We start from the raw sequence: 57,094 nt of genomic DNA on the forward strand, positions 1-57,094 counted from the left end.
CTCTCGTTATGACTGAGGGACCAACGGGGGGCAGGTCACCTCCCTCCCGATCATGCCATGAATATGCCCGCAAAACCGGCGGTTTGTCGCGCCGTTTATGATACGTGCTGCGCCGTCCGCGCGACGGATCGGACCCGCACGAAGCCGTCGAAGGCACCGATGAATCCGGGGTCTTGGGCGCCAGCGACGGCGAGCAGTCATCGATGCCCTTTGCAGGGCGCTGATAGGATTGATCTCAATTGGCCTGACCTCTGCGCGGCACAAAAGCCGTTGCTTCGGGATCTACTTGCACTTCGTGAACGTCCTGTTGCTGGGTCTTTTCTGCGTCCTCGTCCTGCACCGCCGCGAAGCTCGGCAAAACTGCCCACGCTCAAAGGCGAATGGTCGATCGCCGACGCGAGCGTTTTCGCAACCACAGCGAGTTCTACGAAAATTGGTACACTTCTGGGCCTAATAGCACCAACGCTCGCCGCTTTGCCGTGCATCCAACATCGGTCTAGCCCGCATTTCTCACGGTTCAATCGCCGCGGCGGACCTTCTGCTTGTCGGTGTCGGCCGTTCGACTCTTCGTCGTTTCTTCAGGATGTTCATATTTGTCGGCACGCAAGATGATGGCGTCCAGCACCTGGCTTTTCTTGACCTTCGCATTGATTTGCAGACGCACCGGAACCTTGTTCCATTCCGCGTCTTGAATGATCTGGCGGTCTTCGAGCGAAGACATCACCTCTTGGACGCTCGCTTGAAACGCCTCACCGCTGTCCATGTGCTCGACGTGCACCCGGAAACCATCCGGCACCGTCGTGTCGACTTTTCTGATGTAGTAAGCGCCATCCTTGCGTTCTTCTTCTGCGCTAGTGCGGGTTGAAGTCGTGATTGCCGAGGCCGCTCCCGCAGGCAAGTTAATGCCATTTACAACCGCATCGGTTTGCGAGGCATGACGAACCATCGATTGCTTGGCTCCGTCGGCTTCATCCTTCAATCCCTTCAATACAGGGGACTGTTGTATGGCACCCTGAATAAGAGCCTGCTTTTCTTTATCTCCTGCGGCGACGGTCTGGATCGTTTCGAGCGCCTGAATCATTGTCTTGTTGTTTGACTCGGCAAGCCGCTCTTCCTTTCTATTTTGGAGCCAAGAGCGCATGGTTGCTTGCCCGGCCCAAATGAGCGCCAATCCGACGATCACAATAGCAAGGGTTGTCGGGTCCATTTTGTCCACTGCTCCTGTCAGAACCTCGCCGATGACATCCATCAGTTGCGCTTCTTGATCGGAACTCCCGCTTTTGACTTTGACAATAAGTTCAAGTTCGTCCTTCTCGACGTCGGACAGAAGACGACCGTTCGCCTCACCATGCGCGACAAGCGCGTAGGAGCGATATATCGCAGCCTGCGCATCGATCCACCCGCGCATCATATAGGCGTTGAGAGCGGAATCGTATCGCTGATTGGGTATGTATAGCGTGGATTTTACCCAATCGCCGAGCTCGATGTCTTCAATACTGTCGATCTTGATGCGGCCGTGGACCAACCCATCCAGAACTTCCCAGGCCTCTTCCTCAGAGCGAATTTCAAATGCCATAAATACCACTGCGCCTTGTTTGTCGCGACGCTAGAGCAAAGGCACTGAATGATAAAGAGATTATGGCTACGCTTGATCGGTAGTAGAGCCGTCGACCCAGGTTTTTCCATTGGCCCTACGCCCCGACCGATCGCGCCGAGTCTTACCCAGCGCGCGGGAGAGTTGGATGAGTGCTGCCGACCAGCGACGCCAAGCCTGAGACCGTCCGAGCCCTACCGTACGACAGACCGTTCGCCAGCGATGACCATCCGCCCGCATCCAGACAATCCGCCGGTCTATGGCGGCGCGTCCCGGCTCGGGATGGTTGATCAGGCGCAACCAGTCGAGCGCCTCCTCCATGCGCTGGATCTCCGCCGCGTTGGGAACTACGCGCATCCGGGCTTCATGGTAGCCATAGGCGTGCTTTGCCTCCTGCACATAGGCCGGCCAGCTCGATCCGTAGCCAGATGGCCCGCTGCCTGGCGGGTTCGGCATCCGCTTCAGTGTCAGCGCAGCCTCTTCAAAGCGCTCCCCGATCTCCGTCGGTGTCAGGTTCCTGCTCGCCATGTTCGTTCCTTTCAGCCGGCTTTGCGTTCGGGCACGTGCCTCGCCTCGACGCCCAGCGCGTCGCGCACCATCCGCAGATAAAGCTGCCGCACCCGCATGATCGGCTCCGCCAGCTCGATGATGTGACCCGGTGTCGGCGCGAACGTGTTCGGCTCCCGGCGCCATTGCTGGCATGCCGCCAGGATGATGTCCGCCGGATACGACCGAAGATCCGTGATCCAATCCTCGAGAACTGCGGCGGCGGCATTCTCTGACAATGGCCGCGCTGGGTAGTGGTTGAGCAACCCGGTCACTGCCTGCCGCAGCTCACTCGTCGTCGCGGTTGACAACGAGGCGGACAGCGCGCGTTCGATCGCCACCATGTCGGCACGCTCCGCTGCCGGGATCGGATCGCGCACGCGCTCGTTCAGCGTCCTTCGCATCCACCCGCGCAACAGCTTCATCCCCGGCGCGTTCCCAGATCGAGGCAGCGGGTTTGCCGCCGTGGGCGGATCGTTGGCGTCGAACTGGTTCTCTTTCATTGCAAACTCCCTGCTGAGATCTATCGGCTCCTGAAGGGGGGTAAGGGGGGTAGGTTTCAGGAGTCGTATAAGAAGACGGTTCAAGGGGTGACTGGCAGTCACCGGGGTAGTGACCATCAGTCACCCTGGCGGTGTCTGGTGGGCACCCTGCGGCAGGGTGACAGGCTGTCACCCCGATAGTGGCCGCGTCCAGCAAACCCGCCAGATATTGCTCTTCGAGAACTGGATGCTCATCCGGTGTCCGAGGGCGACGACGGTCTTCGAACCCGACAAGCAGGAAAGCACTCGACTGCTGCGATCCGTTCGCGCGGCGCCGGTGCAGTTGTCGGACCAGACCACGTTGCTCGAGCAACTGCAGCCGCCGTATGACGCTGCGCTTGGAGCATCTGCAACGAGCTGCCAGCGTTGCCTGCTTGATCCACAGCACGCCGTATTCATCGGCATGGTTCGCCAACGTGACGAGGATGAACGCCTCGATGGGATCATCGAGATCTTCGACCGCATAGGCCCAGGTGATCGCCTGCACACTCATCATGGCGCTCCCGCAATACGGGTTCGGAAACCGTGCTTCGTGAGCGCGCCCAGCGCCTCATCGACGGATCGGACCATTGCCCAGGGCAGGCCCTGCGCCCGCACCATGTCGCGGAATGCGGCCTGCCGCTCCGACAGCAGTCCGGCTTTCGATTTCACCTCGAGGAACAGCACCTGTCCCTCCGAGATCACAAGCAGATCGGCAAAACCCGGATGAACGCCCATACCGACATTGATGGCCTGCGCGCGCTGGGCTTTCGGCCCACCGCGGATCTCATTGGCGCTATGGTGGACAATGGCCCCGCGTGGCAGGACTGTCCGCAGTGTCCGGACAATGAGGCGCTGGATGTCGGCCTCCGGATTTCCGCGCCGACCACCGATTGTGGAGGGAGCGCTCATCCCCGATCACCCCGCCGCCTCGACAAAGTGCCAGGTGGGAATCTGCGCCCGCATAACGGCCGAGCCACGCAACACGGTCGAGATCCGATTGTGGATGATCCGTTCGCCGGCCTCAACGCCGCGCCCGGCGATCAGGATGTTACAGGGAATGACCGTGTCCTCGGCCATGGCCTGAAGGAAGGCGGCGAAGTCCGAAAACTCCGTCTCGACTAGTTCATATTCGCGATCCGGTCGCGTTCGATACTCCGGACGTATCCAAGCCTGCACAGTAACCCCGTTCATTTGCAATACTCCCGCTGTGCCGCGTTCGGCGCGGCATTTTGTGTGGCATTTCGATGGACGAAGCGAAGCAGACGGTTGGAGATCACCATGTCGCGCGGGCCTCCGACTGCTCGATGATGGTCGGCAGCGCGATGCTCGTCCGCAGCGCCATATGCGCCAGCATCACGACCATGAGTGCCGCCGCCGCGGTTCCGGAAATAAATTTCACGCGGTTGTCCCATTGGGGGAGCAGTTTTCGACCGTCGCCATCCCTGGCGATCTCGTTCCGGAGCCGGATCATTTTCGCCCCTTCGCCTTCCTGTTCTCCTTGTCATGCAACCAGGCCCGCACGGACTCGACGCGGTAGAGAACCTTTCGTCCGGCTCGCACGCTGGGAGGGCCAATCCGACGCGTATCCCAGCGGCAAAGCGTATCCATCGAGACGGCAAGTTCGACCGCCAGTTCGGCGCGCGTGATCCAGCCGTCCAGGAGCCCGCGGTTTCCCGTTTCTGAGTTGCTGCCAGTTTCGTCTTCCTGCATCGCTTCAACCTCCAATTCAGATCTGAGGCTGAGAAAGACAGGTTGGCACGGGTGGCAGGGAGGCAAACGGCTCAAGAAACCGCGCCACCCTCAAAAACAACGGGGTTGGAGAGAGCGTTGCGGAGAAGCGCGCTCGTAACGGCAACCGGCAACGCCTCCGTCAACCTGTGCCACTCTGATCCGGTGGTTGCTAAACGTGTTGGTCGCGACTCGCACTGTTTTCCGATAGTTTCCGTTGGGTTATGTCTCCTGTCAGTTGCGGCCGTCAAAGCACGCACATAGATGAATTTGGGCATGCGATGGGGGCCGCACGTAGGGGCATGGACAAAAAATGGCATTACCACCTCGGGCCTTTTGGCCACTCCAAGATCTGGCAAACCGCTGGGATTGCCTCCGCTCGGACATCGTCCAATGGGCGCTCACGGATCATATTCAGATCAGCGCCGTCATCGATCCCACACTCTGCGACGGAGAAGCGCTGATCGGCCTCGTCAATATCTGTGCCGTCTGCCTGACACCGATGTTCCTCGCGAACCGCGAACGCTCAACACCCATCCGAGTCCGACGTATCGCACCACCCGGGTCTTGCGAGTGGAGGCACATAGTTGCGCCGCCGGAGGGCATTCTGTTGGATGCCCATGAGTTGATTGTGACGTCATCGGAGGTCGCTCGTTTCGAAGAAGAACATGAGGTTCTTCGGCGAGCGAACGGCACAAGTGGCTCCAGCACTCGATATGATTGGGAGGGCATGCTCGCCCATCTGGCTTTGCAGATCCATCGGCGAACGGTGCCGGAAACGCAGGGCGAGTTGGTCGCCGAGATGCAGCAGTGGTTCATCGACCGTTCGCCGAGTGCCGAAGCCCCGGACGAGCGGTCCATCCGCCGGCGGATCACGCCGCTCTGGCAGGCCATGCACGAGCGGGCGTGACGATTCTCCTTCGCTGATCTCGCGCAACGGCAGTTGTTGCAACTTGGGCCAATTTGGCCAACATTGCCGTTCGCATAGGGAAGGTCTCGCTATGAAAGTCTTGAGCGCAAAAGAAGCGAAGTATGGCTTCGGCCGGCTAGTCGACCTGGCCCGCGCTGAGCCAGTCATGGTCACCAAACATGGGAGGCCGGTTGTAGTGGTGATGGCGGTAGAAGAGTATGAGCGGTTGAAGAATTTCGAGATGGGCATGGTCGATGCTCGCCCAAGCGAGAGCGGGCGGAAGGAATGATGGACCAAGCATCTGCAAAGAACGTTGTCTCCTGCGTCAGCGACATGGAAGACAGCCTCGGCTCGCGTTCACATTTCGCGATGGGTGACCGTACCGACGTAGCACAACCCGAAACGTGTGAGGCCCCGCGATGGCGATGAACAAACCTGAACGCGATCTTGAAGAGGCCCTTCTCGCGAAGCTGCAAGACCTCAAGTATGAGTATCGCACGGACATCCGCGATCGAGCTGCGCTTGAAGCAAACTTCAGGGAAAAATTCGAAGCACTCAATCGCGTCACGCTCACCGACGGCGAGTTCAAACGGCTACTCGACGAGATCGTTACCCCGGATGTTTACGACGCCGCCCGGGCCCTTCGAAACCGGGAAGCGTTCATCCGAGACGACGGCACTCCACTCAATTACACCCTCGTCAACATTAAGGACTGGTGCAAAAACACCTTTGAAGTGATCAATCAGCTCCGGATAAATACTGATTATAGCCATCATCGCTATGATGTGATGCTCCTCATCAATGGCGTCCCTGTTGTGCAGATCGAGCTAAAGTCGCTTGGGATCAGCCCTCGGCGGGCAATGGAGCAAATCGTCGATTACAAGAACGATCCGGGGAACGGATACACCAAGACGCTCCTGTGCTTCGTACAGCTCTTTATCGTCAGCAACCGCACGGACACCTGGTACTTCGCCAACAACAATGTACGCCATTTCGCCTTCGATTCGGACGAGCGGTTCCTTCCGATCTACCAATTCGCGGATGACGACAACGCAAAGGTCACTCATCTCGACGACTTCGCTGACCGGTTCCTCGTCAAGTGCACGCTCGGCCACATGATCAGCAGGTACATGGTTCTGATCGCGAGCGAGCAGAAGCTAATGATGATGCGCCCCTACCAGATCTACGCCGTCAAGGCGATCGTTGACTGTATAGATCAGAACTGTGGCAACGGGTATATCTGGCACACGACCGGTTCCGGCAAGACGCTTACATCTTTCAAAGCATCGACGCTTCTGAAGACCAACGAGAGCATCCATAAATGCCTCTTCGTCGTTGACCGGAAGGACCTCGATCGCCAGACCCGTGAGGAGTTCAATCGGTTCCAAGAGAACTGCGTCGAGGAGAATACCAACACCGCAGCGCTTGTACGCCGCCTCCAATCAGACGATTACGCGGACAAAGTTATCGTCACTACGATCCAGAAGCTCGGATTGGCCCTCGACGAGAACAGCAAGCACAACAAGAAGAGCATCGCCCAAGGGCGGTCAACGTTCAAGCAGCGGCTCGAGCAGCTACGAGACAAACGGATGGTTTTCATCTTCGACGAGTGCCACCGGTCGCAGTTCGGCGAGAACCACAAAGCCATCAAGGAATTCTTTCCGAACTCACAGCTTTTTGGCTTCACCGGGACGCCGATTTTTCCGAAGAACGCGACCGTCAAGCAGATCGAGGGTGATGTCGCTACGCTTCGAACCACCGAGGACCTCTTTCAGAAAGAGTTGCACGCATACACTATCACGCACGCGATCGAAGATCGAAACGTCCTCCGCTTTCACGTCGATTACTACAAGCCAAAAGACGCCGCCGCCCTCAAGCCTGGTCAGACCTTTACGAAGCAAGCGGTCGCGCAGGCCATCCTCGACAAGCACGATGCCGCGACAGGAGGCCGACGCTTTAACGCGCTGCTGGCTACCGCATCGATTAACGACGCCATTGAGTACTACGAGGTCTTCAAGAAACTCCATTCCGAGAGCCAGGCCGCCGACCCCGAGTTCGTCCCCCTCAAGATTGCTGCCGTTTTTTCCCCACCTGCGGAAGGGAACAAAGACGTCAAGCAGATACAAGAGGATCTACCCCAGGAAAAAGAGGACAACCGACACGACCCTGAGGGCAAGAAGGCCGCGCTGAAGGCCATCATCGCCGACTACAACCAACGGTACGGCACGAACCACGACATAAACAAATTCGACCTCTACTATCAGGACGTTCAGCAGCGCATAAAGGATCAGCAGTTCCCCAACCGCGACCTGCCTCGCAAGGGCCAGGAAAAGATCGACATCACCATCGTCGTAGACATGCTTCTCACCGGATTCGACGCCAAGTTCCTCAACACGCTCTACGTCGACAAGAATCTCAAGCACCACAGCCTGATCCAGGCCTTCTCACGTACCAACCGCGTTCTTAACGCGACCAAGCCCTACGGCCACATCCTCGACTTCCGTGACCAGCAGAATAGCGTCGACGCTGCCATCGCGATGTTCTCCGGCGCTCAGGCTGACCGGGCCCGCGAGATTTGGCTGGTCGACAAGGCCCCCGTCGTCATCGACAACTACAAGCAAGCCGTCGCCGACCTCGGCGATTTCATGAAGTCACAGGGTCTCGAAGCCAAGCCAGATCAAGTGAATAACCTCATGGGCGACGACGCGCGTGCCCAGTTCATCAACCGTTTCAAGGAGGTCCAGCGCCTCCAGACGCAACTCGACCAGTACACCGACATCACGGACGAGCAGCGAGAGCAAATCGAACAGACCCTCCCCAAAGATGAGTTGCGCGCCTTCCGCGGCGTATATCTCGAAACCGCGCAGCGGCTGAAAGAGCAGCAGGGCAAGCCCGGTGGGGATGGCGAGCCCACCAACCCCGACGTCGACCAACTCGACTTTGAGTTCGTCCTCTTTGCCTCGGCTGTCATCGATTACGATTACATCATGAAGCTGATTGCGAAGTACTCGGGTCAGGACCCGAAAAAGGTCAAGATCAGCCGCGACCAGCTCATCGGCCTGATCCAGTCGGACGCCAAGTTTCTTGATGAACGGGAGGAAATCACCGAATACGTCCGCTCACTGACGGAAGGAGAAGCGCTTGATGAGGCTGCGATCCGCAATGGATACGAACAGTTTAAGGCCCGGAAGCAAAGGACAGAAATTGAGGAGCTTTCGCAGGCCCACGGCCTTACGACCGAGGCCCTCGCTGACTTCGTCGACAGGATCCTGCAGCGCATGATCTTCGACGGCGAACAGCTCACCGATCTGATGGCGCCGCTCGATCTGGGCTGGCGTGAACGGCGTGAGCGCGAACTGGCGTTGATGGCTGACTTGGTGCCGCTCCTGAATAAGCGAGCTCACGGACGGGACATCTCTGGTCTCGACGCATACGAGCACGGTGGCGCTTGATGACGGCGAAGAAAACACATCGGTTGGTTCCAAAGCTCCGGTTCCCAAGTTTCAGTGATGACGCCTTTTGGCTCGCAAAGCAACTGGATGAAATCTGCGATCGTGTGAATGAGACGGTAGGTGACACCCGCCTAACTCCAGTCAGTATTTCAGCGGGAAAGGGATTTGTACCGCAATCCGAAAAGTTTGGCAGAGACATCTCAGGTGCTCAGTATAGCAAATACATTCGGCTCCGCCGTGGTGACTTGGCGTATAATAGAGGTAATTCGAAGAGATTCCCTCAAGGCTGTGTCTATCAGTTGACGGAGCTCGACGAAGCGGCGGCGTCGAATGCATTCCACTGCTTTCGCTTGCATGACCATATCGAACCCAGCTTCGTGTTGGGTTTCTTTGAGGATAATGGTCATGGTCGCCAACTTATCCGACACATCACCAGCGGAGCCAGAAGCAATGGTCTTCTGAACATCAGCGCAGGGACTTTCTATGGAATTACGATCCCTCTTCCACCGACAGTGGCGGAACAGCAGAAGATTGCCGACTGCCTCGGTTCGTTGGACGATCTCATTGAGGCAGAGACCCGGAAACTCGATGCCCTGCGGCAGCACAAACAAGGGTTATTGCAGCAGCTTTTTCCCCAACCAGAAAAAAATCTGCCCGTTCTTCGCTTTCCTGAATTCCAGAACGAAAAAGAGTGGGAGGAGCTGAGCATCCAAGAGATGATGGACAAGAATCTAATTGTTGGCCATCTCGACGGGAACCATGGTGCGCTGTACCCAAGGGCCGAGGAGTTCACAGAGGACAAAGGCGGAGTACCCTACATTTCGGCGAACGACTTCATGAATGGCGAAGTCGATTTTTCAAAGTGCAGACGCCTTCCAATCGACAGAGCACGTCAGTTCAAGAAGGGGGTCGCCAAAGACGGGGACATTCTTTTCGCACACAACGCGACAGTTGGGCCGGTTGCAAAGTTGAGCATTGACCGTGATTTTGTAATCCTCAGCACAACTGCGACCTACTTTAGATGCAATGGCAAATTCCTGTCCAATGACTTCCTAAAATATGGCTTAGCGAGCCCGAACTTTGTCGCTCAATATTCAGGCGTTATGGCGCAGTCCACTCGGAACCAAGTGCCAATCACAGCACAGCGGAAGCTGAAATTGCAGCTTGCCGGTCTCCCTGAGCAGCAACGCATCGCCAAATGCCTCTCTGACCTAGACGCAGTACTTTCTGCACAAGTTCGTAGGCTTGACTCTCTTGTGAGCCATAAGAAGGGCCTTCTACAGCAGCTGTTTCCGTCCTTGGAGGGTCAGAAGCCGTGAGCAATACGCCGAAGGTCCATAAGTACAAGAATTTGAAAACCCTAGCGGGTAGGCTCCGCAGCGATCTCACGAACACCCAATGCGTTTTGCTTTACGCCTACAACCGAACCGGAAAAACGCGCTTATCTATGGAATTCAAGGACATCAGCAAGCGAAAGGCGAAAGGGATATCTGATACGCTCTACTTCAACGCGTTTACCGAGGATCTTTTCGTCTGGCACAATGACCTGGATGACGACACTGATCGGCACCTGAAAATTAACGAAAACTCCTCGTTCTTCGATGGCCTAAAGGACTTAGCGCTCGACGAGACCATCGCGGGCTACTTGTCACGTTATACAGATTTCGATTTTGATATTGATTATGAGAATTGGGTCGTGACCTTCCGAAAAGATGACGAAGAACGGATCAAGATTTCCCGTGGTGAAGAGAAGATCTTCATCTGGTGCATGTTTATGGCGATCTGTGAGAGGGCCATCGATGGACTGGCATCTTATGAGCGGGTCAAGCACCTCTACATCGATGATCCCATCTCCTCGCTGGACGATAATAATGCCATCGCCATCGCCTGTGACTTGGCCGCTCTCCTTCGCAAAGCTGCCTCTCGCAAAAACGCGCAGGGCGAGCCGGATCCGCTCCGCACTGTGTTCTCCTCGCATCACGCGCTTTTCTTCAATGTCATGTGCAACGAGATCGGGCGGACACGGGACGGTCAGGAAAAGGTCAGCACCAAGCGCTACTTTTTGCACCGGCCCGACTCCGACGGTACCTTCACTCTGCGAGCGACCAGCGATACACCGTACTTCCATCACGTCGCGACCCTCGCCGAGCTTCGAAAATGCGTTGAGTCCGGGACCCTGTATACCTATCATTTCAATGCGCTAAGAAGCATCCTCGAGAGAACGGCCAGTTTTCTCGGCCATGATGATCTGCGGATTTGCCTTGAGGGGCTGGAAGACGAAGTCCTTTACAACCGCGCTCTAAATCTTTTGAGCCACGGAAAATATGCCATCACAGAACCGGTTGAAATGGTTGAAGACAACAAAGACCTGTTCAAAAAAATTCTCACGGATGTTGTCGAGAAATTTGGTTTTGCAGTGCCCGACCTTGCTCCTGTAGCCCCCCAACCGAAAGCTAATCCATGACTGATCAGGACCAAAAACAGCTTGGCAAAACACTCTGGGCCATAGCCGATCAGTTGCGTGGTGCAATGAACGCGGATGACTTCCGTGACTACATGCTCGCCTTCCTCTTTCTGCGCTACCTCTCTGACAACTACGAGCAGGCGGCGAAGAAAGAACTCGGACGCGACTTCCCTGATCTTCCGGAAGACGTGCTGTTGAAGACGGGCGCCAACACGCAGCTTCAGGCATGGTATGAAGACAACCAGGAGGATGTCTCTGCCTTTGAAAAGCAGATGCGGCTCAAGGCGCATTATGTGATCCGCCCTGAGCATCTCTGGGCCAATATCGCCCACATGGCCCGCACTCAGGACAGCGAGCTGCTCAACACGCTCCAGACCGGCTTCAAATACATCGAGAATGAGTCCTTCCAGAGTACGTTCTCGGGCCTGTTCTCAGAGATCAATCTCGGCTCCGAGAAGCTCGGCAAGACCTACGCGGACCGGAACGCAAAGCTTTGCACAATCATTACGAAGATTGCCGAGGGCCTCGCGGAGTTCTCGACCGACAGCGACACTCTTGGCGACGCCTACGAGTACCTGATCGGCCAGTTCGCCGCAGGATCGGGCAAGAAGGCGGGGGAGTTTTACACACCGCAGCGGATTTCGGACATCCTCTCCGAGATCGTCACGCTCGACAGCCAGGAACCGAAGGCCGGCAAACGGAAACACCTCGCCAGCGTGATGGACTTTGCCTGCGGCTCGGGCTCCCTGCTGCTCAACGTGCGCAAGCGCATGGGGCCGCACGGAATCGGGAAGATCTACGGGCAGGAAAAGAACATCACCACCTACAACCTCTCGCGAATGAATATGCTACTGCACGGGGTGAAGGACTCTGAGTTCGAGATCTACCATGGCGACACGCTGACGAACGACTGGGACATGCTCCGCGAGACAAACCCAGCTAAGAAACCCTATTTTGACGCCGTGGTGGCCAACCCGCCGTTCAGCTACCGCTGGGACCCGACCGAAGCGTTGGGCGAGGACGTGCGCTTCAAGAACTACGGACTGGCTCCGAAATCGGCAGCTGACTTTGCGTTCCTGCTCCACGGGTTTCATTATTTGAAAGACGACGGTGTGATGGCGATCATCTTGCCGCACGGCGTGTTGTTTCGCGGCGGAGCTGAAGCGAAGATCCGCCGCAAGCTCCTGGATGACGGGCATATCGATACTGTCATCGGCCTGCCGGCGAACTTGTTCTACTCGACCGGCATCCCGGTCTGCATCCTGGTTTTGAAGAAGTGCAAGAAGCCCGAGGACGTACTGTTCATTAACGCATCCGAGCATTTCGAGAGAGGCAAGCGACAGAACTACCTTTCCGACGCTCATATTGCGACAATCATCGACACATACCAACAGCGTCCAAAGGAAATCGAGCGATACGCGAGGCGCGTGGAGATGGACGAGATTGAGGCCAATGACTTCAATCTGAACATCTCGCGCTACGTAAGCACGGCCAAGCCTGAGGTCGAGATCGACTTGTCAGCTACGCACGAAGAGTTGCTGGAAATCGAAAAGAAAATCCGAGAGGCGACTGTAAAGCACAACGCGTTTCTCAAGGAACTTGGACTGTCCCCGTTGCCAGGTTCCGATTGACCTGTCTACCCGGAAGCTTGGGCGCACCAATGGGAGGCTTACTCAGCCGCGTGGACAAGGCGCGGGCGTGATCGCATAGCCTCAGCCACAAAACCGACACCATCGCGAAGCGGCTGCTCGGCTAGATGGGCGTAGCGCTGCGTGGTCTTGGCTTGGGTGTGCCCGAGCAGCTTACCGATCATCGAAAGCGACGCGCCGCCCGAGGCAAGCAGCGAAGCGAATGTGTGCCGGAGATCGTGGATCCTCAACTTCGGCAGCTTCGCCTCCTTCTGGATCGCATACCAGAACTTCCGGATCTCCTGCACCGGCTGGCCCTCCACATCTCCGGGGAAGAGCCAAGGACAGCCGGCCGGGACTACCTCCTGCCGCAGTCGAATGAGTGCCACCGCATCGGGTGATATGGGCACCCGGTGGACCTTCCGCTGCTTGGTGGTCGCCGCCTGCTTGGTCCAGACCGCATAGTCCAGATTGAACTGCTCGAAGCGAGCTTGCCGCACCTCCCCGAGCCGGGCGCCGGTCAGCATGCAGAGACGGATGATGCCGGCCGCGCGCTGATCCTCCGCCGCCTCAAGCGCGGCACCCAGACGCCCGATCTCCTCGAGCGACAGAAACACCTCGCGCTCGGTCTCGGGACGCCGCCGAAAGCCCGCGGCCGGGTTGTCCTCGCGCATCTTCCATTTGATGGCGAGGTTGAACATCTTGCGCAGCACCTCGCCAACCCGGTTCGCACGTACCGGCGTGGGCCTTGCTGACTTGAGCGGCTTTTCACGTTTGCGCGTGGTCTTCTTCTTGGCCGGCCTCGCCCGACCTTCTGCAATCCTTGTGAGCAGGCGCTCGACATCTGCCGGGGTGATTTCTTCTACGAGCCGGTTCTTCCATTCGGGCTCCACGAACCTTCGCATCATCGAGACCTGATCAGCGCCATTGCGCTCCGACAGCGTCGGGACGTGTTCCTCGATGTAGCGTTCCACGAGCAAGGAGATGCGCGGCGCTTCCCGCGTCGCCTCACGGTTCGAAAGCGGGTCGTGTCCAGCCTCCATTTCCCGGCGCAGTTCCTTCGCGCGTTCCCGCGCCGCTACAACCGTCCAATCCGGCCAGCGCCCGATCGTGTACCGCCGCTGCCGGCCGCTCACGCGGTAGTTCAAGACAAATGCCTTGGTGCCGGAAGGCTGAACTGCCAGCGCGAAGGCAACCACCTCGGAGTCGAAGACCTGGTAGTATCGCCCGCGCGCCTCCGCGGCGCGCACCAGTTTCTCCGTAAGCCGTTGACGATCAGCCATTATTCCATCCTTATCCCGGTATCCAAGTGACGCTCTCTTGCGGCGCTCAATCAAGTCATTTCGCGTGGGAGCCTTATGAGCGTCTCACATGAGCCACTCGACAAGGCGCCAGGCCGCCGTGAACGCGGGTCGAGATTTCAAAGGCGTTCGGCTCACTCACCTCCTGCCGTCCGATGTCTCGAATCACGCAGGGACTGGATAGTCCGTGGGAAGGGGTGGCAGGGTGGCACGCGGGCGAGAGAGCTGTGCCGGCACGAAAACACAGGGGATCTGGATCGGGAGGGCGTGCGGCTCCGGCAACCGGCAGAAGTGCCGTTTGGGCTTGCCATCAGATCTGCGGGAAACAAGTCTGCACCGGGCCGGTCGCGAAGCCCAGATCGGTCCCGCGAATTTCTGCTCACCGCCTGCTCACCCAGCTTACGCAGTTTTGTGCGGTTCAGGTTCCGCCCAGCGCCGTTCAATGTCGCTGGATGTCGTTACTACCTTCTAGCAATTACAACAGGTTAGGTGGCAAGTATCTGATTTCAATATATATTCTACCTTCGGCATGGGTAGGCTCATAACCTGAAGGTCGTAGGTTCAAATCCTACCCCCGCAACCATTGTTATCGAACAGCCCGTGGCATCGCCGCGGGCTTTCGATTTTTGGGACAGCGCCATCAGCCCAGCGAGTTCACCAACCAGTTCGATCTGGAGGCTATCGCCTTCTGGAACCATACGAATTTCGGAGATCAGGCTGCGGATGTGCTCGGACGCGGCGGTCCGAAGATCGGGGTTGTTCAATGACTCGGTCAGCTTGGCGACCTTCGCGCGATAGACGTCTGAGAGCCCGGGGTGCAGGCGGACCGGCACGTCAGCATCAAAAGTCGCCAATTCGGTTTCGAGTGCCGCTTTCTCCTGTTCAAGGGCGGTGAGCTTGTCCTTCATGCTCTCGTGGAACATGCCGTCGCAGATCCGGTCGACCAACTGGTCGATCCTGCGTTTCACGCCGGCGAGTTTGCGCTCCGCCTTGCTCTTGTCTTTCGTGATCTCACCCGCGAGCCGGTTGTACTCCGCCTGATACTCTGTGACGAAGGCCGCGATCAGGTCCGGGTGCAGGAGTTGATCCTTCAGGCCGCCGAGCACCGTGTCTTCGAGCCGGTCACGCCGGACCGTCATCTTGTTGTCGCAGGTTCCCTTGTTCCGCGCATTTGCGCAGCCGTAATAGGTCTTGCCGACAAGGGTGAACCCACCGCCACAGCAGCCGCATTTGACCAGACCTGAGAAGAGGTAGGCGGGTCGCTTTGCGCGTTCCGAGCGGACGACGCCCTCGCTGATCACAGTGCTACGTGTGGCCTTCTGGCGGGCCTTGACCTTCTCCCAGAGTTCGTTCGGAACAATGCGCAACTCAGGCACATCTTTCTTAACCCATTGCTCGGGCGTGTTCATCCGGGCCTGCCGTCGGCCTGTGGCAGGGTCTTTCAGGAAACGCTGACGGTTCCAGACGAGACGCCCGACATAGAGTTCGTTGTTAAGGATGCCGGTCCCACGCCGCCAGTTCCCATAGATCGTCGACATGCCCCAACCCCGACCGCGCGGGCCGTCGATCCCCTCGTCGTTGAGCCGTCCAGCGATGGCGCGGGGGCTATGACCATCGACATACTCCTGGAAAATCCGACGGACGATATCGGCCTGTTCTTCGTTGATGGTCCTATCGCCGGTCGAGACGTTTCCATCGCTGCCGATAGAGCGAAGGACGTCATAGCCATAGGTCACACCACCGGCAGATTTGCCGTTCTGAACTCGGCCTTCCAAACCGCGATGCGTCTTCAACGCGAGATCCTTCAGGAACAGGCTGCTCATCGTGCCCTTCAGCCCGATATGGAGTTCCGAGATCTCGCCTTCGGCGACCGTCACGATGGAAATCCCCTGGAACCGTAGCTGCTTGAAGAAGGCTGCAATGTGCTCCTGGTCGCGGCTGATCCGGTCGAGCCCTTCGGCCACGGCGACATCGAACCGGCCGTCGCGGGCATCTTGCAGCATCTGCTGATAGCCTGGCCGTAGGTGCGATGCCCCGCTGAGACCCGCGTCAGCGTAGGTCTGCGCTGTCGTCCACCCGTTCTGTTCGATCAGTCGGCGGCAGATGCGGAACTGATCCTCGATGGAGGCTTCGCGTTGCATTTCGGTGGAGTAGCGGGCGTAGATCGCTGCGCGCATGGTTCGGGCCTTTCGTCGGTCGTGGCCTCGGGACGCAGAAGAGCGCCAAAAGGCCGCTGGCCCATCCAATTCTAGGCATATTCGCCTTTGTGTCTGCAACTTTCGATTGCACCCCGGTGCAATGAAACCGGCGTTTCAAAACGGCATTTGGGAAGATTGGGAGCGGGACAATCCGCCACCCTAAAAGGCGGAAACACGGATTGGAGATGGATGTCAGAGACCGATGACAACATCGACAACCGGCTTCAAACCTGTCAGAGAAAGAAACGAGCAGCCTCCGACATCCTGATTGAAAGCTATCCGGCAGCGTCATCCTCGTCAACAATTAGTTATTTTAAATCAATATATTATAATCGCGCAGGCTACATTTGTAGACCATGTTTCGGATGCCTCATCAAACCCTTGGTTGCCTGGTTTATCGGTCTCCCACTTTGGAGATCCGAAGCCGAAGAATCGCGGGGCATCATCCGATCCAGAATGCAGATCATGCCATCTCGAATGTATTGCACCCAGGTTCAATGGGATCGGTATTTGGCCCACACAGGTGATCCGCTGAGATGGGCCGGAAGAATTGACCGAGCTACTTTCCTCGACGTGACCGGCGTCGCTTCGGTTTTCCCGCCAAGATGCTGTCCACGATGCCCTGCAGTTCATCGCAACTCTTGATCCCTGTCGCGCGGTTGTAGTGCTTGTCCGCCATCGCCATGGTCGAGTGGCCCAGCAGGTCGCGGATGATGGTGACATTCTCGGGGTCTGCCTCGGCAATCGAGGTGGCAGCGATATTTCGAAACGCGTGAGTCCTGAACTCCAATCCAAGGTGACGCATGATCACCTTGGGCAATTCGCGAGAGAGGCCGTCCGGTTTCAGGGATTCGCCATACTGGCTGATCCAGAACGCGTCGGAAAACTTCCCCGCGAGCAGGATTCGCCGGTGAACCTCTAGATAGGCTCGCATCGGTTCGACCAGTTCCTGAGGCACCGAAAACCGGCGCGCTTTCTGATCCTTCATGTCTTCGCTTCCGAAGCGCAACTCGAACCCTTGGCCCGTCGGCACGACATGTTGCCCAACCTGCATCGCCAGAAGCGCGCGGCGACGCACCGGGCGGGCGATGAGCAGGCCGATCATCAGCGCCTGCCGGAAATGTACCGCCTTCCGAAGCGGGTGCGAGGTCTCATCCGCCTCCACCTCGGCCAGACGCGTCAGGCTCCAGTGGAAGATTTCTCCAGCCGAAATCGGAAGAGCCGGTGGGAGGCTGCGGCGGTCCGCCAGTTTCTGGTAGCGCTTCACGACCGTGTTCAACCAAGACCAGTCGCCCTTCGGGGCAAGCGCCTTCGCGATGACCATCAGGTCGAGGAGCAGGCCTGCCGTCGATTTCGGTTTGTACCTGCCCTGACATTCCGCGAGATAGCGTCGAACGGTCGGTTCGGTGATGCGTGCCACCGGGTCTTGTTCCAGAAGATCCGGGACCTCTCGCATCAGGAACGACAGCCACTGGCCGTAACTCTGCCGGCGTTTGCGGCGACTGCCTTCCGACCAATGCGCGCACGGGCCGACGTCGTCGAACAGATCTCCTTCAACAAAAAGGCTCTCCCAGGCGGTGCGTTCCGCCTGGGGCCAGTTGTCGAACTTCAGTACGCGGGGCACAGGATCAATCTTGGTCATCACGGCCTCCCCATTTCGCGAGTACGACCTGATCATAGTGCTCGTGCGCCCACTGGTTCGAGATCTCCGCGTAGAAGTCGATGGTCGTCTGAAGGCGTTTGTGTTTCAGCAGCCGGCGGACTGTCTCGAAATCGCCAGGGCGTTCCTTGAGGTAGAGCTTGCTCGTGAGGTGACGGAAGAGGTGTGGGTGCATCTCCAGACCGGTTTCCCGATAGACGGCACGGGTCAGCTCCTGCCCGAAATTGTCCGAGCCGCGCGGCGTTCCGTCCGTGGCCTTCGGGAAGAGCGCCGTTCCCTGCGCCCGCGACACCAAAGGGCGATAGACAGTGATGTAGCGGTGCAGCAAACGCGAAACGCGATTGTTGAGCCGGAACTCGATAGGTTCGCCGTTCTTCACCTCAATGCCCTCGATCCGGATCGTGTAGCGGGTGTGCGTGCCGCTGCGATGCGCCTTGATATGGCGTTCCAGATCCAGACTGGCGAGGTTCTTGGCGCGCACCGGGCAGGACAGCAGAATGGCGATGGCGACGGCGTGCATGGCAGCCAGCGCCGCCTTGCGGTTGCGCGGCGACCGGTCCGCCTCGTCCATCAACGTCGCCGGAAGCCCGACGATGCGCAGCACATTCTCCCAGTCGTTGAACTGCGCAAGGCGGTCGCTGTTCTTGGCGCTCATTCCCTTCGGCTTGGTTGTAACCTTCTTCTTGATCGCGAGGACTGCCTTGAGATCCAACTCGGACAGATCGAGGCGGTAACGTGCGATAGCCACCAGCGTTGCGGCGATATTGTTGCAGGCGGGCGGGATCTTGTCGGACGGTGCCCGTTTCATGATCACGCGGAATGCCGCCTTCATGTTTTCAGCCGTCACGACATCCACCAGCGATTTCATACCGGTCGGTTCCTCGCCAGCTTCCGCCAACGCATCGAGGAACTGACGCAGATGGGCCTCGACGTTGCGGACCGAAGTCGGGCGCAGCGCCTCATCCGGCCCGCTCGTGTCGAAGGGGTCGTCGTGACGGAGCCGCCCGAGATAGGTCTGGATTTCCGCCTGGAGCGGTTCCGGGTAGGTCGACAACGGGCGGCAGCGATGGCTACCACCCTTCTCGTAGGACAGGCAAGGGAACGGCAGGTCGTTGCGTTTGACAATACCGTTCCAGATCTGGGCCATCTCCTTGCACAGCTTCGCCGGGTCCTTGGTCAGCAGGCGCGCGTCCAGATGGCCCTGGAATTCCGCCATCACCTCGTCCGTGACATCTGCAGGCTGAAGGCCGCGCCATGCGCAGTAGGACGCGAGACGCGACAGGCTCCAGACCTGATGCTTGGCTTCCGCGGCCAGGAAGAATTCCTCCCAGGCAACGGTGCGGGGGACCTTGGGTGCATTCCGCGGGATCGCCCGGGCAGAGCGGAGGGCGGTGGCGAGGTTCGTCTTGATGTTGGCCAGAGTGTGCGCGGTAATATGGTGCTGTGCGGGGTGGATGCGGTCGAGATACATCCGCAGACCCGGCGCGTCGCAGGGCAGGTCGGCAGGTGCGCGGCCCAGCATCTCGGCCACGCGCCGGACGGCGGAAACCTGGTCGCGGTGGCGAGTGGAGCCGCCATCTCGGATGGTCAGCCGATCAAGAACGTCGGCGAGGGATTGGGGTTTTGTCATGTCAAAGGGCATTGGTGATCTCCATTGATGAGTTGGATTGTGGGAGCTTTGGTGAAATGTGTGGACACGGTGGCCCTCGGGCGGACATTCGGGAGAACACAGTCACGAATTTATACCCGAAGTCCGTGGACCCGTTTTCCCGACACCCAAGAAAACCGCCCCAGAAGAGGACATTAGAGGACATCGGCCAGACCCCGGTTGCCGCGGGCGGCTGCGAGGGCTTTCAGGTCGGCCCGCGCGATCCGCCAGTGACCTCCGGGCTTGGTGGCGGCCAGTTCGCCGGCGTCGATCCATCGTCGAACCGTTTTCGGGCAGATGCGGAAAAGGGCAGCGACCTCCTTGACCGTGAGGTACTTGGCATGCGGGTCGAAAGGCAGGTCAGCCATTGGTGACCTCCCCGTCGCGATGCGTGGCAAAATCCGACCGGGCCGCCTCGCGCGCCATCACGCGCACGAGCGCCACCAAGGCTTCATTGATCGGGAGGGAGGGTGCGGTGCACCTCGGTTCACTGGGAGCACATGTCATTGTGCAGGTCCTTCTGGAAGAACCGCTCGTGACGATAAACCTGAGAAACCGGCGCGGGCTACAGCCCAAATGCCAGTTTCACACCGCTCATGCGGTGCCGATCATCGCCAGCGAGTGCTCCTGAAGGTGCTCCCTGCGGGCCGGCTTCTTGGCCGTTGTGAATGAAACTCAGATCCAAGATGGCCGACTGGCCGGTGGCCATAGGCCCATTTGGAGCAGAGACGAGGACAAGGACGCCCTTCGTGACCCATACCTAGCAAGCAGACATTGCCAAATTGGTTAATTCATCGAACAGCTCGTTGGTCAAAGGACGGAAACCTTCGGCGGCAACCGGCCCTTATCGGATGAGGTGGATGGCTCCTGCTCCACCGGCATCGAACGTGCCAAAGTGCAGTTATTATCGACTGCGAGGAAAGGAGCCATCCAATGACAGTAAAGACGGTGGGCCTGGATTTGGCCAAGGACGTTTTTCAGGTGCACTGCGTTTCGGCTACCGGGCGTAAGATCATCAACAAGAAAATCAAACGCGCGAAGCTGCTCGCCATCCATCGTGCGCGGGATCTGGTCGTCCGCCAGCGCACCCAAGTGGTGAACATGATCCGCAGCATCCTTCGCGAGTTTGGTCACATCCTGCCGACGGGCATCGAGGCCGTTTCCAAATTCGCGCGGGAGCACGGCACCGAAGACCAATTGGAGATGCCTGAGATCGCGGACGGCATTCTCGGCGTAATGTGCTATCAGCTGAACGGCCTCAATGAGCGGGTCGATGGGCTGACCAAACTGATCGAGCAACATGCATGGCTGGATGCCGATGCAAGGCGACTGATGCGCATGCCTGGGATCGGCCCAATCACGGCATCAGCGATTGTTGCCACCATTGGTGATGCTCACCAGTTCAGGACGGGCCGCGATCTGGCCGCTTGGCTGGGGCTGACCCCGCTCAACAAATCCAGTGGTGGCAAGGAACGTCTCGGACGGATCACCAAGAAGGGTGACCGCTATATCCGCAAGCTTCTGATTGTCTGGATGACATCACGCGCGCTGACGGCTAGGAATAAGCCCGAAAAGGCGGACACCTGGACCGCGAAAGTGCTCGCCGAGAAACCCTTCAGGCTCCCTACTGTAGCCATGGCCAACAAGTCCGCCCGGATCATCTGGGCAATACTGACAAAACGAGAAGAATACCGGCAGCCAATCGCCTGATGCTGCCAAGAGATGCAAGACGCTTGATGTGATGATGCGAAATGAAGTCAACCAAAAGTAAGGACACTCCGTCGAACGGCATGGCCCCCGAGGTCGTTAAGCCGATTGGAACCTTACTTGCGGAACTCATCAAGGCCAGTGGCAACCGCCACACTAACAGGCCGGACACACGACTGTACTGACAGACCATCGCGACCACAGAAATCTCTTGCAATGCAGGAGCCATCCACACACGCCGTTTCCCGATAGCTCAAACGCCGCGTTGCAGCTTCCGCGTTGCGGTCATTCGTGCAACGCGCAGCATTTTTGGAGAATGATTGACGACAGAGCGAGCTATCCCATCCTTCGTGCAAGCGACCCGAACCGACGGGAACGGCCTTTGGCCAGCCTTGGTGGGTTTGTATTGCGCTTTGGGCCAGCGATCGCATTGCTGCGGTTCATTCACAGCCCGGCTTAGCAACCGCTGCGATTTGCCATCATCTCCTGAGAAGCCGCTCTGAACTCGTTCCAGTTCAATTGAGATCGGTTCTGACCCACGGACCGATAGTGACGATTGAAGAGAGAAACCGACGACTGGCAGGACTATCTGTCCGACAAGGGCAAAGCTGAACAGTTTCTGCCATGGCTGGCGTTTCTTGTTGTCGCACGCCATCAAACTTACGACCTTCCAGTGTCGATGGCTCGGCGGGGGGCTGGCAAAAAACGTGCCTTGATTGTGCGCGGTAAACGAATGGTTTCGTAGAGGTGGACGCCTACGGAACAGTTGTAAGATCACGCAGCCGGACTATTCGCTTGTTCGTCGGCCTTCCCCGGACCAGCCAGAATCTAACAATGCCGTGATGACTTCGTCGGCATGTGCGGGGTCTCGATACAGGGACCGAAACAGTGCGTTGATAGGGAAGCCGGGCCATGCGGATTCAAGGAGGTTCAGCATTTCCTCGGCGCTGTTGGCGTCACCCATCTTCGTATGGATCGCGATCAAGTAGCCAAGGGAAATCGGGCTGATGGGATCGCCCTCGAGTACGGACTCGGTGATCAGGCCGAGCGCCTCGGAGTAGTTCCCGAGGTGAAACTCGGCCGAGGCCCGTATGCTCTTGTTGGGAAAGTAGTCTCTGGGCTCCATGATCTCGGCTGCGCGTCGTGCCATATCCGCCGCTCTTTCGAAATCCCCCCCGAACAGGGAAATCAGCGCATCCATGTTCAGGGCATGCAGATCGGACGGATCAAGAGACGTCGCCCGGTCGGATTGCTGGCGCGCGCTTTTGAAATCCCGCTTCACATGGGCGACAAGGGCCGCCGCGGAGTGGCTCCAGCTCTGATCGATCCCGAGTTCAAGAGCGCGCAATGCCAGGTCATCGGCCTCCTGCAACAGCCCGTCACGATCCTTGCCCGGTGGGCGGGTCACCGCGATAAGTGCCTTGCTCTCGGCGGCCCCCGCATAGCCCGCGAAATAGTTTCCGTCCATCTCGATGACTAGTTCGAACATCAGCAATACGGCGTCCTGCCATTTGGGCTCGAGCGCCGGGAACTGAAGGCTGCGCGCCTTCATGGCCAGGTTCGATGCCTGAAGCCGCGCGGGGGAGTTGGAGAACAACGCATTGCGCACCGCTCGGGCAGTGGCATCGCCCGGGCCTGGGGGCGGTGCCTCGGTGCCGGCATCGACGCTATCGATTGGGCTGTCTGCCTGGAAACCGGTTTGCCACCAGAAGAGGGCTGCCGCGATCACGGTCACGGCCAGGGATGCCAACAGTCCGGCCGAGACCCGTCGGCTGGGCGGAGGTGAGGGTGGGGGCGCAGCAACCTCCGGTTGCGGCTCCCTTGGCAGGGCCTTCTCCTGACGCAGGGTGAAACGCGGCTCGTAGCTTCCGGGCTGGAAATTGATCTGCAGCTCGGCCTTCGCCCCTGACCCATCGTAATACTTCTCCAGCCGTCGGCGCAGGCGGCCGGCATCGACGCGGACCACGGCGACCGGGTCCCGTCCTTCGAGCGGAGACCGGCGGTACACATCTTCGACAATCGTCTTGCCGCGAATGCGGTCTCCGCGTCCTTCCAGAGACTCCTTGACGACATATTCGAGGAAGGCCTGAACGCGGACGGCGCCGGCGAATTCCGGACTGTCGAGAATCTCCGCCAGAGAGGCCATCGCCACCGACGATTCCGGGGTAACATATCGGCTCTCAAGCGGTGTTACGTCCTGCTCATCCGGATTGGTCATGTTCGCTCTCCAAGTCGATTTCTACCGATAAATCTCTGAAAATAATAATACGTTACGTAACTAACTACCCTAAGAAACCTATAATTCAAGGACTGGTCGGTCGATATCTGTGGAGAGCGCCAAGCATGCCTGCCGCATGACGCTGGCCATTCCACAACGAGATCGAGGTGCCCAGATGAACAGTTTCAAGCATAGTTTCGGCGACCACCTGGAACAGATCTGCCGGCTGCGCTCGAAGGATGCCGTCTTCGCAGAGATTTGCCGGGACTACGAGACATTGATGGAATTGATGCCGCTCGATGCAAATGATCCCACGATCGCGGACGTCAACGAGAGCCTGGCAGGTCTCGAACAGGAAATCTGGTCCTATCTCGGGCCACCGGGGGACCGGACATCCGAAGCTCCCTCCACCCTACACCACGCCAATCACAGACAAGGTCACTGACAATGCTCGCAAATATCCTCTTCTACGCCGGCTTCGCGGTTTCTCTGGGCATAGCCCTGCTCTACTTCCGCGATCTGGGCGACATCCCCCAGATGATCATGAAGACCAAGCGCGCCAATATCGATCGCTTCATCCGCAACGAATACACTTTCCTGAGCGTGGGCTTCGGCGGCTGGCTGGTCATGGCCGTCACGCATTTCGGATTCGGCGCGGGTCCGGGTTGGCTGTTCTGGATCTCCACCGTTCTGACGGCGCTTCTCGTCGCGTTCACCTGGATCTACGTCCATATCGGCCTGCGCAACCAGAAAGAGAGCGCGCGTTTCTACAGCATCGAGGAGGCGAAGGAATTCGTCAGCCCGACGACGCAGGTCATCGTGCTTGAAAAGAACGGCGTCGCACGGGCGCATCCGCAATCGCAGATCATGCGGCCGCACCTGGCCGGCACCGAAGAAGGGCTTGAGGGCTCCAACGTGGTGATGACCTTCTGCGCTATCGCCAATCTCGGGCTCGGCATGACACCGGAGGTCGAAGGCGAGAAGATCGAGCTTGAGGTGCTCGCCCAGCACGGCAACAACCTCGTGCTGCGGGACAATGCGACCGGTGAGCCGATCCAGCAGATCTATGGCTTCCGCGCCAAGGATGCCGATACCACTGCGGACGGGCCGGCCTGCCCATTGCGCCAGAGCCTGGCGATGCAGCCCTGGCCCACATTCCGCATGACCTTCCGCGGCTTCCAGAAGGCCTATCCCGAGGGCACGGTCTTCCTGAACAAGCCGCCGAAAAACCCGCTGCTGTGGCTGCTCGACTTCGCCATGGAAATGGCCTTCGTCGGATCAATCCAGAAGCACCACACCGAGGCGAAACCGATCATGCAGAACCTCGAGAACCCGATCGACCCACGTCTGCCGACCAAGAGCTATGTCTGGGGCGTGAATATCGGCTCCGACGCGACCTGCTGGACCGACGATTTCGTCGTCTCGCAAGGCAATACCGTGAATGCGGTCGTTGGAGGCCAGCCGCTGGTCGTCTCCTGGAGCCCGCTCTTCGAGAGCATGAATGTCTGGGTCAACGACACCGGTGCGGATGTCGCGGAGGTCGATATCTACGGCAAGACGCCCGACGGCCATCAGCTTGCCCGCTCGGCGGACGTGAAAGCCGGCCTCTTCTGGCATGTCTGGGCAGAGTTCTTCCCGCATACCGACATCAACCGGGTTGGTGACGTCGCAGCCGTTTCGACCGAGGAGGCCGCGGCGTGAGCGCACCTGCCACACCCACCCGGCAGCACCTTGCAGCTTACGAGGTGCTGCCGGCGATGAAGCGCGAGGCCGAATTCTACCTCGACCTCGGCCCGCTTCAGATCCTGATCCTCGCGATGATGGGGGGGGCGTTCGTCACCTTCGGGGCGCTCTTCTCGCTATTGCTGAGCACCGGTGTGACGGCTTCCGGGCCACAACTCCTGCTACAGGGTTTGGGCTTCTCTACTGGCTTCTTCATGATCATCCTCAGTCGCGCCGCGCTGTTCACCGAGGCCAACGTCATCCTGCCGGCGAGCTTCCTGCAGATGTCCTGGGGAGAAATCTCCTCCAAGGCATTCCAGTTCTGGGGGATCGCCTGGATCGGCAACATGCTGGGAGCGCTGATCGTCGGACAGGTGATCGCTTTCGCCCAAGTCTATCCGGACTACGTGCATGAGGCGCTGGCCTCCGTGGTATCCAAAAAAATGGCCTACATGGAAGACGGCTCGGCGACGGCATGGACCCGGATCGTTGCCTCCGGAATGCTCGGAAATGCGCTGATCGGGATGGCCGCCTTCTTCGCGGCGATGGGCAACACGCTGTTCGGCAAGTTCGTTCCGATCTTCCTTGTAGTTTCGCTCTTCGTCGCCGGTAACCTCCAGCACAGCCCCGCAAACATGGGCTACTTCTCCTTGTCGATGGCAACAGGCGGGGGCCCAGGCTGGTCGGATGCTTTCCTGTGGAACGTGATCCCCGCAGGTATCGGCAACATCCTCGGTGGTTCGCTTCTCGTTGCGCTGCCGTTCTGGTTCGCGTTCCGGCATCGACTGAAATGACCAAGGCGCCGGGTGACCGGACCCCCCCGGACCCGGCAACCGGCGGAACAATACTCACCGGGAACTCGGGAACCTCCAATCCGACTCCAATGCAACAATGACTGGAAAGAATATGAACAACGCCGCTTCAAGGACCGCCCTCGCAACCGCGTTCCTCCTTGCCCTCTCTGGATTTGCCTCCGCCTGTACCGGCGTCGAGGACAACGCCCCCGAGATCTCGGAAACCTATGTCGACGAGACCGGCCAGTTCCACGCCGTGGGGGCTGACGGATGGCTCACCTTCGGGTTGGGCGACCAGCTCGTCTATTTCGTTTGTCTTGTGGACAACGAGAACGACTACCTGATTGCGCAAAACGGGTCCGCCAATGACGCCGACTACGAGCTCTACAGCCGGTTCGAGTGGTTCGTGGAGGGAGACCAGCTCTATTTCTGCAACCAGGTGAGCGAGGCCGGAAGCCAGGCCGATGCGTTGGATTTCGTCGCACTTCCCGCAGCTGATCCGGCGAACCCGACCAAGAGTGGATGTGGAGTCGGCAACCAGGCGTGGAGCGCGCTGCGCGTGGTAGAACCGTAGGAAACGGTCAAAGGTCTCGAAGATGCTCCTGGCAGCGCCTACCCCACCGCGCGGCAGGAGCATCCCTCCGAGGCAGCGCGACCTAAGCCACCAAGCGACTTCAATGGGGCGCCGATATTAGATACCTCGACCCAGAACGAACAAAAGACAGGGAAATGGGCAACACATGCAGCGATCACTCACAGCAGTTCTATTTGCGCTGGCCACCACGGCGCAGGCGCAGGATGCGCCGATCATCCATGATGCCGAGTTCTACATCCTCGAGGCTCAGCACGCCGCGCAATGGGCCGAGGACAACGCGGCGGTGGATGCCAAGCTTTCCGATTTCCGAGACACCAATGGCGGCAAGCCGCCCAACATCATCAATATCCTGATCGATGACATGGGATATGGCGACATGGGCATTCCCGAGCTGAACGCCGTTCGCGGCTATTCCACGCCCAATATCAACGACTTCTCCGACGAAGCGATGCGGATGGCGCGGATGTATACCGAGCCGTCCTGTACGCCGACCCGCGTGGCCATGATGACCGGGCGCCTGCCTGTGCGCATGGGGATGGGGGACACCGCGGTCGATATCGCCGGGTTCGGGCTCCCCGCCGGGGAGGTGACGCTTCCGGAGGTTCTGTCGGAAGCCGGTTATGCCACGATCCACGTGGGCAAATGGCACATGGGCGATATCGCCGAAGCCATGCCCCAGAACCAGGGCTTCGACTGGGCAGCCTTTCCGGTACACCAGCAGGGCCAGTTGACGATCTTCAACGACGACGCGATCAAGGAACAGGTTGCCGTCGGCATGGACGATTTCGACCCGCGTTTCACCCTGGACATGTTCTTCCGTCCCGACGCCTCGGCCATGGTGACCGGGCTTGAGGCCAGCAAAGACGAACTGGCTCGCGAGGTTCACATGGAACCGGGCGAACGCTGGAACGCCGCCAAATACGACGACATGAACCAGCGCTACCAGGACCAGGCGATGGAGAAACTGGGCGAGTTGGCCGCCGGCGATCAGCCGTTTTTCCTGCAGTACTGGCCGCTCCTGCCCCTGCATAATACGCGCACGGGCCGCGATGGGTTCCAGTCTCCCAATGGCGGGCTCTATGTCGACAAGATGCAGCAGCTCGATGCCTGGCTCGGCGAGATGTTCGCCGAGATGGAGGCACTTGGCGTCAGGGACAACACGATCGTCGTGCTGATGGGCGACAACGGGCATTTCACCAAATACTCGCCGCAATCGGGTTTCACGCCGATGGTTTTCCGAGGCGGAAAAGGTGACACCACGGAGGGCGGCATCCGGGTCGATGCCTTTGTGCGCTGGCCGAACATGATCGAGGCCGACGGGATCGTGAACGATATCATCCACGTGTCGGACATTTTCACGACGCTGGCGCGGTTTGCCGGTGCCGACGACTACATCCCCCGCGACCGGCTCGTTGATGGTGTCGACCAGTCGGCGCTGCTGCTGGAGGGCGAAACGAAGGGGCGGCGCGACAGCCTCATCGTCTACTCGATCAACAGCCCCCAGGCCGTCATCAAGGAGCACTTGAAGCTGGAAGTGCCAAAGCCGGGCGAAAACCCGATCGGGGCGAATTTCTACGACATCTTCCGCGACACGCACGAGCTGTACCCGGTCTCGACCGAAATCGGCGCCTGGGGCGGGCAGGAATTCGTCCGCATCCTCGGCCGCCACATGATGCGCAAGAAGGTCTTCCCGGATACCGAACCGGCCCGCGGCGTGCCCTATGACGGCATCGAGAACCTGCGCCCCGAAAGCCAGGCCGCCGTCGACGCCTTCCTGCTCAAGCAACAGGCGGTGGTGGCTCCGTATCCGGACGGGTTGAGCCCGATCGGCAAGCTCAAGCTGAAAAAGACGATGGAAGCGGACAAGTAAGCGTCCCGCGGATCGGTGCGGCCCGCCAATGGGCCGCGCCTTTACCCAACAAAAAACGGATCGGACAGAATGAAACGCCTTGCCCTCATTGCCCTCGCCACGCTCGCGCTCGCCGGTTGCCGAGAAGAGGAAACAACAGAGTCTGGGAAGGCCGTCCGGCCGGTCCGAACGATGGAGGTCACCGAGACCAGCGCGCTGCACGAGCGATTTTTCGTCGGCGTCGCACGGGCTTCGCGGGGGGCGACGATGTCCTTCGGAGTTCCGGGCACCGTCCGGACCTTCGACATACGGCTTGGCGAGACGGTCGAAGAGGGCGGCCTTGTGGCTGCACTCGACCCGGCTCCGTTCGAAGCCGAGGTGGCACGCTTTGAAGCCGAGTTGGAAAGCGCCGAGGCAACGCTCGCCAATGCGAAGGCGCAGACAGACCGGCAGCGGGTTCTCGTCGAGAGAGAGGTGGCCGCAGAGGCCAAGCTCGACAGTTTCCTCGGCCAGGAAGGATCGGCCGTTGCCGCGGTCAAGGCGGTTCAGGCCGCGCTGGACAAGGCGCAGCTGGACCTCTCCTACGCCAGATTGACGGCGCCCTATGACGGGATCGTCGTGGCAACCTATGTCGAGAACTTCGAGGAAGTGGCCGGGCAAACACCGATCATCCGGATCGTCGATGCCGACCGGATCGAGATGGTGATCGACGTGCCCGAGCGGTTCATCTCCATCCTGCCGCAGATCGAGGACATTTCGGTCAGTTTCCCCGCTCTCGGAGACGTCGCGCTCGCGGCCGAGATCACCGAGGTCGGCACGGAGGCATCGATCACCACGGGCACCTTCCCTGTGACCGTGCAGATGGATCAGCCGGACGGCGTGCCCGTGCTGCCCGGCATGACGGGACGAGCGCGCGGCATACCAAGGCCCGGTGCGATCCCCGATATCGGGCTTTATGTTCCGGCGCAGGCTGTCTTCACGCCCGAAGGCAGCGATGCGCCCCATGTCTGGGTCGTCGATCAGGCCAGCATGACCGTGACGGAACGGCCCGTAACGCTCGGCGGGGCAGGTTCCCTTGGGGTCGCTGTCCAGGACGGGCTGAACGAAGGCGAGATTGTCGTCACCGCCGGCGCCAGTTCCCTGCGCAGCGGGCAGGACGTGATCTTCCTCGACGGCGGAGAGAACTGATGGATCTCGCCAGCTTTGCCATCCGGAATGCCAAGTTCACCTGGTTCGCTATTGTGCTTCTGACGCTTGGCGGGATCGCGTCCTTCTTCTCGCTGGGCCAGCTCGAGGACCCGGAATTCACCATCAAGACAGCCGTTGTCGCCACGCCCTATCCCGGCGCCAGCGCCAAGGAAGTCGAACAGGAGGTGACCGAGAAGATCGAGCGCAAGCTGCAGGAGATCAAGGAGATCGACAACATCACCAGCGAAAGCCGCGCCGGCATGTCGACGGTGAAGATCGAGATCAAGGCGAAATACTGGTCCGATGCGCTGCCGCAAATTTGGGATACGCTGCGCCGCAAGATCCGCGATATCGAAACCCAGCTGCCGCCGGGCGCGGGCCGGCCGATCATCAATGACGATTTCGGCGATGTTTCAGGCTTGTTGCTGGCCGTCACATCGGACGGGTTCTCCGACAAGGAACTGAGGGATTACGCGGAAGATCTGGAACGTCACCTGTCGCTGGTCGAGGGCGTCGGCCGGGTGGACCTGTGGGGCGAGCAAGAGCGCGCGATCTATATCGATGTGCGGGAAGAAAAGCTCGCGGCCATCGGGATTTCGCCGCAGACCATCATCAACACGCTTCGGACACAGAACGAGGTGGTGGATGCCGGTCGCGTGGACATTGGCGACTACCGGATGCGGATTGCCCCATCGGGGACGTTCACGTCGCCAAGCGATATCGACGAACTGGCCGTGCGGCCCACGGTTTTCGACGCGGTGCGCCTCGGGGAAAACCCGGAGGATGCGCTGCTCCGCATCGGTGACATTGGCGAAGTGCGCGAGGGCTATGCGGAACCTGCCACAACGCTGATGCGCTACAACGGCCTTACGACCATCGGGATCGCTCTTTCTTTCCAGCCGGGCGTCAACGTGGTCGAGGTCGGCAAGCTCGTCGACGCGCGGGTCAATGAACTGGCGGCAACCCTGCCCATCGGCATCGAGATCGACCGCGTGCATTGGCAGTCTGACGATGTGGACCTTGCCGTCTCCTCCTTCCTGATCTCGCTTGCCCAGGCAATCGCCATCGTGCTTGTCGTCCTGACATTGGTGATGGGGCTCAGGATGGGGATCATCATCGGCAGCGGGCTGTTGCTGACAATCCTTGCCACCTTCATCCCGCTGGCCATGTTCGGCATCGACCTTCAGCGCATGTCGCTCGGGGCGCTGATCATCGCGCTCGGCATGATGGTGGACAACTCCATTGTCGTGGCCGATGGCGCGGCGGTTCGGATGGCCGCTGGCAAGAGCCGGATCGACGCGGCCATCGAGGCCGCCCGGCGGCCGGCCATATCGCTGCTTGGCGCAACCTTCGTTGCCGTCATGGCCTTCTATCCGATCTTCGCCTCGGTCGAGAGCGCCGGCGAATACTGCCGCACGCTGTTCTCGGTCGTGGGCATCTCGCTGCTGGTCAGCTGGTTCCTGTCGATGACGGTCACGCCGCTTCAATGTGTTGCCTTGCTGAAGGCCCCGAAAGCCGACACGGAGCCGAAAGAGGGAGCGCTGCTCAAAGGGTATCGCACAGTCCTCGAAACCGCGGTGCGGTTCCGCTACGTGACGATCGGCGGCGCGGTTGTGGCACTGGCCGCCTCCTTTGTCGCCTTCGGATCGGTCACGCAGCTCTTCTTCCCGACCTCCGCGATGGACAAGTTCATGATCGATTTCCACGCGCCAGAAGGCACGCGGATCGAGGCCGTGGCAGAGGCCGTGGAGGGCATCGAAGCGGTCGTCGAACCCATGGACGGCGTCACGGACGTTGCGAGCTTCATCGGTGCCGGCCCGCCGCGCTTCTACCTGCCGGTGGACCCGGAGCCGATAAACCCGGCCTATGCGCAGGTCATCGCCAATGTCGAAGACTACCGGATGATCCCCGAGATCGCCGCGGAAGTCTCCGACTGGCTCACCGCGAACCATCCCGAGGCCATCGCCTTCACCCGTCGTTTCGGTGTCGGGCCGGCCAATACATGGACCTTCGAGGGCCGGATCGTCGGGCCGGCGGATGCCGATCCCAAGGTGCTGCGCAGCTATGGCGACCGGGCGCTGCAGATCCTGGAGGACCATCCCTGGACTAAGGTTGCCCGGCATGACTGGCGCAACCGGGTGCTGGTGCAGGTGCCTGCCTTCGACCAGAACATCGCCCGCTGGACCGGGATCACCTATGAGGATCTCGGCAATGCCACGCGGCGCGCCTATGACGGCCTGACCGTCGGTCTCTATCGTGAGGGCGACGAGATGATCCCGATCATCGCGCGCCAGCATCCCGATGACCGCGCCTCGGTCGACAACTTCGAGCTGGTGCAGGTCCAGGGGCCGACATCGGTCGAATCCTTGCCCATCGGCCAGGTCGTCACGGGGATCGGCACCGAGACCGAGGACCCGGTCATCCTGCGCCGCGATCGGGCACCCACGCTGACCGTTCAGGCCAACCCGATCGACGGCGTGACCCTGCCCACCTATCGCGCCGATGTGCTGGAGGAGTTCGAGGCGCTGATGGAGGAGCTGCCGCCGGGCTACCGTTTCGAATGGGGCGGCGAATACGAGGACACGGTCAAGGCGCAGGCGGGTCTCGTGCCCGGCCTTGTCCCGGCAATGGCGGTTATCACCCTGATTGTGGTGGCGCTCTTCAACGCCTATCGACCGCCGCTGGTGATCTTTGCCACGATCCCCTTCGTCTTCATCGGCATCGTCCCGAGCCTGCTGTTGACCAACACGCCTTTTGGTTTCGTGGCCCTACTGGGGGCGATGAGCCTGTCGGGGATGATGATCAAGAACGCCATCGTGCTGATCGACCAGATCAACGACAACCTTGCCGCGGGCCAACCCGCCTATGACGCGCTCATCAATGCCGGCGCCTCACGGCTGCGCCCGGTGGCGCTGGCTGCGGCAACGACCGTGCTGGGCGTCGTCCCGCTCCTGCCTGATGTGTTCTGGATCGGGCTTGCCGTGACGATCATGGGCGGCCTTACAGTCGGCACGATCCTGACCATGATCCTCGTGCCCGTGTTCTACGCTACTTTCCACGGCATCCGGAAAGAAAAACCGCGCCAGGGACATCTCGCAGAACCGGAGGCCGTATGAGAGAGATGACCGAACCGTCACTGCACTCTGGTGCCGCCGTCGTGGCTCTTGCGCTGGTCACGGGCTTCCCGTCTCTGGCGCAGGAAACACAGTCGGCGGCGGAGGTGGAGGACCTCACCTTCGCGCCGCGTTTCACAGAGGCCGAGGGCACGCCGTCGGGTATTCTTCCCCAACTGGGTGTGTTGCTGCGCCTGCCGGAGGGGCTGCAACTGCGCAACCCGTCCTCGCCGTCGCCGCCCGAGGAACCCATACCCTATGACCGCGTATTCCCCTTGCTCGGCGAGAAGACGATCAACCGCGGCTATGCCCTGCCGCTGCCGGTTGGCGTGACGCTGCTGGGTGTGAACAACATCCAGGAACAACACCTGTCCAACCTCGCTGTCACGCTTGCCAAGGGGAGCGATCCATCGAAGGACGACCTCAAGGAGACGCCGTTTGTTTCCTTCGATAACGTGCGCAGCTACACAAGGTCAAAGCAGCTCAAGGCCGATCTCTGGGTGCTGCCGTTTCTCAACCTGTTCGCCGCGGTCGGCAAGCTTGATGGAGAGGTCGATCTCGACGTGATGCTCGATCTTGCCGATATCGGCCCGCTGCCGCCCGGCGCCGGGTTGCCCGATGATATCACGCTCGACTTCACGGCCAGTATCGATGCGGTCACCACGACTGTCGGTGCGATCGCAGTCTATGGCATTGGCGCGTGGTGGGGTTCGTTGAACGCCTCGCACACGATCACGGTGTCATCGAACTCCGAGACGGATATCAAATCGACCACGGCGGGGCTGCGACTTGGACGGCGGTTCGAATTCGGCAACGGCCACATGGTCTCCCCCTATGCCGGGGCCTCCTATCTCGATGTGGATACGGTGATTGAAGGTGTCTACAGCCTCGAGGATGCCTTTGACGACGGGGACGCCCTGAATATCCGCTACAGGGTCCGGCAGGAGAACGTGCACAAGTATTCCGCGATATTTGGTCTGAACATGGGCTTCCGGAACGGCACCGCTGTGCAGGCCGAGTACAACCGAAATGGCGGCGGGGACGAGCGGGTTGTGCTGTCGGCAACATATCGGTTCTGAGCCGGACCGACGACATCGCTCGAAACGGATATCCGAAGATCGACTGTCATGACCGAAAGGGTATGGACATGAAAACGGGAATACTCGCGTGTTCCGCTATGGTTCTAAGCATGGTGCTCTCGTCGCCTGCCTTCGCCGATGAAGCGTCGGACCGGGCCGAGATACTGGAAATCTGGGACAGGTACGAAGACACCCGCATGGCCGGCGACGCCGAAGGCTGGCTTGCGCTCTGGGACGAGGACGGCATCCAGGTGCCGTTGGAACGGCCGCCACGCGACAAGGACCGGTTGGCGGAAATCGCCCGCAAGGCGTTCGTGGCAATCGACGCATCCGATTTCGAGATCCGTTCCGACGAGGAGATCATTATGGGGGATTGGGCCTGGTCGCGGGGCAGCTACTCTATGGTCTTGAACCTTCAAGGAACAGACCTCGCCCGCGAGGGAAACTTCCTGACGATCTTCCGGCGCCAGCCAGACGGGTCCTGGCGGATCTTCCGCGAGACAATCAACCCGTTTGATGACGTGAAACCATGATGACACCGGCCTTGCCGCGGGGAAGGGGTCCCTTCCAGCTGCATCGTCGCCCCGTCCTCCCGAGGCCTGAAGTCATTGTTCCGCGCCCAATCGAAGGATCGTTTCGCCATGCTGATGTCTCCGCCGACCCGCCTGATTGTTGTCGCATCCACCTTTGCCCTGGGGGTCGCCCTTGATCCGCTGCCGTCGCAATGGTCCGGAAACCGTGCGATTTCGACCGCGGAAGCCGAAATCGGGCGTCCACTCACACCGGGAAGCGTTGCCGGGGTCAAGCGTCGGACAGAATTTCGCAAGATCCGTCGGACAGGCAATTCCGTCGCGACCCTGTCGAGCGAGTGTTCGACCGTCATTGTCGAAGGCGTGCAGCTGCACAAATGCGGGGGGACCTACTATCAGGAGGTCGACGGCCAGTACTTCGTTGTCGTGATCGAATGAGTGACCTTCATCGCTCGAGTTGCGCATCGGGGCGCGCGTCCCGAATCCGACCTTGCCAGGCCGGTTCTCGGCAACCGTTCCTTTCCGGGAAGCTGTGGAGCCAGGTGGCGGCGGCGATTGCTGCAGTCTGGCAACCGCATGTGTCACTGGCACAGTCAATGCAAGGAGAAAGGCAAGCCTACGAAGTGCCGCTCACGGACGAGAGCGCGGAGCGCCTGGGATTCCGGAACGGTTCCTTCCTTGCGCTTCCGATCCCGTCCAACGACCCCAATTTCGGCACCGGGTTGCTCCTTGCGCTTGGCTATCTGTTCAAGGCCGACGAGGAGTCGAAATCGTCGTTCATCGCCGGTGGAGCCTTCAAGACGTCGAATGGAAGCCTCGGTGGCGGCGTGGCCGCAGACCTTGCCTTTGCGTCCAACCGGTGGAAGGCGACGGTCTTTCTCGGAAAGGTTGAGGCCTACTATGACCTCGATGCTTTCAGAAATCCCGTCCCACTGCGTCAGGACGGGACGCTTGGTCTCCTGAAGCTGGGATATGGGATCACCCCCAACTTCTCCATTGGGCTGGGATTTCGATACCTGGATACCACGGTTAGGCCCGACGGTGAGCGAGTTCTGCCTGGCAAGATTGCCGAAGATGCCAATATGGAAATTGCGAGCGTTGGTGTGCTGGTCGATTACGATACACGCGACGACAACTTCTATCCGACGGTGGGCCGGAACCTGTCCTTCGAGATCTATCACCACGACGTTCTCTCGACCTCGCGCGATTATCTCAGGGCAATCCTGAAGTTGGACGCCTTTGCGCCCGTTCGCGCAAATTCTGTTCTGGCAGGCCGCTTCACAGCCTGCTCTGCCTCCGACAAATCACCCTATTTCGAGTCATGCTCGCTCGGGGGAACCGACGGTTTCCGCGGGTTTTCCATCACCGAAAATATCGGTGACCAGTTGGTTTCCGTGCAGGGATCGTGGCGCGGGCGAATGGGCGAACGGTTCGGCTACGAGGTCTTCGGAGGCGCTGGTCGAATATGGAACGAGCGGTTTCAGGAGGAAGAGAGATCGGTTCGCTTCGCTGGTGGGGTGGGGCTGAGATATCGGCTGACCCGGAAATTCCCGATCGACCTTGGCATCGACGGAACCCTGAACGACGCCGGTGAAGCCACGGCCTACCTCCGGGTGGGGCAGGCTTTCTGATGCAAGACGGAAGGAACAGCGTTTTGGAAAGCAAATCCTATTCGTTGCAGGCATTGCTCCTGTCCATGGGGTCGATCCACCTCGCGACAGCGGCGCTTGGAACCCTGGTGGCACTCCGGATTGCCGCAGTGGGCGGATCGGCGGAACTGGCTTCGCTGGTAGCTGCCAGCTACTCGCTCGGTTTCCTGTTGGGATGTTTCTACACCTACAAGCCGTTGGCAAATGTCGGCTATGTCCGCGCATTTGCCGCCGCTGCGGCGCTCTGCGCGATGTTCGCCCTGTTGATGTCCCGCACCGATAGCGCGGCCAGCTGGGTGGTCGCCCGTTTTGTGATCGGGATGGCGACCGCAGGACTCTACTCGGTTGGAGAAGCTTGGATCAACGACTCCGCACCGGCCGAATCCCGGGGGCGAATCCTTGCTGTCTATTCGACTGTACTGGGGGGCGCGTCTGTCGCCTCGCAAGCCCTTGTTGCCTTTGTCGCTGAGGATCTCGCCGCCGGTTTCGTGCTGATGTCTGCAACATTCTGCTTCGCCATTGTCGTGCTTGCGCTGACGAATGTGAAACAGCCAGCGGTGAAAGGCCATGCCACCGTCCGCTTGCTGCCAGTGTTCCGCTATTCACCGACAGCCTTCGTTGGCACTCTGGTCACGGGTATCGTCGTAACCGTCTTCCTTTCGATACTGCCTTTCCAGGCCTCCACTGTCGGGATCAGTTCCACGACCATCACTGTCAGCATTGCCATGGCCTATGCGGGTCGGATTCTGTTCCAGTACCCGCTCGGGCTCATTTCTGATCACATGGATCGTCGGATCCTGATCGTTGCCATCTCGTTGGTAGCTTCGGCAGCCCTGCTGTTGATCGCACTTTTTGTTACCGGGGACGGGTCTGCCTTGCAGGGAGAGCCAGGGATAGGTGTGCGGCTTGCTGCGACCGGCATCTCGATTGTGCTGGGGGGGACGCTACTGCCGCTCTACGCGATCCTGATGGCCCATGCGATGGACCGGACAGATCCGGTATACGTGCCGTCTACGGCCATCACCCTGTTGTTTGTCTATACCTTTGGGGGAGTCATTGGGCCGGTCCTGGTGGCCGTGATTTCTGTCCTGTTCGGAGATGCGCTCATGGACTGGGCGATGTTCTCGCTTCTCTTCGGCTTCAGCATCTTTGCTGCATGGCGAATCCGCCAACGAGCGCCCGTCCCATCGGCCGAACAAGCTGTCATTGCGCCAGCGACCGCGACCAGTGTTGAAACCCTTGCAAGTGAAAAGCGCGTCCATTCAGTACAGAGTGGATAACAAGCAAGTGGACTGGCTAACCATCGATCTTTCGAGCACAAATCGGCCTTGAGTGACGATACGTTGAAATCTGGATGTCTGCATGCGTCTACACAAGCGGCCAAGCGCGCAGTCGCCGAAAAGGTCGGCAAACCGCCCTTTCTGTTAGATGTTGCGGATGCGGAATGGCCTTAGATGGCGGTTCTCTCCCGTCCGTCGCAACGTAGATTCCAATGTCCGCTTTCGACGATCATGTCAGTCTATGAGTGGGATGAAGACGGCACGCCAATTGAGTTCGGCAACGCTGGTTGCGAGCCCCCGCAACCACTTTTACCGAACTCAGCGATGCCTTGGTCCTGCCATGGCCATCGCGAGTTTCGGTGGTGGCCCCCAAAACCACAAGTGCTTCGATATCGCCATCTAGCTGGACCTCCCATCCGGAGGCCGCGTGAATGATCCGAACCTGCGTGATCAGTTGGCGAAGAAGCGCGAGGGCTTCGTCGCGAATGCCGGGGTCCTGGATGGACTTGCCGAGTCGTTCGACCTTTTGCCGGTAGATTGCGGAAAGGTTCGGATGCAGCCGTACAGGGGACGGAGGCGGTACCGATACTCGTGCTTCCAGTTCGGCCTTATCAGCCTCCAGGGCCTCCAGCTTCGCCATCAAACCCGGTGTACGAAGCCCATCCGCGATCGCATCGTAGAGACCGTCAAGCTTGTCGCTGACGAGTTTGTGCTGTCTGACCAGTTCCGCACGCTTAGCTTCTTCTGCATCACGGCCAGAGTTGACCTCGCTGTGATACGCCTGAATGAAAGCTTCCACGGCTTGCGGCTGCATCAACCGTTCGCGAAGCAGATTGAGGACAAAGCCCTCCAGGACTTGGCGCCGTATGCCCTTTCGTTGGTCGCAGGTTCCCAGCTTTCGCGCATTGGAACAGGCGAGGTAATCACGACCAGCAGAAGCAAACACGCCACCGCAGGTGCCACAATGGAGAAGCCCAGTGAGGAGATGTCCCGGTCGACGATGCTCCCAGAAACGGCTCTTCTTAATTCCCTGGACCGCTGGGGTCGCATCAATCGCAGCCTGACGTTCCTTGACCCGATCCCATACGCCATCGTCTACAATGCGGAGGTGAGACGCATCTTCAACGATCCATTCGTCTTGCGGATTGATGCGAGAGACGCGCTTGCCAGTTGCAGGGTCTTTAACATAACGGAGCCGGTTCCAGACTAGGCGACCGACATAGAGCTCGTTGTTGAGAATGCCCGTGCCACGTTGGCGATGGCCTCGAATGGCCGTGTCGCGCCACATGCGACCGCGGGGCCCCGGGATGCCGTCTGTATTCAGATCCCGTGCGATAGCCTTGGGGGACTTTCCAGCGGTAAAGGCCTCGAAGATTCGACGGATGGTGGCCGCCTCGGCCGGAACGATCTCGCGATCGCCTCTCTCCTCGCCCGGGACGACCGCGTAGCCGTAGCAAAGGCCACCGGCGCTCTTGCGCGCTCTGATCCGGCCCTCAAGCCCGCGACGGGTCTTGTCCGCCAGGTCCTTCAGATACAGCGCGTTCATCGTCCCCTTGAGGCCGATGTGAAGTTCGCCAATTTCGCCCTCCGAGACTGTCTCCAGCCGCACACCGAGGAACCGGGCGCGTTTGAAAAGACCCGCAATATCTTCCTGGTCACGCGAAAGACGGTCGAGTGCTTCGGTAAGGATGACGTCGACCTTGCCCGTTTGCACCGTCTGAAGCAGATCCTGGTAACCAGGTCTCAGAACAGACGCGCCGCTAATCGCCCGATCCTCAAACTCGCCGGAAACCACCCAACCCTTGGCCTCCGCATACGCCCGGCAGCGTCGAACCTGATCCTCGATCGAAGCGTCGCTCGACAGATCGGAGGAGTACCGCGAATAGATAGCTGCCCGTTGCGTGTCAGATTTGCTCATTGAACCTCCTTGTCGCACAGAATGGCGTCGACGCTGTCGTTCAGCAGGCGAACGGCGTCGAGTTGCCGGGCGAGATTGTAATGTTTCTGGGTTGTTTCATAGGAGCCGTGGCCGAGCACGGCAGCGGCGGCCCGAACGTTCTTCGGATCCCGGATCGCCAACATGGTTGCAGCCGCGTCGCGGAAACGGTGCGGGCTGATGGCGACGCCGAAGGCCTCTTCGGTATGACGCCTGATATTGCAGGCCAGTGTATGGGCGGAGAGCGCCCCGCCACCCCAACGGGAGATCCAGAGCATTCCAGGGTCGCGGTGAGGCCCGAGCAGAGTCGGCCGCCAATGATCTGCGTAGCGATCGAGAGCCGGCAGCAGTGGCTCCGGCCAGCTCATATCGATTGGCACGCGGGTCTTCGTTTCCTCACTCGGTATGACGATCCGCAAGACACCGGCAACGTTCCGCAGATGAACGCCGATCCGAAGGGCGGCGAGGTTGGACCGGCGCAAGGGCCGGTTTGCACAGAGGGCAATGATAAGGCCGTCACGATACCCAACCGCATTATAACGCGGTGGTCCGAACGCGCCATTCTCCGCCCGGCTCATCAACTCGTGTCCAAGATCGATCAGCTCGACAGGGTCCCGCAGTTGGCGGCGTTTGTCACGGCTCGGCGTCTTCGGCAGTCGGTCAAGGATCTTGCGAAAGACCTCTGGGGAATGAGCCTGATCCATCAGAGCAAGGGCGTGCCCGAGGCCTTCGACCCGCATGCGAACGGTCACCGGTGCAACACGATCTCGCATCCAAGTAGCATATGCCGCAAGGTGTTCCTGGGTCACACGGCTTGCGGGTGCGGCCTGCGGGTCAAGAAGCCCCTCATCGGAAAGCCACGCAAGCCAGTGACCATACTCTTCGGCATACTTCTCGCGCGTTTTTGGCCTAAGGTGAAATCCGGGACCCGCGTCGTCCAGCCAGTCCTCGCCGACAAATGCAGCATTCCAGGCGTCGCGGTCAACTTCCGGCCAATTCAGAAGATGGAGGCACCAGGTTGCAGAGGGTTTCATCGGTCGTGCCTTCCATTGCCTGATGTGGTGGCACGAATGGCCTTGTCGTAGAGATCGATGGCACGATCGCGCTGCAATGGTGCGTAATAGGTCGCCGTTGTCGTGATATCGCGATGGCCAAGAACCTGTCGCGCAATCTCCTGACCGGTCGGATTCTGGTCGAGGATGATCTTTCCAGCAACGGCGCGGAACTTGTGCGCAGTCATCCTTACCCCGAGGCGGGATTCCGTGAGATTGGCAATCTGGTTGCTCAGAAGTGAGGCGCCCTTGGGTCCATCCATCTCTCCCGGAAACAGGTAGAGATTGTCTGTCCGCGCGAGGCGCGGCCGGATTTCTTCCAGGTACACATTCAGTAAGTGAGCGACGCGGTTGGGCAACGGATACTCGAGATCCTCGCCATTCTTGACCTCCTCGCCGGGTATCCGGATGTGGCGGCGACGTTTGCGGCCAGCGCCGATTTCCAACAGGTGCCGCTCAAGATGGAGTGCGGCAAGGTTCTTCGGGCGGATCGGCGCACAGATCAGGATGGCGATTGCGAGTGCAACCTGCGCCTCGATGAGGTCGACGCGTTTCCGATCCTTGTTGCGGGCGATTTCCTCGAACACTTCGTTCGGCAGCAGAATGAGTCGGCGCAGCAATGCCGGGTCGTTGAGGTCGCGCAGCACCCGGCCGGTCGCCTCGCTCATTTCGTAGGTGTTGATATCGAGTGCGCGCTTGATCCTGTTCAGCTGGGCAATCTCTTCTTCCGGCGCCCTGACCCAGTGGCGCGCTGTCGACAGGGCATGGGCAAGAAGGGTGTCGAAGGACTTGAGCTTGTCCTTTCCATTTCGCTCCCGGATGTATCGCAGGGCACGTTTCACGACGTCCGGACGAACAACCGTCCTCAAATCCGGTATGTCCGAGGGCGGCATGCCACCCGCGACAGCCGCCGACGCAATCCGGTGCAGCGCTACAATCTTGTTGTCCGCGCTTTCGGGCCGGATCGGTTTGACAGGGCTGTCGATATCGAGAATGTCGCCACAGAGGGCATTGCGGTATTCATTCAGTTCTTCCGCCAGGCTTGGTGGAAACTCCGACAAAGGCACAATGTAGCGGTCGCGGCGATCGGGAACCGCCACCCGCAAGGCCGGCCAGTCCACTTCCAGATCTCCGGCTTCATTCCAGAACCGCCGCGTATCACGGCTCACGGTTTCCGGCGCCTTAACGAGACTTTCCTGCATCAACGCGCGGTCAAAGTCGGCAAAGTCGTCTTCTGCAATGTCGTCCGGCCCACGTCCACGCGTCGATGCAAACCGAATGAAACGACTGAGTGCGATCCGGAATGGCCGTTGTGGCAAGGCCTCCCAATAGGGTTTCCATGTATCCGAGATCGGCGACAGGTAACGCCCTGGCATAACATCAAGCCCTTGTTCGCGGAGCGCCTTGTTCAGAATGCTCTTCGCGTTGCGCCAGGAAGTGATCCTGAGCCCGACGCGTGCCGGAACAACCGATGCAAGCTTCTTGCGCAGGAAAGCTGGATGGGCCGGGATTGCCGACAATGGCAGGCCGATTGCACGGCCTGCCGTGCGGATTGCCGAGGTCCGGGCGGTTTTCTCAGCCTTGGTCAGCCGATCATCGGCGGCGATCCGATCCAGTACCTCTTCTAGGGTTGGGATCGTCGGATCCGCGAAGGGATTGGCGTCGGATTGTGATACAGTAGTTTGTGACATGCGGTTCCTTGTGATGCCATGAGATGACATCTGACATGAATCATGATTACTCTATATCACAGAAGGCGTGGTTCTAATTTGGCGAGTAATCATAATACCGACCCACCGATGTGACTTGCGAAGACAGATAATGCGCTGATCTGCCATTACACCTGGCGGCAGGAGGCGATGTAACGCTTGAGATCATCCTCACTAACGCGCACCGACCGACCGATCCTGTGAACCGGAATCACCCCTTCTTCGATCAAACGCCTGACAGTCCGGACAGAGAGTTGAAGCTCTTTGGCCACCTGCTCAACCTTCAGCATTTTCATGAATGATCTCCTTTTTCCTGGCCGGGCGACGACTCGCAGCGCTCCGAATTGGCCGATGTCCCCCCAGCTCGACCGAGAAGCCGGGCGAGCGAGATCAGAACGACATCGATGCGCTTAAGAGGCTCGACACCTACGCTGGGTCGGCGGTCGTCCTCATTGGACGGATCGAGGATTTTGCGTTCCTTGGACACGTTCGTCGCCTAGTGGGTTTTACTGGCGTGAATTGTCCAAGAACGAACGGAAATGAGCTAAGGAGGCAATTCGGACCAAGCTAGAGAGAATTTCCTCCTTGGTGCACACGAGGTGGATTGGAGGTCGTCCCTCAGTCGTCGTCGAAAGATCGCATGTGCTCAGGCAACGCTGCGTCTCTTTCTTTGCGTTCATCAAAGACTGTTCTGATTGCTGAATCCGTCTTTGGGGCTTCGTTGCCGAGCAAAGCATCGAACGCTGACTCGACGTACCGTGAGAACGCACTCACTTCGGCGCCTTCAATCGGATCATAAGTGCGCCAAGCGTGCTTTTCAGTGACGTACTCAAAGATCTCCCGCAACGTCTCAACCGACGCGTGAAGAGAAGTGTTTTCCCTTCGACCTCGCGGCAGTTCTTCTGCTGCCGATGCCTGCACTGCAGGAAGCAGTTCATCAACCGTGCCGCGCAGCGCGTCAAACAAGTGCATTGTGTAGTGTACACGAAGTCGGTGCTGAACATGGCGGCTCGTTTGATAGGCCACGTCGCCCGAGGTCGCATCCAATTGATCTTTCAAACTAGACATGCGTTTCGCCAACGATCTGGCAGAGTTTCGGGTGTGCTTTAGGCGCCCGGCGGGATCTACGACGCTGTCTTCCGAAAGCTCGATCTTGGCCCAATGCTGAAGCAGGTTGCCGAGTTTTTGTCGGTCAGCAGGACAATCATTTGCCTTAAGCTCCTCGGAGATGGCATCGATCGCTTCAGTCGACATCGCGCCCTCAACCCGCGCAATCATCTCAGCATCAACCCCGTGCTTCCAGTCGCCTTCCTTCGAAAACTGCTCCAGGTACCATTCGGTTGGTGGTTTCCAGTTCGACATAGGCAACCTCGTGCAGCGAGTCAGGACGCATTTCGCAAACGATACCGGCGCAAAAAGACTCCACAAACTCGTTCCTTCGCTCGGCACCGACGAATGTTCGCAAACCGCCGTTCAGACCCTTCGCCGAACAGGCTTCCAACCAACGTTCTGCGCCGCCGCATTGGACAAGGTGGGCGGACAGAAGACATTCGCCGCAAGAAGTACCAAGGTCTGGTCACCATGGATACCTGGGATATCGATGCGCGCCCGAGTGACTATGCCGCTGGCTTTCCCTCAGATTGGTCCCCATTGGACGTCAATAGCGGGACCCGGTTGGACGTCGTTTGACATCACTGGCAGTGCAAAAGAACGGACACTTGCCTACACGGGCGTTTGGGATAGCTTACCCATCAAAGAGCCATCGTTCGCACAAACGGGAGTGACCAAGAAAAATGAAGATGTTTGCCTTGCCCCTTGTGGCGACCCTCACAATCACCGGTCTTTTCGGCGGCGGGGTGAGCGCGGCTTCGGATCAGCCAAATATTCTGGTCATCATGGCAGATGACGTCGGTTGGGCGAGCCTTGGCAGCTATCACGGAGGCATCAAGAGCATTCAGACGCCGAACCTCGATCAACTGGCTGCTGAAGGCGCACGTCTGACCGACTATTACGCAGAGCCGAGCTGCACCGCCGGACGTTCTGCCTTCCTGACCGGCCAGTTCCCTGTGCGAACCGGTATGCATACCGTGGGCCTTCCCGGCGATCCGAAAGGATTGAGCCCCGAAGATCCTACTCTTGCCAACATGCTGAAATCGATGGGATATGCCACGGGCCAGTTCGGAAAGAACCATCTGGGTGACCTGAACCGGTTCCTGCCGACGGTGAAAGGCTTTGATGAATACTGGGGGTGGCTCTACCACCTGAACGCAATGGAATATACCAGCGATCCCGACTGGCCAACGGACCCGGAATTCGCTGAACAATTCGGCCCCCGCAACGTCATCCATGCCTTTGCGACCGAGGAAGACGACCCTACCGAAGACCCCCGCTGGGGCCCGGTCGGCAGGCAGCGCATTGTCGATGACGGTCCGGCCCCGCCCGAGCGTCAGAAGACTCTGGATGTCGAGGTCACCGCCCATACGCTCGATTTCATCGACCGCGCGGTTGAGGCCGAGACGCCGTTCTTTGTCTGGATGGCGCCAGCACGAGCCCATGTCTGGACTCATCTCAGCCCGGAATACGAAGCCCTTCTGGGCGACGGGCGCGGGCTTCAGGATGTCATCATGCGAGAGCTGGACGACACAATCGGCAAGGTCCTGATCCATCTGGAGACGCTCGGCATCGCAGACAACACGATCGTCGTTTTTACCTCGGACAACGGACCGGAGACGATGACCTGGCCGGATGGCGGCACCACACCGTTTCATGGCGAGAAGGGCACGACCTGGGAAGGCGGTTTCCGGGTCCCCGCGATCATCCGCTGGCCCGGCACGGTCCCTGAAGGCCAAGTGCTGAACGGTATCTTCAGCGGAATGGACTGGATGCCGACGTTGGTCGCGGCGGCGGGCGGGCCCGAGGATCTGCCGGCCGAACTGCGGGCAGGATACGAGGGCTACCAGGTGCATCTCGATGGCTACAACCAGCTTCCCTACCTGACCGGGGAGGACGGAGATAGCAGCCGCAAGGAGTTGATCTATTACGAAGGCCCGGATCTGCAAGCCGTCCGTTATAACGACTGGAAGGCCCATTTCGTGGTGCAGAACCAGGGCTGGGCTGGCGCCAAGGAAGAGCTGAACGCGCCCCTCCTGTTCAACCTTCGGCGCGATCCATATGAGAAGGCGGCCGAGGAATCCGGCATGTATACCCGCTGGATGGGCAACAAGATGTGGGCCTTTGGTCCAGCCGCACGGCTGGTTCAGCAGCATCTGGCGACCTTTGCCGAGTTCCCGCCGCGTGGGTCCGCGGTCACCAATCAGACCCATGTCGAAGAACAGATCTCGACCGAAGGCGGGATCTCGCAATAGGTATCCGAATACGGAAGGCAGCCAGTGGGTGCCTCCACCGCATTTATCACGCTCGGCCACTTCGAATATGTGTTTCGAGCCAAATGGACTCTGTCGGGGAGAATCCAAGGACTGTCCCGCAGCACACCCCGACGTTATTCGATAGGAATGAAAATGACTGACCGCGTTGTCCTGTTGCTGGCATCCATCGGCCTTGTCCCCATCGCCCTGTCCTACGGGTTGGTGCCCTCGCAATCCCTGTCTTACCTGCTCGGCATCCCGGTCGAAGGCGTCAATCACACGCATATCTTCCGGGCGATCATGGGCCTCTACTTCGCGAATGTCGCGTTCTGGCTTGCAGGCTATTTCACCCCATCCCTGCGGGTTCCAGCGCTTTGGAGCCTGCTGATCTTCATGGGAGGTCTTGCCGCCGGTCGCGTTCTGAGCCTGATCGTCGATGGCTTTCCGGGGCCGCTCCTTATCTTTTATCTTGTTGCGGAACTGGGGTTCGCAGGGCTTGCCTTGCGCGGCCTGCGTCGTTCAGGCTGAGTTCGGTCTTCAAGGAGAATCTCCCATGCGCACACTGAATCTGAGCTCCGCGCTTGCGACCGCAATCCTGGCCTTCAGCACCATCGTGAAAGCGGACGACGCGCCTCAGACGGCCGTCGATACCTCCTTTGATGCCATCAGGGCCGCCGTTCTCTTCGCGGGATATGAACCCGTCATCGACATTGACCACGCCCGGTTGGCGGCAGAGGCCGGAGAGGAAATGCCCCCGTCGCGGGTGCAACTGTTTTCGAACCCCGAGGTTGAGGCACAGATCCTGCAGCAGGATATTCGCGCCGGGCTGGACCTGCCGTTCCGGGTCTTGTCGTTTGCCGAACAGGGACAAGCAAAGGTCCTCTACACGGATGCCGATTTCCTTGCCATCCGGCACGGGCTTGATCTTGGCGCAACTGGCGAGGCCTTCGACTCGACTTTGACGGAGATCCTTGAGGCGGCGTCCGTCGTCGCTGAACCGGCGCGTACCAAGGGTATTGTAGAAGGTTTTGGCATCATCGAACTGACATCAGCCTTTGGTTTTGACACGACCATAGACCGGCTGAAACAAAGCGTGATGGCGCAAGGTGACACGATCTGGTTTGGCGAGGTGGACTTCACGGCGCAGGCAGACGCGGTTGGCGTCGATCTACCCTCGGCGACCTTGCTGTTGTTTGGCGGACCCGCTCCGGGAGGGGTCGCGATGGCGCAGTTTCCGGCAATAGGCCTGGATGCTTTCTGTCAGAAGCTGCTGGTCTACACCGCCGATGACGGATCCGTGCAAGTGATCTTCAATGACATCGCAGCGCTTGCCGAATTGCACTACGGCAGATCGGCCAAACCTCATCATGGCCTCAACCAACGCCTCACTGAGACCTTTACCGCTGCGGTGAACTGAAGGACCTTGGCTCCAGCAGGCTTCGACGACTGACCGGATAAAAAGGGCCTCCATCGGAGCCCTTGCAGATTGGGCCGGGCATCGTTGTCAGCTGCGCCCATGGGGCAATGCTGGCCTCCCAGACTTTCCGGTCGGACCGTTGGCCCCCGTAAATGGTTCACTCGGAGCAATAGGGGCTCGCGTCGCTGCCCCAAGTGGCCCAATCTCTGGGACACAGGCACATGACATCTCCTAAAACGGTGAGACGAACACGCTTCACGACCTGATCGTCGTCTTCGAAATCGGGCATCCGACGGATGAGTTCTCCAAGCCTTTGGGCATCATCCGTGGCCACCGCGCAGATATCCTGGACATGGTATTCGTGAAGCATATCAAATACCTTGCAATGGGGTTCGACGCAGTTCAGAACTCCCTGCCAGGTCGATTGAAAGTGCGAGAACTCCTCCGCCAACGACGCCTCGACTTGGCCAACCTCGACCGGGGTAAGCTTCCCCAGATTCGCTGTCTCAAGCCCCTCGAAGAGCGCCTCGTAGGCGGGATTTCCGCGTTTTTCGAAAAATTTCTCGGAAGCTTCAGCTGTGTTCTCTCCGACTTCCAGCGCGGTCTGCCTCGAAAGCTCCGAAACCGTCCGCTCAATCAACTGGAACTGCCGCGCCGTATCACGCTCGGCTTCGATCAATTGATCGTACTGCAACCACAGACCTGCGGCAGCAAGCATCAACCCGGGCATCGCAACCAGGCCGACAACAACTCCGACCGTTGAGTCCCACCGTTCGCACCATTTCCTGAACCGTTCCAGTCCACTGTCCTTGTCCTCGGTCATGGTGCGTGATCTCCAAAACTGCCTACCAATTTCAACGGACGACCTACGACTGAAAAGAGATCCTCACGCCAACGGCGATCTCGTCTGGACGCGAAGAGTGGTTGCCCGGATTGTTCACTTACGTAGATCGCGCCATATCATCAACCGACACATCCTTATCCCCACTATGCCCTGCCAGAAAGTGCCGCAACGACTGAGACGGGTTGGCGGTCCCGATCGGATCTTTGCTGTGAGATGGACGAAGGTCCGGACCGGGCCGGTTTCGTCGTTGCGCCATGTCGCTGGACAGCTCCAACTTCGCGGGAGCAGTTCGGGCGTCGGGTTTCAAGAACGCCGCGGTGAGTTCGATCCCCGGCAATCAGTCAGCAGATTTATCGCTAAGTATATTTCACGACCCAAACTCACGGATCCGGTTTCGCCGCCAGCCAGATCAGAAAGCCGATATAGGCAAAGACGATGAGGTTCAGGACGGTATCGAGCGGTGCCCCCATCATGAGCGGGTCTCCCTGCCAAGTGAGCGGAACAGGCAAATCACGAGTACCGGAACGATGAAGACGAAAGCGATGGCGGATAGAGCGATGATCGAACGGACCACCCCGATATCCCCGACGAAGATCATCGCCAGTCCCAATGCGCCCAACACACCACCCCAGATCGTGCGGAGGCGCGGTGAGGGGTTTTCGTCCCCTCCTGCGCCAATCATCGCCAGCGTGAAGCCAGCACTGACTACACTTGTTACGACGAACAGGAATGCGGCGACCACGGTGGCAGTGCGGGTCACCATGTCGAGTGGAAACTTTTCCAGCAGCGCGAAGGTCGTTGCGTCGAGATTCTGCTGGTTGATCGCCGACAGGGCGGCCTCCTGGCGCAGGGCATCGAAGAAGCCCAGCCCACCGAACCCGCCGAACCAGAGGATCGAAAAGAGGGTCGGCACGACGATGACACCGGCAAGGAACTCACGGATCGTGCGCCCGCGCGAGATGCGGGCGATGAAGATCCCCACGAAAGGCGACCATGCCAGCCACCAGATCATGTAGTTCAGCGTCCAGTCCTGGAACCAGTTTACGATCTCGGGGCCGAAAAACTCCACGGTCGAGAAGCCGGCGGGTAGGACATGAAACAAATAGCGCCCGAAACCCGAGACGATGCCATTCATGATGTAGGAGGTCGGCCCGAGGATCACGAGATAGGCCAGGAGTCCGATCGCAATCAGCATGGCGGCGTTGGAGAGCTTGGCCATGCCGTCTCCGAGGTCCCGGCGCAGCGGAATGGTGAAAGCAACACACATGGCGACAAAGATCGGCAGCGTCAGAGTCGCAGGTTTCTCTACCCCAAGCAGGCCGGCGAGCCCGGCCTGAATCTGGAACACCCCCATCGCCAACGATCCGGCAAGGCCGACGGCGATGGCGACAATGGAGAGCAGGTCGAACAGCCACGCCATCCCGCGCACCCAAGGTGCGGTTCCCAGTGCATCCAGAAGCGGCGCACTCAACAGGAGATTTCCGCCCCGGCGGAAGGCAAAAAATGCAATGATCAGTGCGACGATGCCGTAGATGGCCCAGGCGTGGAACCCCCAGTTGAGATAGGTCACGAAGAGCGCCTCTCCGGCTGCTTTCGAGTCGGGCGAGAACTGGCGCAGCGTTTCGAAATGGGTTAGCGGCTCGGCAGCGCCATAGAACAAGAGCCCTACGCCCATCCCTGCGGCGAACAGCATCGCGATCCAGGCCGGGGTTGAGAACTCCGGCTCGGCATCATCCGGGCCCAGGCGGATATGCCCAAAGCGTGAAAGAGAAAGAAAGATGGCCACGAACAGAAGGCCACTCGCTTCCAGCATGATGAACCACCCGCGACTGTCGAACTGCACGGAAACGGCTTTCGAGGCCAGTTCCCCCAGCCCGGTCGGATCGAGGAGCCCCCAAAGGGCAATCGAGGCGCTGATAGCCAGGGCGATGACAAGAAGGCTGCCGGGCCCTTTCCCATTCGGCTGTGACACTTGTAGCTCCCCATTCTCCCGGCCGATGTTGCAAACACAGTAGGCCGCTCGTGCTGAGACGAGCAACCCGCAGCCGCAGCGTGTCTACACTATGAGTTCGCCGGAACTGACGATCAATCTGCCGGCATAGACTGGCGACAAGGAAAACGTTCCTGGTGAGTGAAATCTTGTTTCTCCGTGCTCGTTCCGGCCGTTCGCCGTCGCACGGACGAATGACCGGAAGGGGCCGAAAGCGACAGAGCCCAAGAGGGCGTATTGGTCTATGAGCGAGCAACAACACACCGTCGCGAACGGCCCGTTCCGGTCCTTCGTTCCGGCTGCGGCATATGGCTGGAGCAAACCGTTCTGGGCAATGGTGCGGTCTGAAGGAATGGAAACACTGGCGAACTGCTTTGCCGCAATCTGCCGGTCCGGGCGACATCGTCAATCCGTCTTCAACCTGTCGCGCCTCGAAAGTGACCAGTTGGAAAGGATGCAACAGGCTCAGCGAACACATTTCTGCTAAGGTTGCATGAAAGCCGTCCAACCGTCAGTCACGATAACTGGTTCGCGACCAGATCATGGTCCAGCCACAGAACCGGTCCCTCCGGGGCACTGCTGGAGGCAAATTTCAATTGACCGGTGGCATTCACCACATGGAAGCTTAGCAAATCGCTGATTAGCGCCTTTCGGTCTAAGTGAAGGGGCACGATCTGCTGCGAAATGCCGACGGTTTGATCGACTTGCTCAGAGCAGGGCCCGGCAGAACTCCTGAACCACGCTCGGATTGGTCCTCGCGGACCAAGGCGCCTTGGTAACCGTTAGCTATATGGGGAGCACGTTAGCCAACGCGCCAGTCGCGCCCAGACTGGCCAACTTTTACTCCGCCCCATGGCAGGATCTTGCACCGCCGTTGACAGGAGGCGGGTTGCGGAGTTCTGACTGACGCAAGGTGACTCGGAGGTGGGTTGTCAGAAGGGCCGTTGCGCCGTCGTCTTCTGTTCCCATTCCCACCGGCGGGTGAATGTCGCCAGCAACTGTGTTGCTCAGGTGATCTGTGAGGTCCATGTTTGGCGTGACCTGCACAGCGCGTTTGCGATGGAGGCACGCTTGCGGGCGACAGCGATGTCCCTGTGACCTCGTTGAAATACCTCCCATTGCCTGCGCCCGAGAAACCGTGCACCCATGTTGTACTGCAATGCCCTTGGCTTACCGGGAGGTTCCAATTCATGATGGCGCTTGGTCTGAACCTGCTTCGTCTTCTGAAGGCAATTGTTCGCTCCTGGAGCGTTCCCGATTTTCGGGCCGGATTGGCGCTTGCGATATTGATACTTCTGTCGGGCACCGTGTTCTACCGCGGCGTTGAAGGGTGGAGTTGGACGGATGCGCTCTATTTCAGTGCCACCACGGTATCGACCGTCGGCCCCGGGGATCTGTCGCCGGAGACCGACCTTGGTAAGATTTTCACCGTCGTATACATCTTTGTCGGCGTGGGAGTCTTCGTGTTGCTGTTTACCCAATTCGCCCGCGCCTTGATCCACGTTCAGGATGAGAACACGGACAAGGAAATGACGGCAAACCAGGAGTGACCGGCCCGTTAAAGGAGACGGCGAAGGCAACGCCCTCTGAGACCGAACGGTGGGTTCGGAAGGGATTTCCCGGCTCCCGCATCCTGATTGATTACTGCGCGTGCACCGCAAGCCGGTTCCGGCGCAGGAGTTGTGAATGCTGCCTGGTGTCCGCAAGGCCGTACAACAAGGCATGATCACTCAGGCGATGTATCTGCGCGGATTGCTGAGGAAGATCGGCATGAAGGTGGGCCCCACGTCGCGCGGGCCGTTCCAAATTTGAGTTCGAGAACTGGCGAACGGCGACGCGATGCTCCCGGCGACGACAGAACCGGCGGGCCTTGCAACAGCGGCGCACCGACGGGAATTGGCTGGCCTGCAACGGCTGGTTCCGCTTGTTCAAACGTGCCGGATCCAGGGTCGGGCTGGCGCCACACCCAAATCAGCCTGGCGAGCACGATCTCACGAGTGGTATGACGAAGGCAGGGGACGCCAAGGACCTACTGGATCAACAGGCCGCCGAACCCAAAAGCCCGCTTGAAGCCGTCATCGCTTTACGTCCCGAATTGGCCGCCACCGCCTAAATCCTCCAACTCATTCCCGGTATCGGTCCGGTCGCCAGTACAACGTTGATCGCCGCCCAACTCATCGCCCCAAGCGATGACTGCCGGGCAAAGGATCCCAGAACTCGGTCAGATTACTGGCGAACAGGCCGTAGTTTCCATAGGCTTGGCTCTCATTGCCGACGACACTGATGCGATGTTTGGCAAACACGACATCGCCGGCCTGCAACAATTGCTGCGACGCTTGATGAACCAAGCTGCTTGTAGCGAACAATCACAACCCACCCTTTTGGTCATGCACGGATCCGCTGCCCAAGGCATGCAAGCAGCACAATGTCGAGTCCCAGCCGTCGTCCGGAGCCCGTCACAATCGCAAACGCTTTTGCGAGGCGCGTCAGATTTGGGCTACTACGGCGATCTGAGAAACACAGTTGTTAGACGAAGATGTCGGATCTTGGATATCCGGCGCTGGGGACATCGACCTCTTCCTTCTCTATTCGACCTTTTTTCTCTGTCATAGCAACAGGATCACCGGTGCAAACATAGAGTGTTCTGCCGTCTTCACCGCCGAGCATGCATGCAATTCCACCTTGGGAAAGGACCACTTCAGCGATAGGTTTTCCATCGGGAGATATGCACACGACCTTGGCCTCGAGCGGGTTCGCAACCCAGACGTTGCCAGCAGCGTCCAGACAAATTCCGTCTGGAGCGGATTTGCGGGTAAAGGTTTTTTCGAGATCTTCAACCACGCCGAGATCGTCGAAGGCGACAAGGACATGATGGTCCGACAGCGCACCATTTGCTCCGATTTGGTATCGTGACAGACGACCGGCGAATGATTCGCCGACCGTCAGGATGCGACCGTCAGGCGAGATGGTCAGGCCGTTTGGGAAAGGCAGGTTGTCCGAGACAACTCGCGCATTCCCGTCGGTCTCTGCAACAATGAGCCGCCCGGAAACGTAGGGCTCTGCGCCGACCTGAAACCCGCTGTCGGAGATATAGATGCGGTCGTCGGGCCCAACAATCAGTTCATTGGGATAGGTCGCGATTCCGTCGAGATCGAGGAAGGTCGAGAACTCGGACTCACCGGGGCGACGCATGAGGATCTTGCGGTCGAATGCGGCGGCAAGGACTGCGGTCCCGTCGGATAGAAAATCCATTCCGGCAGGGCCACCAGAAACCGGGATACTGAGCGTTCGCGTGCCATCCGATGAGAACGCCCGAACCCCGGAGTCATGGGCAAAAGCCTCTGTGATCCAGAGTTGTCCTGCGCGCCAACGCGGGCTTTCAGGCCATACAAGGCCGTCACAAATGACTGTGGTGGCGGGAGACATCAGTTCAACATCCGTTCTGCGCGGGTACGTCCCAAAACCTCGGAGGGGCGCTCACCGAACTGCTCGAAAAAACATTGCGCGAAACGCCCAGCCTTCGTGAAACCCGCATCCATTGCCACCTGCTTAACCGAATGTGGCGGGTTGTCCTTGTCCGTCAGTCTCTCGTGGGCGGCACACAGCCTGAACGACATCAGGCATTTGTAGGGTGCGAGCCCATGCACTTCCTGGAAACACTCGAAGAGACGTGTCTGGCCGACCCTGGTGGCCGCACAGATTTCCGACAGGCTCGGCACGGAGGCCGAGTGCGCAAGTGTGAGTTGCCGCGCCTCGGCAACAACATCGACCGCATGACGTCGCAAACCATTGTATTTCGAGTTTGTTCTCAACGCCGTTCTGAACTCCAGAGCCAACACATCCAGGAAGTCTCGCTCGGCCACTTCATGCATGAAGTGCAATTCCTGACGCGCTTCTTGAGACGTTTCCGCTTCTATCGCCGCATCGATTTGTGTCGCAATGGCGCGCATTAGCATAGGGCTTGGTCGATGAACTGACGCCCTGAAGTCGAAGGAGTCGGCACAATGGCCAAACATTGAGCGCATTGCAGCTTCGAGCGCATCGCGTTTCGGCCCTAACGTGAGGGCGTCGCGATTTTCGCCCCTTGTCGTGTAGCCGTTCGGATTGTTCGTCAGAAAGGCTTCGCCCGCACGGGCCTCTCGACCGTCAAACACATAGCTTCCGTCCCACGAAAGGGGAATGTGCAGCGTGATCCACTCCGGATCCGGAACGTTGTAGGCGGAATACGCCTGTGGCACGTGCATGCGCGTGATTACAGTGTTTCGACCAGCGAGTTTGAAAGCGTGCATAGCCGGGGGCTTCTTCCCCAGAAAGACAATGCCGCCTTCGCGAACCGGCAAGCCGCGGCTCTGCTGACGCATGGTCGAGATCTTGCGCAGTCCAGAGGCCTCGCCCGCGCATGGAGATGGGATAACCCCGGCGCTTTTATCCATGAAACTCATCGCCAATCAAATGTACTAACCTTGCCTATAGCGAAAGATCTTAGCTCATTGAGCGAAAGATTCGGGCCTTCAAAATGTTAAACCTTTCGTGAGCAACCGCTAACACTGTCAGACAAAACCGAAGCCTCGAGGTGTCAGCCCAATGCTCACGCTCAATCGCAGAACCTTTCTGCAAGGTAGCGCCGCTGCTTGTGTCCTTCCGGCGACGGGGCTGGCGCAAGCCTCCGGATCTACCGCTACCCTCATTCGCGGTGCGAAGATCTTTGACGGCACATCGGATCAACTCGCGACCGGGCTCGACGTTCTGGTGCGTGACGGGATGATCGCACAGGTGGGGGAGGCCTTGTCAGACGACGATGCCACCGTGATCGATGCCGATGGGCGCACCCTGACGCCGGGGATGAGTGATGCGCATGTCCACATCATGTGGAACGATACCATCGAAAACCTGATCTACGCTTCGCCCCACGAGTATACGGGAGCCATGGCAGCCGAAAGTGCCCGGCGTATGCTGATGCGTGGTTTCACCACCGTGCGCGACATGGGTGGCCCGTCCTTCGGGTTGAAAAAGGCGATAGACGATGGCGTCGTGCCGGGGCCGCGCATCCTTCCTTCCGGTTTCTTCATTTCGCAGACGTCCGGCCATGGCGATTTCGACCCCCGGATGAATTACAATTCGCCCCATTTCGGCAAACAGGTGGATCCCGCCTATCAGCGCGGTTGGACGATCATAGCGGACGGCGTTCCTGAGGTGACGAAGGCCACGCGCGAGATTCTCAGATACGGTGCGACCCAAATCAAGATCATGGGCTCTGGCTCCATAACCGGTGCGCACGATCCCCTCGACGTCACAGAGTTCACCCCGGAAGAGCTTTTCGCCATCGTTCAGGCCGCGAAAAACTGGGGCACCTACGCGACGATTCACGCCTACACCGATGTGGCGATCTTCAATGCCATCAAGGCCGGCGTGCGCTCTATCGAGCATGGCCTCTTTGCATCCGAGACAACGATGCAAATGATGAAGGAAGCCGACATCTTTTTTTCCACCCAGTTCCTGTCTTTCAGCGTCGGACCAGAACAGGCTGGTATGACCGGGAGTTCCGTTCCCAAATATCTTGAGGCGCAGGCCGGTGCGACCAATGGTTATGAGCGCTCCAAGGCGCTTGGCCTGAAAATGGCATTCGGGACCGACATTCTCGGCACGATCGATCTTGGCCCGTTCCAAAGCCAGGAGTTCACTGCCCGAACAGCGTACTACGAGCCTGTCGACATTCTCCGCCAGGCGACCTCTCTGAACGCCGAACTGTTTGAACGATCAGGTCGGCGGCACCCTTATCAGGATGGCCCGATTGGCGTCATCAGGGAAGGTGCCTACGGGGACCTTCTTCTCGTCAACGGCAACCCGCTCGAAGACATTTCGCCTCTGGCGAATCCAGAGGACGGTCTGGCGCTCATCATGAAGGGCGGCCAGGTCTTCAAGAACACCCTATGATGGAGATTGGAATGCTGAACAAAGCGCGGCTTGACGGTGTTTTTGTGCAAGTCCACAGATCATCGATCGCGATTTCCGCCGCGGCTGTGCTTTTGGTCGTACCCGTTTCGCTGCATGCTCAGTCGGCCGGCGATGTCCTTTCTGGGCCGGACTCGACGCCCTCTTTGCTTGCCTCCGACGATCAGGAAAAGGACGATGTACTGGATGTCGACCTTCAGAACGCGTGGTCGGAACGTAAAGCGTCGATAAAGGACCGAACCGGTCTCGACTTCGGCTTCGACTACAATGCCTTGGGATTTGTTGCGTCCGAGAGTCTTGGGGAAGATACGGCTGGCAGCGGGGCGTTCCGGTTATTTGGCTCCTGGGAGTTGGCGGGACGCGGATCGGAAAACAATGGCAGTCTCGTGTTCAAGTTCGAGAATCGCCATCGATATGGAAATGTCGCGGTAACGGACTTTGGTCCGGAACTGGGATACGCGGGACTGGTGAGCTCAGTCTTCAGCGATCAGGGATGGCGTACGACCCACCTTTACTGGGAACAAAATTTCGCAGAGGGCCGCGGGGTTGCCTATGTCGGCTGGCTGGATGTTACGGACTATGTGGATGTCTATGCGCTGGCGAGTCCATGGCAGGGTTTCTCAAATCTCGCGTTTCAAACCGGGTCCGGAACGATCGGAGGGCTGCCGGATGGAGCTCTCGGCGCGGCGGCTGGCTACTTCCTGAATGACAACATATACGTCGCCGCCGGTGTCGCAGATGCCAATGCGGATGCTGCGGACCCACATGCCGGATGGGATACGCTTTTCAATCAGGGCGAGACCTTCAAGTCATTCGAGATCGGCTGGACCACCGGTCAGAAGGCGCGTTTCGTGAACAACGCCCACCTGACGTTCTGGCAAATTGATGAACGCGAGGAGGCCGGGACGCCTGAGGGCCATGGTGTGGCTTTCAGTGTCAGCCAGATCGTGGGCGAGCACTGGTTCCCATTCCTGCGCGGCGGCTGGTCGGACGGGGGCGGCAGCCTCTATGAGACCGCCTTGAGCACCGGATTTGGCTATTCTCAGGATCCGAGCCGAAGCATCCTTGGCGCCGGTATCAACTGGAGCCGTCCCAACGAAGAAACCTTTGGGGCGGTGTTGGACGACCAAATCACGGTCGAGGTCTTTCAGAAGTGGCAATTGACGGAAGGCTTCGAACTCACGCCAAGCATCCAGATCATCCAGAATCCTGCATTCAATCCAGATGAGGACATGATCGCTCTGTTCGGGCTGCGTTTCAGGGCAGCATTTTGATGCATGGCTCGCATGAGGTTGCCGATCGTTACGGCAAAGGGTCGGTTCAAGCCATCACATTCGAGGACTTGAACCGGGAGTTGGCCATCGCACCAGTTCCCATCGACGCCGGTGCGCTGGATGAACCAGACGAGAAAAACCGAGAAATGGCTGGCCCCCGTCGAATGGTGATTGATGG

53 protein-coding genes and 1 pseudogene are annotated in these 57,094 nt (G+C 59.3%); 28 read left to right on the forward strand and 26 right to left on the reverse strand.

Annotated elements, in window-relative coordinates:
- Nucleotides 1-517: 517 nt before the first annotated feature.
- From AX756_RS20750 to AX756_RS20780, 8 genes and pseudogenes are all read right to left on the reverse strand, one after another.
- The gene (locus AX756_RS20750) at nucleotides 518-1,576 is read right to left on the reverse strand and encodes a hypothetical protein (protein ID WP_068316562.1); all 1,059 of its coding nucleotides are present in this window, start codon (nucleotides 1,574-1,576) and stop codon (nucleotides 518-520) included.
- Between the two features lie 66 nt (nucleotides 1,577-1,642).
- Nucleotides 1,643-2,122 carry a DUF6362 family protein gene (locus tag AX756_RS20755; RefSeq protein WP_068316564.1) on the reverse strand — a complete coding sequence of 160 codons (480 nt, stop codon included), beginning with the start codon at nucleotides 2,120-2,122 and terminating at the stop codon, nucleotides 1,643-1,645.
- Between the two features lie 11 nt (nucleotides 2,123-2,133).
- Nucleotides 2,134-2,643: a hypothetical protein gene (locus AX756_RS20760; protein WP_068316567.1), complete on the reverse strand. Its 510-nt coding sequence runs from the start codon at nucleotides 2,641-2,643 to the stop codon at nucleotides 2,134-2,136.
- 340 nt (nucleotides 2,644-2,983) lie between these two features.
- A pseudogene (locus AX756_RS26805) lies at nucleotides 2,984-3,178 on the reverse strand (helix-turn-helix domain-containing protein); the annotation flags it as partial.
- Entirely contained in the window at nucleotides 3,175-3,573 is a 399-nt protein-coding gene (locus AX756_RS20765; RefSeq protein WP_068316568.1) for a VRR-NUC domain-containing protein, read from the reverse strand. The pseudogene AX756_RS26805 and the gene AX756_RS20765, both read right to left, overlap by 4 nt.
- A 6-nt stretch (nucleotides 3,574-3,579) precedes the next feature.
- Nucleotides 3,580-3,855: a hypothetical protein gene (locus AX756_RS20770; protein WP_068316569.1), complete on the reverse strand. Its 276-nt coding sequence runs from the start codon at nucleotides 3,853-3,855 to the stop codon at nucleotides 3,580-3,582.
- 82 nt (nucleotides 3,856-3,937) lie between these two features.
- The gene (locus tag AX756_RS26670; RefSeq protein WP_269432971.1) at nucleotides 3,938-4,063 is read right to left on the reverse strand and encodes a hypothetical protein; all 126 of its coding nucleotides are present in this window, start codon (nucleotides 4,061-4,063) and stop codon (nucleotides 3,938-3,940) included.
- 68 nt (nucleotides 4,064-4,131) lie between these two features.
- Entirely contained in the window at nucleotides 4,132-4,374 is a 243-nt protein-coding gene (locus tag AX756_RS20780) for a transcriptional regulator (RefSeq protein ID WP_068316577.1), read from the reverse strand.
- A gap of 748 nt (nucleotides 4,375-5,122) precedes the next feature.
- On the opposite strand from AX756_RS20780, the gene AX756_RS25780 reads away from it, so the two are divergent.
- The 6 genes from AX756_RS25780 (at nucleotide 5,123) to AX756_RS20810 (ending at nucleotide 12,849) form a co-directional block, all read left to right on the forward strand.
- Nucleotides 5,123-5,302: a hypothetical protein gene (locus tag AX756_RS25780; protein ID WP_156461596.1), complete on the forward strand. Its 180-nt coding sequence runs from the start codon at nucleotides 5,123-5,125 to the stop codon at nucleotides 5,300-5,302.
- Nucleotides 5,303-5,393: 91 nt separating this feature from the next.
- Nucleotides 5,394-5,591, forward strand: coding sequence for a type II toxin-antitoxin system Phd/YefM family antitoxin (locus AX756_RS20790; protein WP_068316580.1), 198 nt, complete (start codon nucleotides 5,394-5,396; stop codon nucleotides 5,589-5,591).
- Nucleotides 5,592-5,721: 130 nt separating this feature from the next.
- On the forward strand, nucleotides 5,722-8,754 hold the full coding sequence (locus tag AX756_RS20795; RefSeq protein WP_156461597.1) for a type I restriction endonuclease subunit R: 3,033 nt from the start codon (nucleotides 5,722-5,724) through the stop codon (nucleotides 8,752-8,754).
- Entirely contained in the window at nucleotides 8,754-10,073 is a 1,320-nt protein-coding gene (locus AX756_RS20800) for a restriction endonuclease subunit S (RefSeq protein WP_068316582.1), read from the forward strand. The genes AX756_RS20795 and AX756_RS20800 overlap by 1 nt, the downstream gene beginning before the upstream one ends.
- Nucleotides 10,070-11,218, forward strand: coding sequence for an AAA family ATPase (locus AX756_RS20805; RefSeq protein WP_068316583.1), 1,149 nt, complete (start codon nucleotides 10,070-10,072; stop codon nucleotides 11,216-11,218). The genes AX756_RS20800 and AX756_RS20805 overlap by 4 nt, the downstream gene beginning before the upstream one ends.
- Nucleotides 11,215-12,849 carry a type I restriction-modification system subunit M gene (locus tag AX756_RS20810; protein WP_068316584.1) on the forward strand — a complete coding sequence of 545 codons (1,635 nt, stop codon included), beginning with the start codon at nucleotides 11,215-11,217 and terminating at the stop codon, nucleotides 12,847-12,849. The genes AX756_RS20805 and AX756_RS20810 overlap by 4 nt, the downstream gene beginning before the upstream one ends.
- Nucleotides 12,850-12,887: 38 nt before the next feature.
- Here AX756_RS20810 and AX756_RS20815 read toward each other — a convergent pair whose 3' ends face one another.
- The 5 genes from AX756_RS20815 to AX756_RS20835 form a co-directional block, all read right to left on the reverse strand.
- On the reverse strand, nucleotides 12,888-14,129 hold the full coding sequence (locus AX756_RS20815; protein ID WP_068316585.1) for a tyrosine-type recombinase/integrase: 1,242 nt from the start codon (nucleotides 14,127-14,129) through the stop codon (nucleotides 12,888-12,890).
- Nucleotides 14,130-14,686: 557 nt separating this feature from the next.
- Entirely contained in the window at nucleotides 14,687-16,324 is a 1,638-nt protein-coding gene (locus tag AX756_RS20820; protein WP_068316590.1) for a recombinase family protein, read from the reverse strand.
- Nucleotides 16,325-16,904: 580 nt separating this feature from the next.
- Nucleotides 16,905-17,987: a tyrosine-type recombinase/integrase gene (locus AX756_RS20825; RefSeq protein WP_068316594.1), complete on the reverse strand. Its 1,083-nt coding sequence runs from the start codon at nucleotides 17,985-17,987 to the stop codon at nucleotides 16,905-16,907.
- On the reverse strand, nucleotides 17,974-19,647 hold the full coding sequence (locus tag AX756_RS20830) for a site-specific integrase (RefSeq protein WP_068316598.1): 1,674 nt from the start codon (nucleotides 19,645-19,647) through the stop codon (nucleotides 17,974-17,976). The genes AX756_RS20825 and AX756_RS20830 overlap by 14 nt, the downstream gene beginning before the upstream one ends.
- 161 nt (nucleotides 19,648-19,808) lie before the next feature.
- Nucleotides 19,809-20,021 carry a helix-turn-helix domain-containing protein gene (locus AX756_RS20835; protein WP_068316599.1) on the reverse strand — a complete coding sequence of 71 codons (213 nt, stop codon included), beginning with the start codon at nucleotides 20,019-20,021 and terminating at the stop codon, nucleotides 19,809-19,811.
- Nucleotides 20,022-20,128: 107 nt separating this feature from the next.
- Between AX756_RS20835 and AX756_RS26140 the strand changes: the two genes are divergently transcribed.
- The 3 genes from AX756_RS26140 to AX756_RS25785 all read left to right on the forward strand — a co-directional run bounded on the left by AX756_RS26140 (nucleotide 20,129) and on the right by AX756_RS25785 (nucleotide 22,105).
- Entirely contained in the window at nucleotides 20,129-20,284 is a 156-nt protein-coding gene (locus AX756_RS26140; protein WP_197431101.1) for a hypothetical protein, read from the forward strand.
- Between the two features lie 302 nt (nucleotides 20,285-20,586).
- Nucleotides 20,587-21,363: an IS110 family RNA-guided transposase gene (locus AX756_RS20840; protein ID WP_068316600.1), complete on the forward strand. Its 777-nt coding sequence runs from the start codon at nucleotides 20,587-20,589 to the stop codon at nucleotides 21,361-21,363.
- Nucleotides 21,364-21,916: 553 nt separating this feature from the next.
- Nucleotides 21,917-22,105 carry a hypothetical protein gene (locus AX756_RS25785; protein ID WP_139188479.1) on the forward strand — a complete coding sequence of 63 codons (189 nt, stop codon included), beginning with the start codon at nucleotides 21,917-21,919 and terminating at the stop codon, nucleotides 22,103-22,105.
- A 42-nt stretch (nucleotides 22,106-22,147) separates the two neighbouring features.
- Here the strand turns inward: AX756_RS25785 and AX756_RS20845 are convergent, their stop codons facing one another.
- Entirely contained in the window at nucleotides 22,148-23,578 is a 1,431-nt protein-coding gene (locus AX756_RS20845) for a tetratricopeptide repeat protein (RefSeq protein ID WP_068316602.1), read from the reverse strand.
- Between the two features lie 175 nt (nucleotides 23,579-23,753).
- Here AX756_RS20845 and AX756_RS20850 point away from each other — a divergent pair, with 175 nt between their 5' ends.
- The 12 genes from AX756_RS20850 (at nucleotide 23,754) to AX756_RS20905 (ending at nucleotide 37,377) form a co-directional block, all read left to right on the forward strand.
- Entirely contained in the window at nucleotides 23,754-24,023 is a 270-nt protein-coding gene (locus tag AX756_RS20850; RefSeq protein ID WP_068316606.1) for a hypothetical protein, read from the forward strand.
- A 2-nt stretch (nucleotides 24,024-24,025) separates the two neighbouring features.
- Nucleotides 24,026-25,279: a DUF3179 domain-containing (seleno)protein gene (locus AX756_RS20855; RefSeq protein ID WP_068316610.1), complete on the forward strand. Its 1,254-nt coding sequence runs from the start codon at nucleotides 24,026-24,028 to the stop codon at nucleotides 25,277-25,279.
- Nucleotides 25,276-26,094, forward strand: coding sequence for a formate/nitrite transporter family protein (locus tag AX756_RS20860; RefSeq protein WP_068316613.1), 819 nt, complete (start codon nucleotides 25,276-25,278; stop codon nucleotides 26,092-26,094). The genes AX756_RS20855 and AX756_RS20860 overlap by 4 nt, the downstream gene beginning before the upstream one ends.
- 112 nt (nucleotides 26,095-26,206) lie before the next feature.
- Nucleotides 26,207-26,668, forward strand: coding sequence for a hypothetical protein (locus AX756_RS20865; RefSeq protein WP_068316615.1), 462 nt, complete (start codon nucleotides 26,207-26,209; stop codon nucleotides 26,666-26,668).
- A 166-nt stretch (nucleotides 26,669-26,834) separates the two neighbouring features.
- Nucleotides 26,835-28,559: a sulfatase-like hydrolase/transferase gene (locus AX756_RS20870; protein ID WP_082739235.1), complete on the forward strand. Its 1,725-nt coding sequence runs from the start codon at nucleotides 26,835-26,837 to the stop codon at nucleotides 28,557-28,559.
- 69 nt (nucleotides 28,560-28,628) lie between these two features.
- Entirely contained in the window at nucleotides 28,629-29,726 is a 1,098-nt protein-coding gene (locus AX756_RS20875; protein ID WP_068316617.1) for an efflux RND transporter periplasmic adaptor subunit, read from the forward strand.
- Complete coding sequence (locus AX756_RS20880; protein WP_068316624.1) at nucleotides 29,726-32,842, forward strand: efflux RND transporter permease subunit; 3,117 nt, start codon at nucleotides 29,726-29,728, stop codon at nucleotides 32,840-32,842. The genes AX756_RS20875 and AX756_RS20880 overlap by 1 nt, the downstream gene beginning before the upstream one ends.
- On the forward strand, nucleotides 32,839-33,918 hold the full coding sequence (locus tag AX756_RS20885; protein WP_068316627.1) for a putative outer membrane beta-barrel protein: 1,080 nt from the start codon (nucleotides 32,839-32,841) through the stop codon (nucleotides 33,916-33,918). The genes AX756_RS20880 and AX756_RS20885 overlap by 4 nt, the downstream gene beginning before the upstream one ends.
- Nucleotides 33,919-33,986: 68 nt before the next feature.
- Nucleotides 33,987-34,451, forward strand: a complete 465-nt coding sequence (locus AX756_RS20890; protein WP_170844667.1) for a YybH family protein — start codon at nucleotides 33,987-33,989, stop codon at nucleotides 34,449-34,451.
- Between the two features lie 108 nt (nucleotides 34,452-34,559).
- Nucleotides 34,560-34,886 (forward strand): DUF6515 family protein, encoded by a 327-nt coding sequence (locus AX756_RS26145; protein WP_170844666.1) that lies wholly within the window; start codon nucleotides 34,560-34,562, stop codon nucleotides 34,884-34,886.
- A 158-nt stretch (nucleotides 34,887-35,044) separates the two neighbouring features.
- Nucleotides 35,045-36,079: a BamA/TamA family outer membrane protein gene (locus AX756_RS20900; protein WP_170844665.1), complete on the forward strand. Its 1,035-nt coding sequence runs from the start codon at nucleotides 35,045-35,047 to the stop codon at nucleotides 36,077-36,079.
- 65 nt (nucleotides 36,080-36,144) lie between these two features.
- Nucleotides 36,145-37,377: an MFS transporter gene (locus AX756_RS20905; RefSeq protein WP_231701129.1), complete on the forward strand. Its 1,233-nt coding sequence runs from the start codon at nucleotides 36,145-36,147 to the stop codon at nucleotides 37,375-37,377.
- 229 nt (nucleotides 37,378-37,606) lie between these two features.
- Here AX756_RS20905 and AX756_RS20910 read toward each other — a convergent pair whose 3' ends face one another.
- The 6 genes from AX756_RS20910 to AX756_RS20925 all read right to left on the reverse strand — a co-directional run bounded on the left by AX756_RS20910 (nucleotide 37,607) and on the right by AX756_RS20925 (nucleotide 43,436).
- The gene (locus AX756_RS20910) at nucleotides 37,607-39,295 is read right to left on the reverse strand and encodes a recombinase family protein (protein ID WP_082739238.1); all 1,689 of its coding nucleotides are present in this window, start codon (nucleotides 39,293-39,295) and stop codon (nucleotides 37,607-37,609) included.
- Nucleotides 39,292-40,347 carry a tyrosine-type recombinase/integrase gene (locus tag AX756_RS20915; RefSeq protein WP_068316639.1) on the reverse strand — a complete coding sequence of 352 codons (1,056 nt, stop codon included), beginning with the start codon at nucleotides 40,345-40,347 and terminating at the stop codon, nucleotides 39,292-39,294. The genes AX756_RS20910 and AX756_RS20915 overlap by 4 nt, the downstream gene beginning before the upstream one ends.
- Complete coding sequence (locus AX756_RS20920) at nucleotides 40,344-42,056, reverse strand: site-specific integrase (protein WP_068316643.1); 1,713 nt, start codon at nucleotides 42,054-42,056, stop codon at nucleotides 40,344-40,346. The genes AX756_RS20915 and AX756_RS20920 overlap by 4 nt, the downstream gene beginning before the upstream one ends.
- A gap of 146 nt (nucleotides 42,057-42,202) precedes the next feature.
- Nucleotides 42,203-42,370 (reverse strand): helix-turn-helix domain-containing protein, encoded by a 168-nt coding sequence (locus tag AX756_RS25215; protein ID WP_082739240.1) that lies wholly within the window; start codon nucleotides 42,368-42,370, stop codon nucleotides 42,203-42,205.
- Nucleotides 42,367-42,561, reverse strand: a complete 195-nt coding sequence (locus AX756_RS25790; RefSeq protein ID WP_156461598.1) for a hypothetical protein — start codon at nucleotides 42,559-42,561, stop codon at nucleotides 42,367-42,369. The genes AX756_RS25215 and AX756_RS25790 overlap by 4 nt, the downstream gene beginning before the upstream one ends.
- A 131-nt stretch (nucleotides 42,562-42,692) precedes the next feature.
- On the reverse strand, nucleotides 42,693-43,436 hold the full coding sequence (locus AX756_RS20925; RefSeq protein ID WP_068316647.1) for a hypothetical protein: 744 nt from the start codon (nucleotides 43,434-43,436) through the stop codon (nucleotides 42,693-42,695).
- 437 nt (nucleotides 43,437-43,873) lie between these two features.
- Here AX756_RS20925 and AX756_RS20930 point away from each other — a divergent pair, with 437 nt between their 5' ends.
- From AX756_RS20930 to AX756_RS20940, 3 genes are all read left to right on the forward strand, one after another.
- On the forward strand, nucleotides 43,874-45,439 hold the full coding sequence (locus AX756_RS20930) for an arylsulfatase (RefSeq protein ID WP_068316700.1): 1,566 nt from the start codon (nucleotides 43,874-43,876) through the stop codon (nucleotides 45,437-45,439).
- A gap of 153 nt (nucleotides 45,440-45,592) precedes the next feature.
- On the forward strand, nucleotides 45,593-45,967 hold the full coding sequence (locus AX756_RS20935; RefSeq protein ID WP_197431103.1) for a DUF4345 domain-containing protein: 375 nt from the start codon (nucleotides 45,593-45,595) through the stop codon (nucleotides 45,965-45,967).
- Nucleotides 45,876-46,856 (forward strand): DUF302 domain-containing protein, encoded by a 981-nt coding sequence (locus AX756_RS20940; RefSeq protein ID WP_231701127.1) that lies wholly within the window; start codon nucleotides 45,876-45,878, stop codon nucleotides 46,854-46,856. The genes AX756_RS20935 and AX756_RS20940 overlap by 92 nt, the downstream gene beginning before the upstream one ends.
- 157 nt (nucleotides 46,857-47,013) lie before the next feature.
- Here the strand turns inward: AX756_RS20940 and AX756_RS20945 are convergent, their stop codons facing one another.
- The 3 genes from AX756_RS20945 to AX756_RS26895 form a co-directional block, all read right to left on the reverse strand.
- Nucleotides 47,014-47,679, reverse strand: a complete 666-nt coding sequence (locus tag AX756_RS20945; protein WP_068316657.1) for a hypothetical protein — start codon at nucleotides 47,677-47,679, stop codon at nucleotides 47,014-47,016.
- Between the two features lie 490 nt (nucleotides 47,680-48,169).
- Nucleotides 48,170-49,672: a BCCT family transporter gene (locus AX756_RS20950; RefSeq protein ID WP_068316660.1), complete on the reverse strand. Its 1,503-nt coding sequence runs from the start codon at nucleotides 49,670-49,672 to the stop codon at nucleotides 48,170-48,172.
- Nucleotides 49,673-50,205: 533 nt separating this feature from the next.
- Nucleotides 50,206-50,439, reverse strand: coding sequence for an enoyl ACP reductase FabMG family protein (locus tag AX756_RS26895; RefSeq protein WP_438938418.1), 234 nt, complete (start codon nucleotides 50,437-50,439; stop codon nucleotides 50,206-50,208).
- A gap of 441 nt (nucleotides 50,440-50,880) precedes the next feature.
- On the opposite strand from AX756_RS26895, the gene AX756_RS20955 reads away from it, so the two are divergent.
- Both AX756_RS20955 and AX756_RS26675 read left to right on the forward strand, forming a co-directional pair.
- A complete protein-coding gene (locus AX756_RS20955) occupies nucleotides 50,881-51,240 on the forward strand; it encodes a potassium channel family protein (RefSeq protein ID WP_068316662.1) in 360 nt (119 codons plus the stop codon).
- A 136-nt stretch (nucleotides 51,241-51,376) separates the two neighbouring features.
- A complete protein-coding gene (locus AX756_RS26675; RefSeq protein WP_269432972.1) occupies nucleotides 51,377-51,502 on the forward strand; it encodes a hypothetical protein in 126 nt (41 codons plus the stop codon).
- A 362-nt stretch (nucleotides 51,503-51,864) separates the two neighbouring features.
- Here the strand turns inward: AX756_RS26675 and AX756_RS25795 are convergent, their stop codons facing one another.
- The 3 genes from AX756_RS25795 to AX756_RS20965 form a co-directional block, all read right to left on the reverse strand.
- Nucleotides 51,865-52,056, reverse strand: a complete 192-nt coding sequence (locus tag AX756_RS25795) for a hypothetical protein (RefSeq protein WP_156461599.1) — start codon at nucleotides 52,054-52,056, stop codon at nucleotides 51,865-51,867.
- A gap of 160 nt (nucleotides 52,057-52,216) precedes the next feature.
- Nucleotides 52,217-53,116 (reverse strand): SMP-30/gluconolactonase/LRE family protein, encoded by a 900-nt coding sequence (locus tag AX756_RS20960; protein WP_082739241.1) that lies wholly within the window; start codon nucleotides 53,114-53,116, stop codon nucleotides 52,217-52,219.
- A complete protein-coding gene (locus tag AX756_RS20965; protein ID WP_163886826.1) occupies nucleotides 53,116-54,123 on the reverse strand; it encodes an AraC family transcriptional regulator in 1,008 nt (335 codons plus the stop codon). Before AX756_RS20965 ends, AX756_RS20960 begins: the two co-directional genes overlap by 1 nt.
- Before the next feature lie 373 nt (nucleotides 54,124-54,496).
- Between AX756_RS20965 and AX756_RS20970 the strand changes: the two genes are divergently transcribed.
- Both AX756_RS20970 and AX756_RS20975 read left to right on the forward strand, forming a co-directional pair.
- On the forward strand, nucleotides 54,497-55,624 hold the full coding sequence (locus AX756_RS20970) for a metal-dependent hydrolase family protein (RefSeq protein WP_163886824.1): 1,128 nt from the start codon (nucleotides 54,497-54,499) through the stop codon (nucleotides 55,622-55,624).
- An 11-nt stretch (nucleotides 55,625-55,635) separates the two neighbouring features.
- On the forward strand, nucleotides 55,636-56,916 hold the full coding sequence (locus AX756_RS20975; RefSeq protein ID WP_163886822.1) for a carbohydrate porin: 1,281 nt from the start codon (nucleotides 55,636-55,638) through the stop codon (nucleotides 56,914-56,916).
- The last annotated feature ends 178 nt before the right edge of the window (nucleotides 56,917-57,094 follow it).

Origin of the sequence: Aliiruegeria sabulilitoris (assembly GCF_001558155.1) — a bacterium.
Taxonomy (GTDB): Bacteria; Pseudomonadota; Alphaproteobacteria; order Rhodobacterales; family Rhodobacteraceae; genus Tropicimonas; species Tropicimonas sabulilitoris.

What these genes read in the sequence shown, in the direction of transcription:
- AX756_RS20750 (WP_068316562.1), bottom strand. Translation starts at nt 1,576, where the DNA reads ATGGCATTTGAAATTCGCTCTGAGGAAGAGGCCTGGGAAGTTCTGGAT.
- AX756_RS20755 (WP_068316564.1), bottom strand. Translation starts at nt 2,122, where the DNA reads ATGGCGAGCAGGAACCTGACACCGACGGAGATCGGGGAGCGCTTTGAA.
- AX756_RS20760 (WP_068316567.1), bottom strand. Translation starts at nt 2,643, where the DNA reads ATGAAAGAGAACCAGTTCGACGCCAACGATCCGCCCACGGCGGCAAAC.
- AX756_RS20765 (WP_068316568.1), bottom strand. Translation starts at nt 3,573, where the DNA reads ATGAGCGCTCCCTCCACAATCGGTGGTCGGCGCGGAAATCCGGAGGCC.
- AX756_RS20770 (WP_068316569.1), bottom strand. Translation starts at nt 3,855, where the DNA reads ATGAACGGGGTTACTGTGCAGGCTTGGATACGTCCGGAGTATCGAACG.
- AX756_RS20780 (WP_068316577.1), bottom strand. Translation starts at nt 4,374, where the DNA reads ATGCAGGAAGACGAAACTGGCAGCAACTCAGAAACGGGAAACCGCGGG.
- AX756_RS25780 (WP_156461596.1), top strand. Translation starts at nt 5,123, where the DNA reads ATGCTCGCCCATCTGGCTTTGCAGATCCATCGGCGAACGGTGCCGGAA.
- AX756_RS20790 (WP_068316580.1), top strand. Translation starts at nt 5,394, where the DNA reads ATGAAAGTCTTGAGCGCAAAAGAAGCGAAGTATGGCTTCGGCCGGCTA.
- AX756_RS20795 (WP_156461597.1), top strand. Translation starts at nt 5,722, where the DNA reads ATGGCGATGAACAAACCTGAACGCGATCTTGAAGAGGCCCTTCTCGCG.
- AX756_RS20800 (WP_068316582.1), top strand. Translation starts at nt 8,754, where the DNA reads ATGACGGCGAAGAAAACACATCGGTTGGTTCCAAAGCTCCGGTTCCCA.
- AX756_RS20810 (WP_068316584.1), top strand. Translation starts at nt 11,215, where the DNA reads ATGACTGATCAGGACCAAAAACAGCTTGGCAAAACACTCTGGGCCATA.
- AX756_RS20815 (WP_068316585.1), bottom strand. Translation starts at nt 14,129, where the DNA reads ATGGCTGATCGTCAACGGCTTACGGAGAAACTGGTGCGCGCCGCGGAG.
- AX756_RS20820 (WP_068316590.1), bottom strand. Translation starts at nt 16,324, where the DNA reads ATGCGCGCAGCGATCTACGCCCGCTACTCCACCGAAATGCAACGCGAA.
- AX756_RS20825 (WP_068316594.1), bottom strand. Translation starts at nt 17,987, where the DNA reads ATGACCAAGATTGATCCTGTGCCCCGCGTACTGAAGTTCGACAACTGG.
- AX756_RS20830 (WP_068316598.1), bottom strand. Translation starts at nt 19,647, where the DNA reads ATGCCCTTTGACATGACAAAACCCCAATCCCTCGCCGACGTTCTTGAT.
- AX756_RS20835 (WP_068316599.1), bottom strand. Translation starts at nt 20,021, where the DNA reads ATGGCTGACCTGCCTTTCGACCCGCATGCCAAGTACCTCACGGTCAAG.
- AX756_RS20840 (WP_068316600.1), top strand. Translation starts at nt 20,587, where the DNA reads ATGACAGTAAAGACGGTGGGCCTGGATTTGGCCAAGGACGTTTTTCAG.
- AX756_RS20845 (WP_068316602.1), bottom strand. Translation starts at nt 23,578, where the DNA reads ATGACCAATCCGGATGAGCAGGACGTAACACCGCTTGAGAGCCGATAT.
- AX756_RS20850 (WP_068316606.1), top strand. Translation starts at nt 23,754, where the DNA reads ATGAACAGTTTCAAGCATAGTTTCGGCGACCACCTGGAACAGATCTGC.
- AX756_RS20855 (WP_068316610.1), top strand. Translation starts at nt 24,026, where the DNA reads ATGCTCGCAAATATCCTCTTCTACGCCGGCTTCGCGGTTTCTCTGGGC.
- AX756_RS20865 (WP_068316615.1), top strand. Translation starts at nt 26,207, where the DNA reads ATGAACAACGCCGCTTCAAGGACCGCCCTCGCAACCGCGTTCCTCCTT.
- AX756_RS20870 (WP_082739235.1), top strand. Translation starts at nt 26,835, where the DNA reads ATGCAGCGATCACTCACAGCAGTTCTATTTGCGCTGGCCACCACGGCG.
- AX756_RS20875 (WP_068316617.1), top strand. Translation starts at nt 28,629, where the DNA reads ATGAAACGCCTTGCCCTCATTGCCCTCGCCACGCTCGCGCTCGCCGGT.
- AX756_RS20880 (WP_068316624.1), top strand. Translation starts at nt 29,726, where the DNA reads ATGGATCTCGCCAGCTTTGCCATCCGGAATGCCAAGTTCACCTGGTTC.
- AX756_RS20885 (WP_068316627.1), top strand. Translation starts at nt 32,839, where the DNA reads ATGAGAGAGATGACCGAACCGTCACTGCACTCTGGTGCCGCCGTCGTG.
- AX756_RS20890 (WP_170844667.1), top strand. Translation starts at nt 33,987, where the DNA reads ATGAAAACGGGAATACTCGCGTGTTCCGCTATGGTTCTAAGCATGGTG.
- AX756_RS26145 (WP_170844666.1), top strand. Translation starts at nt 34,560, where the DNA reads ATGCTGATGTCTCCGCCGACCCGCCTGATTGTTGTCGCATCCACCTTT.
- AX756_RS20900 (WP_170844665.1), top strand. Translation starts at nt 35,045, where the DNA reads ATGCAAGGAGAAAGGCAAGCCTACGAAGTGCCGCTCACGGACGAGAGC.
- AX756_RS20905 (WP_231701129.1), top strand. Translation starts at nt 36,145, where the DNA reads ATGGGGTCGATCCACCTCGCGACAGCGGCGCTTGGAACCCTGGTGGCA.
- AX756_RS20910 (WP_082739238.1), bottom strand. Translation starts at nt 39,295, where the DNA reads ATGAGCAAATCTGACACGCAACGGGCAGCTATCTATTCGCGGTACTCC.
- AX756_RS20915 (WP_068316639.1), bottom strand. Translation starts at nt 40,347, where the DNA reads ATGAAACCCTCTGCAACCTGGTGCCTCCATCTTCTGAATTGGCCGGAA.
- AX756_RS20920 (WP_068316643.1), bottom strand. Translation starts at nt 42,056, where the DNA reads ATGTCACAAACTACTGTATCACAATCCGACGCCAATCCCTTCGCGGAT.
- AX756_RS25215 (WP_082739240.1), bottom strand. Translation starts at nt 42,370, where the DNA reads ATGAAAATGCTGAAGGTTGAGCAGGTGGCCAAAGAGCTTCAACTCTCT.
- AX756_RS20925 (WP_068316647.1), bottom strand. Translation starts at nt 43,436, where the DNA reads ATGTCGAACTGGAAACCACCAACCGAATGGTACCTGGAGCAGTTTTCG.
- AX756_RS20930 (WP_068316700.1), top strand. Translation starts at nt 43,874, where the DNA reads ATGTTTGCCTTGCCCCTTGTGGCGACCCTCACAATCACCGGTCTTTTC.
- AX756_RS20935 (WP_197431103.1), top strand. Translation starts at nt 45,593, where the DNA reads ATGACTGACCGCGTTGTCCTGTTGCTGGCATCCATCGGCCTTGTCCCC.
- AX756_RS20940 (WP_231701127.1), top strand. Translation starts at nt 45,876, where the DNA reads ATGGCTTTCCGGGGCCGCTCCTTATCTTTTATCTTGTTGCGGAACTGG.
- AX756_RS20945 (WP_068316657.1), bottom strand. Translation starts at nt 47,679, where the DNA reads ATGACCGAGGACAAGGACAGTGGACTGGAACGGTTCAGGAAATGGTGC.
- AX756_RS20955 (WP_068316662.1), top strand. Translation starts at nt 50,881, where the DNA reads ATGATGGCGCTTGGTCTGAACCTGCTTCGTCTTCTGAAGGCAATTGTT.
- AX756_RS26675 (WP_269432972.1), top strand. Translation starts at nt 51,377, where the DNA reads ATGCTGCCTGGTGTCCGCAAGGCCGTACAACAAGGCATGATCACTCAG.
- AX756_RS20960 (WP_082739241.1), bottom strand. Translation starts at nt 53,116, where the DNA reads ATGTCTCCCGCCACCACAGTCATTTGTGACGGCCTTGTATGGCCTGAA.
- AX756_RS20965 (WP_163886826.1), bottom strand. Translation starts at nt 54,123, where the DNA reads ATGGATAAAAGCGCCGGGGTTATCCCATCTCCATGCGCGGGCGAGGCC.
- AX756_RS20975 (WP_163886822.1), top strand. Translation starts at nt 55,636, where the DNA reads ATGCTGAACAAAGCGCGGCTTGACGGTGTTTTTGTGCAAGTCCACAGA.